The sequence below is a fragment of the Streptomyces sp. NPDC033845 genome, assembly GCF_055576225.1.
The window spans coordinates 114373-169833 of sequence record NZ_JBVIRI010000013.1; the positions used below are offsets into that span (position 1 = coordinate 114373).

Consider the following 55461-nt stretch of genomic DNA (forward strand, 5'->3'; position numbering starts at 1 on the left):
CAACGCCTGGGGACTGCCGCACGCCACCTTCATGACCGGCATCAACATGCTGATGCCCGACCGGTTCCTGCAGCCCGCCCCGCTGGCCGAGATGATCGAACGCGAGAAGCCCTCGCACGCGGCCGCCGTGCCCACCATCTGGCAGGGGCTGCTCGCCGAGGTCACCGCCAACCCCCGGGACCTGAGCTCGATGAAGCAGGTCACCATCGGCGGCTCGGCCTGCCCGCCCGCGCTGATGGAGGCGTACGACGCGCTGGGCGTCCGGCTCTGCCACGCCTGGGGCATGACCGAGACCTCCCCGCTGGGCACCATGTCCCGCCCGCCCGCCGGTCTCACCGCCGAGGAGGAGTGGCCCTACCGGATCACCCAGGGCCGCTTCCCGGCCGGGGTGGAGGCACGGCTGGCCGGACCGGGCGGCGACCTGCTGCCCTGGGACGGCGAATCGGCGGGCGAGCTGGAGGTCCGCGGCAACTGGATCGCCGCCGCCTACTACAACGGGGCGGACGCCGAACCCGACCGCCCCGAGGACAAGTTCAGCCCCGACGGCTGGCTGAAGACCGGCGATGTCGGAGTGATCAGCCCGGACGGCTATCTGACCCTCACCGACCGGGCCAAGGACGTCATCAAGTCCGGCGGCGAATGGATCTCCAGCGTGGAACTGGAGAACGCGCTGATGGCCCACCCCGAGGTCGCGGAGGCCGCCGTGGTCGCCGTGCCCGACGAGAAGTGGGGCGAGCGGCCGCTGGCCACCGTGGTCCTCAAGGAGGGCGCCACCGCCGACTACGCCGCGCTGCGCGCCTTCCTCGGCGAGTCCATCGCCAAATGGCAGCTGCCCGAACGCTGGGCCCTGGTCGAGGCGGTCCCCAAGACCAGCGTGGGCAAGTTCGACAAGAAGGTGATCCGCGGCCAGTACGCCGACGGGGCACTGGAGGTCACGACGCTGGGCTGAGCCAGCCCCGCAGCAGCCGGCTGACCGCGGGCATCGCCACGTAGGTCATCAGGGTGCTGAAGACCACGGCGAAGGCCGCGGTCCGCAGGACGAAGTTCAGATCCACCAGGTACGGCCCGAGCACCGCGTTCCCGGCGAGCGAGATCGGGAAGATGGCCAGCCCCGAGCTGATCGCCATCTTCCATCGCGGGGGCGCGGGCCGGGTCGTGCCCGGCTTGGCGAACCAGGTCTCCATCCCCTGCAGTTCCCGCCGGGCTATCTCGGTGTGGTGGTGGCCCTGGCAGTTCGCGAACCAGGCGGCGCGCTCCGGGGAGTCCTGCCAGCGCTGGAAGGCCGCGCCGTTGCGGAACCGGTGCACCAGGAACCAGGGCCCGCCCTCGGTGGCCGGCCGGAACAGCCCGTACCCGAGGTGGTCCGGGAAACCGGCGGCGGTCTCCAGGATCCCCCGGGCCCACTCCTCGAAGGCCTCCTCGTGACCCGGCTCCACCTGACGGGCGATGAGGAGGCTCACCTCCCCGTTGTCGGCGGGTACGGGCTTCTCGGTGCGATCGATGATGGCCATGGGGCCAAGACTGGCTAATTCGTACCGATCTTGGCCAGCAGGTCCACGATGCGGCCCTGGACCTCCTCGGTGGTGGACCGCTCGGCGAGGAAGAGCACGCTCTCCCCGGAGGCGAGCCGCGGCAGTTCGGACTCCTCGATCCCGGCGGTCGTGTAGACGACCAGCGGGGTCCGGTTCAACAGCCCGTTGGCACTCAGCCAGTCCACGATCCCGGCCCGCCGCCGCCGGACCTGCATCAGGTCCATCACCACGAGGTTGGGCCGCATCCGGGCGGCCAGTTCCACGGCGTCGGTGTCCGCGCCGGCCCGGCCCACCTGCATGCCGCGCCGTTCCAGGGCTGCCCCCAGGGCGGCGGCGATGGCGTCCTTCTCCTCGATCAGCAGCACCCGGGAGGGGTGCTGCTCGCTGTCCCGGGGGGCGAGGGCCTTGAGGAGCACCGCGGGGTCCGCGCCGTACGCCGCCTCCCGCGTGGCATGACCCAGCCCGGCGGTGACCAGCACCGGCACCTCCGCGGCCACCGCGGCCTGGCGCAGCGACTGCAGGGCGGTGCGGGTGATCGGCCCGGTGAGCGGGTCGACGAACAGGGCGGCGGGGAACGCCGCGATCTGTGCGTCCACCTCCTCCCGGGAGTGCACGATCACGGGCCGGTAGCCGCGGTCGCTGAGCGCCTGGGTGGTCGCCACGTCCGGCGCGGGCCAGACCAGCAGCCGGCGCGGGTTGTCCAGCGGCTCCGGGGGCAGCTCGTCGTCCACCGGCTGCGGTACGGGCCGGTTGACCACCTCGACGGCCCCGCCCGGGCCGTCCAGCGGCTCGGGCCCCTCGGCGGCACCCGCGGCCGGGGCCCCTATGGCGAAGGCCCGGCCCTGCGGCGCGGGCTCGGCGAGCCGGCGGCGCCGCCCCGACCCGCTGGCGGCCGTGCCGTCGGCGGCGGGCTCCACGCTGATGCCCTGCCCCAGGGTGCGGACGCTGATGGACTGCGGACGCCCCTCCTGCGGCTGCCGGGCCGCCGGTACGGAGGCGGAGCCGGACCCGGCCGGATCGTCCTCGGGGGCGGTACGCGCGGCCGGTACCGGCCAGGTGCTCGCGGGCGGGGTGCTGCCGGGCGGTGCCGTGCTCCCGGGACCGGCGGCCGGAGCGCCCGGTACCGGTCCGGGGCCGGTCCCCGGCAGGGCGCGGCGGCGGCCGGTGGGCTGGTGCGCCTGGGCCGGGGTGTGCTCGCCGGGCACGGCGTTCTCCCCGGCGCTCTCGTGGGTCTCCTCGGTCTCGGGGCTGCCGAGCACCCGCCGACCGCGCCGCCCACCGGGCGGGGCCACCGGGCCGGCCGGCCCCGCCGGGGCACCGGTCGCGGAAGGTCCCGCGGAAGGCCCCGCAGAAGGTCCCGCGGAAGAGCCGGAAGAGGGGGAAGCGGAACCGGAAGGAAGGCCGGGAGCCGATCCGGCGGTCGGCGGGACCGGAACCGAGGGCCCGGCGGGCAGCGGCCGGGCAGGGCCGCCGACCGGCGCCGTACCCAGGGCAGGACCGGTGGCCGGCCCCGCCGGCCCGGCTCCGGAACCGGCCTGGACGCCCTGGCCGGGCACCGGCCCGGGACCCAGCTCGGGACGCTCCTGGCCCAGCGCCCGGCGCCGCCCGCCCGGAGCCTCGCCGCCCGGGACCGGCCCGGAAGCGGAACCGGCGGCCCCGGACGGGGCGGCGGGGGAAGCGGAAGCGGGAAGGGCCGGCAGCGCGGGAAGTGCCCGCTCGTCGTCGCCGTCCCGGCCCCGCCGCCGCCCGGTACCCAGACCGGCCGGGTTCACCGGGGACTGCGCGAGCTCGGGGCCGGAGTGCCGCTCCACGGCCGCGCCCGCGGCCTGCCCGGCCGCGCCCTCCGGACCGGGGCCCTGTCCGGCGGCCCGCCGGCGCCCCGAGGGCAGCGCGAGGGCACCGCCGGCCTCCTCGCCGCCGGGCCGGGCCTCCTCCTCGTCCAGGAAGGCGTCCACACCGCGCCGGGCCCGCCGACCGGAGCCGGGGCCGCCGGATCCGCCCGGGGCCGGACCGCCGGAGCCCTCCGGGCCGCCCGGGGTGCCCGGTTCCGGGTCAGGATCCGGCTCGGGCAGGGTCACCGTGCCGGCCCCCGAGCCCAGCGGCAGCTCCAGGACGAAGGCCCCGCCGGGTGCGCCCGGCACCTCCACGGTCTGGAGGACCCCGCCGTGCGCGGCCACGATGCCCCGCACGATCGGCTCGTGCACCGGGCTGCCGCCCTCGTACGGTCCGCGGACCTCGATCCGTACCACCTCGCCGCGCTGCGCGGCGGCGACCACGATCGTCGAGTCCGTGTAGCCGCTGCCCGCGGGCGTCTTGCCGGTGGCGTCCACCCCGGCCACGTCGGCGATCAGATGGGCGAGGGCGGTGGCGATCCGCCGCGGGTCCACCTCGGCCTCGATGGTCGGCGCGTGCACCGCGAACTGGGCCCGGCCCGGGCCGATCAGCTCGACCGCCCCGTCCACCCCGGCCGCGACCACCCCGTCGATCAGCACGGCCCGCTTGGTCAGCTTGTCGGCGCCCGCGTCCAGCCGCTGGTAGCCGAGCACGTTGTCGACCAGCGTGGTCATCCGGGAGTACCCGGCGGCCAGGTGGTGCAGCAGCTGGTTGGCCTCCGGCCACAGCTGGCCGGCGTCGTCCGCGGCCAGGGTCGCGAGTTCCCCGCGCAGCTCCTCCAGCGGTCCGCGCAGCGAGTCGCCGAGCACCGCCAGCAGCTGGGAGTGCCGGGCGGCCAGGGCGTCGTAGGGCCGCCGGTCGGTGAAGGTCATCACGGCGCCGACCAGCTGCTCGCCGTCCCGCACCGGGGAGGTGGTGAGGTCCACGGAGACCGGCTGGCCGCCCTTGTTCCACAGCACCTGGCCGCGGACCCGGTGCTTGCGTCCGCTGCGCAGGGTGTCGGCGAGCGGGGACTCGTCGAAGGGGAAGGGGGAGCCGTCGGCGCGGGAGTGCTGGACCAGGCCGTGCAGTTCGCGGTTGCCGAGGTCGGTGGCCCGGTAGCCGAGGATCTGGGCGGCCGCCGGGTTGACCAGCACCACCCGTCCGTCGGTGTCGGTGCCGACCACGCCCTCCGCGGCGGCCCGCAGGATCATCTCGGTCTGGCGCTGCGAGCGGGCGAGCTCCGCCTCGGTGTCGACGGTGCCGGAGAGGTCCCGTACGACCAGCATCAGCAGTTCGTCGCCGGTGTAGGAGTGGTTCGGCTCGCGGTAGGCGTCCCGGCCGTCCAGGCTGGCGCTGGTGACCTCGACGGGGAACTCCGAGCCGTCGGTCCGGCGGGCCGTCATCCGGGTGGGCTTGGTCCGCAGGTCCGCGTCGTCACCGGGGCGCCGCATGGAGCCGGGGATCAGCTTGGAGTCGAATTCGGGCAGCAGGTCGAGCAGACCGCGGCCCACCAGACCGGTGCCGGGGCTCTCCATGACGTCGAGCGCGATCGAATTGGCGTTGACGACGGTGCCGTTCGCGTTGACGAGCAGCAGCGCGTCCGGCAGTGCGTCGAGTATTGCTGCGAGGCGAGCAGCGCCTCGGGATGGCCTGCTGCTCACGACGAGCTTCCTCCCTGACCACGACTACTGGCATGTCACGGGAGGAGTCTAAGGGCACGTTCCTCGCGGGGGACGGCGGATCGGCGGCCCGGTCCTGAGGGCCGCGTCATCCTCCCAGGTCAGGAACGCGCACTCGGAAGCACAGGTTCCAGGTTGCGCCAGCGGTTGATCTCGCAGCCGTTCCTCCGGTCGAAGGCGGCGTCGATCTCCCTTCCGCGCCAGGTCCCGGTGATCCGGGCGATGGCCGGACCGCCGTCCTGGTGGGTGCAGATCTCGTCGGCACCGACCGGCGCGAAGGGGTCCCGGCCGGCGTCGGCGAGGTTCTTCAGCCGGGCGCAGGCCCGCTTGGCCTCCGGGTGGGTCCCGCCGACCGGGTCGCACTCCAGGCCGTACGTGCCGTTGGCCGCGCGGGAGGGGCCGTTGTGCTCCACGGTGACGGTAAGCCGGTCGGCGCGGACCGGGGGCGGCGAGAGCAGCCCGCCCAGCGGCAGCGGCGGGAGCGGTCCGGCGGCCGCGAAGGCCAGGGCGGAGCCGGCGGCGAGGGTGGCGAGACGCAAGGGGACCTCCAGGTCGGTGGTTCGTCTGCCCAACGAGATCCGGGCCGGGACGTTCCGGTGACGGTGGTCGAAAGGCTTTGCCCTGGCGGCGTCGCGCCTTGTACCGTGGGAGCGGATTGGTGAGCGGCCCCGAGGCTGTGTCATCATCTGCACGCACCCTCGTACGCGGGGGTGTGCTGGAGGCGTCGCCTAGTCCGGTCTATGGCGCCGCACTGCTAATGCGGTTTGGGGCTTACACCCCATCGAGGGTTCAAATCCCTCCGCCTCCGCTCGTGTGATCACCGATGCCCCGGTCCGCAAGGACCGGGGCATCGGTCGTTCAGGGCGGGTCCCCGGCCGGGTCCGGGCGGCTGCGGACGTCTCCCGGGCACAGTTCCGGAACCCCCGCCAGAAGCCTGTTTTCGCAGGTCAGAGGCGGTTTGGATAACGGATTTCGCGTCACGGCGAGGTCCATGTATTGTTGTTCTCGCAAGGCCAACGGGGCGAAAAACCCCGGGAAGCACAAGCACTCGTAGCTTAACGGATAGAGCATCTGACTACGGATCAGAAGGTTGCAGGTTCGAATCCTGCCGAGTGCACAGCCCAAGAGGCCCCCCGGTTCACCGGGGGGCCTCTTGCGTTGCCGTCCGGGCGAGGTCCAGTGGAGGAAAGATCATGGATGGTATCGATCGGGCGATCCTCGGGCGGCTGCAGCAGGACGCCGGGCAGTCGTACGCCGTGCTCGGCGCGGCGGTCGGGCTCTCGGCGGGGGCCGCGCACGAACGGGTCCGCAAGCTGAGGGAGCGCGGGGCCATCCGCCGCACCACCGTGGACGTGGACCCGGCCGCCGTCGGCAGCGGGGTGCTCGCCTTCGTGATGGTGGACTCCAACGCCTGGATGGGGGACTCCGCCGAGGACTTCGCGGCCATCGCCGAGATCCAGGAGGCGCACATCATCGCGGGCAGCGCCTCGGTGCTGGTCAAGGTGCGCACCGCGAGCACCGAACAGCTCCAGGACGTGCTGCGGCGGCTCTACGCCATCGACGGGGTGAGCGGGACCCAGGCGACGGTGGCGCTGGAGACCTTCTTCGAACGGCCGCTGCCGCTGTGATCTGGCGGTGCACCGGACCGCGTTGGAGCGAGGGGCGGCCCGGTATCGGCTGGTACGCCGAGGGCCGCCCGGAACGCGTCAGCCCGCTGGCCTACGGGCAGCGGCTCGCCTTCACCGCCGTCGGCGAACGCCGCTGCCTGGGGGTGCGGCGGGCCGGCCGGCGGACCCCCTGCCCCACCGCCGCGCCGGTGCCCGAGCGCGCCGGGTCCGCGCAGTGCCCCGAGTGCGCCCGGCTGGACCGGTCGTTCTCGGTGGCCGCCGACACCAACGCGGCCGACCCGCGCCCCTACCGGGTCTATCTGGCCTGGTTCGGGCCCGGCCTGGTCAAGGTGGGGATCACCGCCGAGGAGCGGGGCCCGGCCCGGCTGCTGGAGCAGGGCGCGGTGACCTGGAGCTGGCTCGGCCGGGGGCCCCTGATGGCCGCCCGGCGCACCGAGGAACTGCTCCGGGCCGCTCTGGGAGTGCCCGACCGGATCGCGTACGCGCGCAAGCGGGCCGTACGGCACCGGCTGCCGGACCCGGCCGGGCGGGCCCTGGAGGTGACCGGACTGCACCGGCGGGCGGCGGAGCTGGCCGGCTGGCCCGAGTCCCTGGAACGGCTTCCCTGCCGGGTGGTGGACCATGCCGGGCCGTTCGGACTGGCCGCGCTGCCGCGCCCGGACCGGCGGGCGGAGCGGATGACCGCGGGCGGTACGGTCGCCGGTCTGCTGGCCGGCGCGGCCGGCCCGGACCTGCACTTCGCCGACGGCCTGGTGGTGGACTCCCGGCTGCTGGCCGGCTGGGTGCTGACCGCCGCCGGACCGCAGGCCGTGGGCAGCGTGCCCGTGGTCGCCGTGGACGGGGACCCGCCGGTGGAGCAGACCGGACTGTTCTGAACCGGGAAGGTCAAATCTTGGATCCCTTCGCGATCTCGGGGGCCTTCGCGGTGGACAGCGGACCGGCCTCGGCCGGAGGGTGGTGGGCATGAGCATCCAGCCGATCGCGGCCTTCGAACCGCCTTATCTGATGGCCGTATTCACCTCCACCCGGGCCTCGGGGGACACCGGCTCCGAGGCCGGGGACGACACGGAATACGCCGAGACCTCGGCCCGGATGGAGGCCCTGGTCGCCGAGAACCCCGGCTACCTCGGCCACGAGAACGCGCACACCCCCGGCGGGCTGAGCATCACCGTCGCCTACTTCCGGGACGAGGACTCCCTCACCGCCTGGCGGACCGATCTGGAGCACCGGGCGGCCCAGGCCCGGGGCATCCGGGAGTGGTACCAGAGCTACACCCTGCACATCGCCACGGTGGAGCGGAGCCACGGCTTTGTCCGCGGACGGTGACGCGGAGCGCACGGCGGCCGCGGTCCGCGCCCTCGCCGGCCGGCTCGGGGTGCCCGGCCTGGTGGACGTCCACACCCACTTCATGCCGGAACGGGTGCTGGACAAGGTGTGGGACTACTTCGACGCCGTCGGCCCGCTGACCGGAGTGCCCTGGCCCATCACCTACCGGCACGAGGAGGAGCAGCGCGTCGCCCTGCTCCGCGCCTTCGGGGTCCGCGCCTTCACCTCCATGCTCTACCCGCACAAGCCGGCCATGGCCGCCTGGCTCAACTCCTGGTCCGCCGGGTTCGCGGCCCGGACCCCCGACTGCCTGCACACCGCCACCTTCTTCCCGGAGGAGGCGGCGGCCGGCTACGTCCGGCGGGCGGTGGAGGGCGGCGCCCGGGTGTTCAAGGCGCACCTCCAGGTCGGCGGCTACGACCCCAACGACCCGCTGCTCGACCCGGTGTGGGGGCTGCTGGCCGAAGCCCGGATCCCCACCGTGATCCACTGCGGGTCCGGACCGGTCCCCGGCAAGCACACCGGCCCCGAACCGGTCGCCCGGCTGCTCGCCCGGCACCCCCGGCTGCCCCTGGTGATCGCCCACATGGGGATGCCCGAGTACGAGGACTTCCTCGGCCTCGCCGAACGCCACCCCGAGGTCCGCCTCGACACCACCATGGCCTTCACCGACTTCTCCGAGCGGTTCACCGGGTTCCCGCCCCGGGCCCTGGGGAAGCTCGCCGCACTGGGCGACCGGATCCTGCTCGGCACCGACTTCCCGAACATCCCCTACCCCTACGAGCACCAGCTGGACGCCCTGGAGCGGCTGGAACTGGGCGACGACTGGCTGCGCGCGGTCTGCCACGACAACGGGGCCCGGCTCTTCGGCCTGCACTGAGCCGTTTCCCCAGGGACGGCCTTCCCCGGCCGCCGGGCCCGCCGCCGGTTTCTCAGGAGATTCACAGAAATCGGCAATCGGGCTCTCAGAGGCGCCGGGAACCGTTGACGCCATGACTGCGACGACCACCTCCCACGCGTCCGTCCAGGCCGGGGCCCTGGTCCGCCCGGACGGCGGCCCCTGCCGGATCCTCGTCGTCGACGACGAGGCCCCGCTGTCCGAGCTGCTCTCCATGGCCCTGCGCTACGAAGGCTGCGAGGTGCGCAGCGCCGGTGACGGTGCCGCCGCGCTCCGGGCGGCCCGGGAGTTCCGTCCCGACGCGGTGGTCCTCGACATCATGCTCCCGGACATGGACGGGCTGGCCGTCCTCGGGCAGCTCCGCCGGCAGTTCCCGCACGTCCCGGTGCTGTTCCTGACCGCCCGGGACTCCGTCGAGGACCGGATCGCCGGCCTCACCGCCGGCGGGGACGACTACGTCACCAAGCCCTTCAGCCTGGAAGAGGTGGTGGCCCGGCTGCGCGGGCTGATCCGGCGCTCCGGGGCGGCCCAGGCCGCGCGCGGCGGATCCGTCCTGGTCGTCGGGGACCTCCGGCTGGACGAGGACAGCCACGAGGTCACCCGGGACGGTACGGAGATCCGGCTGACCGCCACCGAGTTCGAGCTGCTGCGCTTCCTGATGCGCAACCCGCGCCGGGTGCTCAGCAAGGCGCAGATCCTGGACCGGGTCTGGTCCTACGACTTCGGGGGCCAGGCCAATGTGGTCGAGCTCTACATCTCCTATCTGCGACGGAAGCTGGAGAGCGGACCCGGCCGCAGCCCGATGATCCACACCCGGCGCGGGGCCGGCTATCTGATCAAGCCGGGGGAGTAGTGGCCCGGCGGCCGTTCCGGCGGCGCCCCTGGTCCCTGCGGACCCGGCTGGTGGTCGCGGCGGTCGCCCTGATCGCCGTCGTGGGGGCGGCGATCGGAACGGTCACCACCCTCGCCCTGCGCTCGTACCTGATGAACCAGCTGGACGGGCACCTCCGGACCTCGGTGGAGATGTTCCACCGGGGACCGGCCGGCCGGGCGGGCCGACCGGTCCCCGACACCGGGCTGGTCAGCCTGCCGCCGGGCACCCCGCTCGGAACCGCCGGGATCCGGCTGGACTCCTCGGGGAAGGCCGTGGAGGCCGCCCGCACCGTCCCCGAGGAGCAGCCCGACCGGGACCACCGGGCCGCCCTCACCCCCGCCCAGACCGAGTCCCTGGCAGCGGCCGCCCGGGACTCCGGCGGAACCCCGGTGGACCGGGAGCTCCCGGGACTGGGCCGCTACCGGGTGCTGTCCGGGGCCGACGGCTCCCTGGCCCTGGCCTTCCCGCTCGACACCGTGGACTCCACCGTCACCACCCTGATCGCCGTGGAGGTCTGTGTCACCCTCGCCGGACTGATCGCGGCCGGACTGGCCGGACAGGCCCTGGTCGGAGTGGCCCTGAGGCCCCTGCGGCGGGTCGCCGCCACCGCCACCCGGGTCTCCGAACTCCCCCTGCACAGTGGGGAGGTCGCCCTCCTCGAACGGGTCCCGGAGACCGAGGCGGACCCCCGGACCGAGGTCGGACAGGTCGGAGCGGCCCTCAACCGGATGCTGGGACACGTCGGTTCGGCGCTCAGCGCCCGCCAGGACAGCGAGACCCGGGTCCGCCAGTTCGTCGCCGACGCCAGCCATGAACTGCGCACCCCGCTCGCCTCCATACGCGGCTACGCCGAACTGACCCGGCGCGGACGGGAGCAGACCGGCCCCGACACCCGGCACGCCCTGGCCCGGATCGAATCCGAGGCCACCCGGATGACCGGACTCGTCGAGGACCTGCTGCTCCTGGCCCGGCTGGACTCCGGCCGGCCGCTGTCCCGGGAGGACACGGATCTGGCCCCGCTGGTCGTGGACGCCGTCAGCGACGCCCGGGCGGCCGGCCCCGAACACCACTGGCGGCTCGAACTCCCCGAGGAGCCCGCGCCGGTGCACGCCGACACCGCCCGGATCCACCAGGTGCTGGTCAACCTGCTGGCCAACGCCCGGACCCACACCCCGCCCGGGACCACCGTCACCGCCCGTGTTTCACGTGAAACAACCACCGTCCGCCTCCGGGTCGAGGACGACGGACCCGGGATCCCGCCCGCACTCCTCCCCCATGTCTTCGAACGCTTCGCCCGCGGCGACGCCTCGCGCTCCCGGAACGCCGGGTCCACCGGGCTCGGACTGGCCATCGTCCAGGCCGTGGTCACCGCCCACGGCGGCCGGGTGGAGGTCCGCAGCACCCCCGGGGACACCCGCTTCGAGGTCCTGCTCCCCACGGCCGCACCCGGTTCACAGCCCTGCCACAGGCCCACCACACAGCCGTGACAGCCCGGCCCACGAGGGTCGGAGCATGCCAACCGACACCTCTCCGGCCGCCGGAGCCCTCCCGGCCCGGGCGCCGCTCGCCGCCCGCCCCGGCGAGCCCGTACTCGACGTGGCGATCCCGGTCTACAACGAGGAACGGGACCTCGGGCCCTGCGTCCGCCAGCTGCACGAGCACCTGACCCGGACCTTCCCCTACCCCTTCCGCATCACCATCGCCGACAACGCCAGCACCGACCGCACCCCCGAGGTCGCGGCCGCCCTGGCCCGCGAGATCGCCGGGGTCCGCAGCGTACGACTGGAGCAGAAGGGCCGCGGCCGGGCCCTGCGGACGGTCTGGTCCCGCTCCGAGGCCCCCGTCCTCGCCTATATGGACGTGGACCTCTCCACCGACCTCAACGCCCTGCTGCCCCTGGTGGCCCCGCTGATCTCCGGCCACTCCGACCTCGCCATCGGCACCCGGCTGGCCCGCTCCTCCCGAGTGGTCCGGGGCGCCAAGCGGGAGCTGATCTCCCGCGCGTACAACCTGATCCTGCGCTCCTCCCTGGCCGCCCGCTTCAGCGACGCCCAGTGCGGGTTCAAGGCCATCCGCCGGGAGGTGGCCCAACGGCTGCTCCCGCTGGTCGAGGACACCGACTGGTTCTTCGACACCGAACTGCTGGTGCTCGCCGAACGGGCCGGACTGCGCATCCACGAGGTGCCGGTCGACTGGGTCGACGACCCCGACTCCACCGTCCACCTGCTGCGGACCGCCACCGAGGACCTGAAGGGGGTCTGGCGGGTCGGCCGGGCCCTGACCGTCGGAGCCCTCCCGCTGGACCGGCTGGCCCGGCCCTTCGGGGACGACCCCCGGGACCGCACCCTGCCCGGAGTGCCGGGCGGACTGGCCCGCCAGCTCCTCGGGTTCTGCGCCGTCGGCCTGGTCTCCACCCTCGGCTATCTGCTGCTCTACAGCCTCTTCCGGCTGGGCGCCGGGGCACAGACCGCGAACGCGGCCGCCCTGCTGCTCTCCGCGATCGGCAACACCGCCGCCAACCGCCGCCTCACCTTCGGGGTCCGGGGCCGCGAACGGGCCCTGCGCCACCAGGCCCAGGGGCTGCTGGTCCTCGGCATCGGACTGGCCCTGACCGCCGGCTCGCTGGCCGCCCTGGCGGCCGCCACCGACCAGCCCGCCCACGGCACCGAACTCGCCGTGCTCATCACCGCCAACCTCGCCGCCACCGTACTGCGCTTCCTGCTCTTCCGGGCCTGGGTCTTCCCCGAACGCCCGGCCCTCCCCCCGAAGGACACCCGATGACCACGGACCGACCCCGCTGGGAGCGCCCGGCCCTTGCCGCGCTGCTGCTGGGCACCGCCGTACTGCTGCTCTGGAACCTGAGCGCCTCCGGCTACGCCAACTCCTTCTACTCCGCCGCCGTCCAGGCGGGCAGTGAGAGCTGGAAGGCCTTCTTCTTCGGCTCCTCGGACGCCGGGAACTCCATCACCGTGGACAAGCCGCCCGCCGCACTGTGGCCGATGGCCCTCTCGGTCCGGATGTTCGGCCTGGGCTCCTGGCAGATCCTGCTGCCCCAGGCCCTGATGGGGGTGGCCACCACCGCGGTGCTGCACGCCTCGGTACGGCGGCAGTTCGGGGCCGGGGCGGGCCTGCTGGCCGGCACGGTCTTCGCGCTGACCCCGGTGGCCGCGCTGATGTTCCGCTTCAACAACCCGGACGCCCTCCTCACCCTGCTGCTCACGGTCACCGTGTACTGCGTGCTGCGGGCCCTGGAGGGGGCGCACACCCGCTGGCTGGTCTGGGCGGGGGTGGCGATCGGCCTGGGCTTCCTCACCAAGACCCTCCAGGCCTTCGTGATCCTGCCGCCGCTGGCACTGCTGTACGCGGTCTGCGCGCCGACCCGGCTGCGCCGCCGGCTGGGCCAGCTGGGGCTGGCCGGGCTGGCCGCGGTGCTGGCCGGCGGCTGGTGGGTGGCCGTGGTGGAGCTGTGGCCGGCGTCCTCCCGGCCCTATGTGGGCGGGTCCCAGAACAACTCCTTCCTGGAGCTGACCTTCGGCTACAACGGTCTGGGCCGGCTGAACGGCGAGGAGACCGGCAGCGTGGGCGGCGGACCCGGTGGAGCCGGGGGTCCCGGCGGGGGTGGTGGCGGCGGGCGCTGGGGGGAGAGCGGGATCGGCCGGCTGTTCTCCGAGCAGGTCGGCGGCCAGATCTCCTGGCTGCTGCCCGCCGCGCTGGTCCTGCTGGTGGCCGGTCTGGTGATCACCTGGCGGGCCCGGCGGGCCACCGACTCCCTGGAGGGGATGGCCCGCGCGGCCTTCCTGGCCTGGGGCGGATCCCTGCTGATCACCTGCGCGGTGTTCAGCTGGATGCAGGGGATCTTCCACGAGTACTACACGGTGGCCCTGGCACCGTTCGTGGCCGCGCTGATCGGCATGGGCGCCTCGGTGCTCTGGGAGGAACGGCACGGACGGGTCGCGGCCGGGGTCCTGGCGGGCACGCTGGCACTGACGGCCTGGTGGTCCTACGTCCTGCTGGGGCGCTCGCCGGACTACCTGCCCTGGCTGCGCTGGGCGGTTCCGGCCGCCGGAGCGTTGGCGGCGGCCGGTCTGCTGACCGCCGGGCGGTTCGGCCGCCGGGCCACCCGGGCGGCGGCGGGGCTGGGGCTGGCGGCCGCGCTGGCGGGACCGTTCGCCTACTGCCTGAGCACGGTGGCCACCGGGCACACCGGCTCGATCGTGACCGCCGGCCCGGCGACCGGCAGCGGCGGACCGGGCGGCCGGGGCCCGGGGATGTTCCGCGAGGGCCGGTTCGCTCCCGGCCAGGGCCAGTCCCCGGCGCAGGGCCAGGGACAGGGGCCGGGCCAGGCACCGGGCCAGGGTCAGGGTCAGGGTCTAAGGCAGGGGCCCGGTGGCGGCGGGGCACGCCCGCCGGGCGGCCCCGGAGCCTCCTACGGCACCCCCGACAGCCGTGGCGGCTTCGGCGGCGGCGGTGGCGGGGCCATGGGCGGGCTGCTCGACGGGGCCCGGGTGGACTCCGAGGTCACCGAGCTGCTCCGGCGGGACGCGGACCGGTACACCTGGGCGGCGGCCGCCGTCGGCGCGCAGAACGCGGCGAGCTACCAGCTGGCGACGGGCCGGCCGGTGATGCCGGTGGGCGGGTTCAACGGCAGCGACCCGTCCCCGACCCTGGAGCGGTTCCAGGAGTACGTGCGGGACGGCCGGATCCACTACTGGGTGGGCTCGGGCGGCTCCGGCGGCCGGGGCGGCGGTCCGGGCGGGGGCGGCAGCAGCGCCATCTCCGAGTGGGTGGCCGCGCACTACACCGCGGTGACGGTGGGCGGGGTGACCCTGTACGACCTGACGGCCGCGCCCTCCGCCTGACCGGCCCGGGGGTTCCGCCGCGCGGAACCCCCGGGCCGGCCGGGTCCGGAAGGGACGGGCTACGCGGCGGGTTCCTTCGCCGCGGCGGGCTCCGGCGCCGAGTGGGACTTCAGGGCGACCTCCTTGATGAAGACCACCAGCAGCAGGGCCACCAGGGCGGTGGGGGCCGCGTAGAGGAAGACGTCGCCGACTCCGTGCCCGTACGCCGCCTCGATCACCGTGCGGAACGGCTCCGGGAGCTTGTCGAGGTCCGGGATGCCGCCCCCGCCGGTGCCGCCGTGGCCCAGCGCCGCGGCCTTCGGGCCCAGCGCGGACAGTCCGTCCTTGACGTAGCCGGTGACCTGGTGCGCCATCAGGGCGCCCAGCGCGGAGACGCCCATGGCGCCGCCGAGGGAGCGGAAGAAGGTGACCACCGAGCTGGCCGCGCCAAGGTCCTCCGGGGCCACCTGGTTCTGGGTGGCGAGGACCAGGTTCTGCATCATCATGCCGAGCCCGAGGCCGGTGAGGGCCATGAAGACGGCGATGTGCCAGTAGGGGGTGTCGTGGCGGAGGGTGCCGAGCAGGCCCAGACCGGCCGTCAGGAGCACACCGCCGGAAACCAGCCAGGCCTTCCAGCGGCCGGTCCTGGTGATGACCTGCCCCGACACGGTGGAGGAGACGAACAGACCGCCGATCATCGGGATGGTCAGCACCCCGGACATGGTCGGGGACTCGTCGCGGGCCAGCTGGAAGTACTGGCTGAAGAACACCGTGCCGGAGAACATGGCCACGCCCACGAACAGCGAGGCGGCCGAGGCGAGGCTGATCGTCGGGTTGCGGAACAGCCGCAGCGGGATGATCGGGTCGCTGGCCCGGGACTCGACCAGGACGAAGGCCAGGCCGAGGAGCAGGGCGCCGCCGCTCATGGTCCAGGTCTGCCAGGAGATCCAGTCGTAGGAGTCGCCGGCCTGGGTGACCCAGATGAGGAGCAGGGAGACGGCGGCGCTGATCAGGCCGGCGCCCAGCCAGTCCACCTTGACCTCGCGGCGGACCACCGGCAGGTGCAGGGTGCGCTGGAGGACGATCAGGGCGATCACGGCGAAGGGCACGCCCACGTAGAAGCACCAGCGCCAGCCGAGCCAGGAGGTGTCGGTGATGACCCCGCCGAGCAGCGGTCCGCCGACGGTGGCGACGGCGAAGACGGCGCCGAGGTAGCCGCTGTAGCGGCCGCGTTCGCGCGGGGAGATCATGGCGGCCATCACGATCTGGGCGAGGGCGGAGAGGCCGCCGACGCCGATGCCCTGGACCACCCGGCAGGCGATGAGCATCCCGGTGTTCTGGGACAGGCCGGCGACCACCGAGCCGAGCACGTAGATGACCAGGGATATCTGGACCAGCAGCTTCTTGCTGAAGAGGTCGGCCAGCTTGCCCCAGAGCGGGGTGGCGGCGGTCATCGACAGCAGGGCGGCGGTGACCACCCAGGTGTAGGAGGACTGGGTGCCGCCGAGGTCGGTGATGATCTGCGGCAGGGCGTTGGAGACGATCGTGGACGACAGGATCGCCACGAACATGCCGAGCATCAGCCCGGACAGGGCCTTCATGATCTGCGGGTGCGTCATGGGGGCGGGGCTGTCGGGGGCGGGGCTCGCGGGTCCCGGCAGGCCGTCTCCCCGCACACCGGTGGGTGTGGTCGTAGCCATGTGAGTCCTTCGGGTCTCGGGTGTCAGAAGCTCGATCGGAGCCGTGCCAGCAGGGTGTTCAGTACGGAGATGTCCTCGGTGGACCAGTCGGCCAGCGCCCGTTCGAGCGCGGCCGTGTGACGGGCGCCGAGCTCGGCGAGGAGCAGGCGGCCCGCCGGGGTGAGCCGGAGGATCCGGCAGCGGCCGTCGCCCGGGTCGGGCTCCCGGTGGATCCAGCCGCGTTCGGCGACATGGGTCACGTGCCGGCTGGTCACCGAGATGTCGACGGCGAGCAGCTCGGAGAGCCGGCTCAGCCGCATCTCGCCGTGCCGGTCGAGCACGGTGAGGACGGCGGCGGCGCCGGGCGGGCAGTCGGCGGGCAGGGTCCGCGCGAGTTCGCGCTTGACCGCGCCGATTCCGGTGAGCTGGCGGGCCAGCTCCTCGTAGTGGACCGGCACGCCGCACCCTCCCCATCTTGTTGCTTCGAGCAACCATAGGATCAGATGGTTGCTACAGGCAAATGAATCTGGGCACCGGGCGGTAAAGGAAAAGGAAAACCCGCTAGGGTCCTGGACCATGGCCGCACACGACAACTCACAGGGCCCCGAGGGCAACTACGACCCCGCGGGCAGCACCCAGATGTTCCGCGCCTTCGTACACGAGGGCGCGGGCGACCCGGCGGGGCCGGCGGCCCCGGGAGGCCGGGCCCGTGCCCGGCAGGAATCCGGGTCGAAGTCGATCAGCTGGATCGGTTTCGGCATCGGCATGATCCTGCTGGTCGGCGCTGTCGCCTGGCTGGCGCTCCGCTAGAGCGCCCCGGCCGGAGCCCCCGCCCGGACCGGACCCGGCCCGACCGGGCTCACTTCCAGACGGCCGTGACCTCGCGGGTCTCGATGTGCCAGCCCCAGGGCACCCGCCAGGACTCCACGCACACCGTGTGGGTGGCGGTCCGGGCCGCTCCGGGCGCCAGCGGGGCGGCCGTCAGCGGCTGGCTGGTGCTGACCTTGCCCCAGTCCAGGTCCAGCGCGTTCCCCAGGATGTGCACGGTGAAGGTCACCGTGCCCGAACGCACCGCGGTGCCACCGGTGTTGGAGAAGCGGACCGAGACCTTCTCGCACCACCGCTCACCCGTGGCCGCGCGCACCGGAGCGCCCAGCACCAACCGGGCCGGGGTCGCCGGCGGAGGCGGTTTGGCGGGACCGGTCGGCGGTTTGGCGGGCGGTACGGACGGCGGATCCACGGGACCGGTCGGCGGTACGGCCGGCGGGGTCGACGGCGGGCGCACGGGGCCGGTCGGGTCGCCGGGGCGCGCCGGGGCAGAGGGGCCGCCGGGGTCGCCCGGGGCCCGCGGCGGAGCGGTGGCGCCGGGCGGCACCGCCCCCGGGCCGTCCTCGGCGCCGGGCGGGCCGTTCTCGGAGTCCGGCGGGACGGTGGGATCCGTGCCCTCGCCTTCCGTGCCGTCACCTTCCGGGGCGGCGGCGCTCCCGGAACTCCCCGGCCGGGGCAGCGGCTGGTACTCCACCGGCCCCTTGGGCGGCACGGTCTCGCCCGCGGCCCGCTCCGGGCCGGAGCCCACCGCGCCGACCGCCACGAAACCGTCACGGGACGGACCGCCGCAGCCGGTCAGAACGGCTGCGGCGGTCGCCCACGCGGTCAGCAGGCCCAGCGCTCCCCTTCGCATCGCGCCAGTGTTCCTGACGCCACGTCAAATCACCAGGGGGGGTGCGGGCCCGCTCACCGGAACCGCCGGCGGGGACTGCCCGCAGTGACTGCCCGTGGGGGCTGCCCGTGGGGCTACTCGCCGATGAGTCCCTGGCGGAGCTGGGCCAGGGTGCGGGTCAGCAGCCGGGAGACGTGCATCTGGGAGATGCCGACCTCCTCGCCGATCTGCGACTGGGTCATATTGGCGAAGAACCGCAGCATGATGATCTGCCGTTCCCTGGGCGGGAGTTTGGCCAGCAGCGGCTTGAGGGACTCGCGGTACTCGACCCCCTCCAGCGCGGTGTCCTCGTATCCCAGCCGGTCGGCCAGCGAGCCCTCGCCGCCCTCGTCCTCCGGGGATGGGGAGTCCAGCGAGGAGGCCGTGTAGGCGTTGCCGACCGCCAGCCCGTCGACCACCTCCTCCTCGGACACGCCCAGTACGGCGGCGAGTTCGGGCACCGTGGGCGACCGGTCCAGCTTCTGGGCGAGCTCGTCGCTGGCCTTGGTCAGGGCCAGCCGCAGTTCCTGGAGCCGGCGCGGGACCCGGACGGACCAGGAGGTGTCGCGGAAGAACCGCTTGATCTCGCCGACCACGGTCGGCATCGCGAACGTCGGGAACTCCACCCCGCGTTCGCAGTCGAAGCGGTCGATCGCCTTGATCAGGCCGATGGTGCCGACCTGGACGATGTCCTCCATCGGCTCGTTGCGGCTGCGGAACCGGGCCGCCGCGTACCGCACCAGCGGGAGGTTGAGCTCGATCAGGGTGTCGCGTACGTAGGCCCGGTCGGTGCTGTCCGGGTCCAGTGCGGCGAGACGCTGGAAGAGGGAGCGGGAGAGGGTGCGGGTGTCGATGGCTTCCGAGCGGTCAGACGCCGCAGGTGCGGTCGGAGCCTCGCTCTTGACGAGCGTGAGCACCTTGGAGCTGCCCTGGTCTACGGACATGCCACCCCCTTGAGGTCGCGGACGGTCGCGGCTGGCGTCCGTCGGAGGAACGCAGCCTCCACCTGAATACCGGAGGCGGGGCTGCGGCAAACGCGGTTCCAGCAGAATGTCACATGTCGGCAACACGCTGTAGCGCCAAGTCGACATATCTGTGCAGCGACAGACCGGTATGCGCCCGGTCTGTCGGGAAACGCGTCAGGCGATCTCCACCCGTTCCGGTTACGCCTCGATCCTGTTTGCGGATCGGAGTCGAGCGAAGCTCCGGGCGAGCAGCCGGGAGACGTGCATCTGGGACACCCCGAGCTCCGCGCTGATCTGCGACTGGGTCAGATTGCTGTAGTAGCGCAGCAGTAGGATCCGCTGCTCGCGCTCGGGCAGTTGCACCAGCAGATGCCGGACCAGGTCCCGGTGTTCGACCCCGGCGAGCTCGGGGTCCTCGTAGCCGAGCCGGTCGAGCAGCCCGGGCATCCCGTCGCCCTCCTGGGCGGCCTCCAGCGAGGTCGCGTGGTACGAGCGGCCGGCCTCGATGCAGGACAGCACCTCGTCCTCGCCGATGCGCAGCCGCTCGGCGATCTCGGGGGTGGTGGGGACCCGGCCGTGCAGGGTGGTGAGGTCCTCGGTGGCCGCGTTCACCTGCACCCACAGCTCGTGCAGCCGGCGCGGCACGTGGACGGTCCGCACGTTGTCCCGGAAGTACCGTTTGATCTCGCCGACCACGGTGGGCATGGCGAAGGTCGGGAACTGGACCCCGCGCTCCGGGTCGAACCGGTCGATGGCGTTGATCAGCCCGATGGTGCCGACCTGGACCACGTCCTCCATCGGCTCGTTGCGGCTGCGGAAGCGGGCGGCCGCGTACCGGACCAGCGGGAGGTTGGCCTCGATCAGCGCCCCGCGCACCCGGTTGTGCTCGCTGGTGCCCGGTTCCAGCCCCTTCAGCTGCCCGAACAGGACCTGGGTGAGGGCCCGGGTGTCGGCGCCACGGCCCTGCGGCCGGGCGGCGATCGGGGGGTCCTGCAGAGGTTCCTGCTGGGGCGGCACCTGAGGCGCAGTACTGGCCGGCAAGGTCACGCCACCCCTATCGATGTCCGCTCGGTTTCGATTCGACCGAGTCGCCCGTTTCATGCGTCAAAAGCGGTCATAGCATCACAAGACATGTGCACTGTGTGCAAGCACCGTATATTGCCGTGTTGAGGGCAAGTTGGGACATTTGGCGGCTATGCTCGGAGCTCCGGTTCGGATACGCGGAAAACCCCCCACCTGTCGCAGTGGAGGGTGCGGAAGAGCGTGAAGAGCATGCCGAACGAACCGGATCGGCGTACGGGTTCAGTTCACCAGTTCGGTCATGAACTCACCGATTGCTTTGGCGGCATCCGATATGCCCTGAAAGCCCAGTTCCACCATCTCGGCGGCACGCTTCGGCTGGGTGATGATGACGAACAGGACGAACACGGTAAGGGCGCCCGTGATGAGCTTTCTGGTGTCCACGAGCGGTTTCGGCCTCCCCTGCCGGTCCTGCGAACTCGGAGGAGTCTAACCGCTCGGGTTCGATCACTCACCCGGTCTTTAAGGACCTACGACCCGTCATCTGGGGCCCTTCGCCGCGTGATCCCCGGCCCGTTCAGGCGCAGGATTGTTGTCGAGCCCACCGGTTCTGGCAGGAAACCGGGGGGCAGGGACAGGACCTCACTGCGGGGTCCGAGCCGCAAGCTTCCCCCCTGACTGCGGCCCGGACTGGCAGGTTCCGTCCCCGTCGGGGGAAACGGCTTGTCCCCCCGATGCCGTTTCCCCCGCCCCGCGTGCGAAGGCCCCGACCCCCGGTCGGGGCCTTCTGCGCGTTACCGGACGGCGCCGTTACTGGACGGCGCCGGCCAGGCCCAGGACCGGCTGGAGCGGGTCGATGACCGGGGCCAGGTGGTTGGGCAGGTTCATCAGCTCGCCGGCCTGGTTGAGCTGGTTGAGCTGGCCGCCGATCTCCTGGACGGAGGTGGGGCCGGCGGCGGCGGGCATGCCGGGGGCGGCCTGCGGGAGGTCGGGGAGGGTGAGCGGGGCCACCGGCAGGGCGGAGGCGGCGGGGGCGGCGAGGCCGGCGGCGGCTCCCGCGAGGGCGATGGCGGCGAGCATGCGCCGGGTCGTGTTCATGCCGTCTCAACGCGGCACCGGCCGCCCCGGTCACGCGCCACCGCCCGTACGGCGCCACGGCGGGGGGTGCCGTACGGCCGTGACGGTGGTGCCGACCGGCCCCGGAAACGCCTGGAGCCCCGTCCCTTGCGGGGCGGGGCTCCAGGTCCAGAGCGGTAGCGGTGGGATTTGAACCCACGGATAGCTTGCACCATCACACGCTTTCGAGGCGTGCTCCTTCGGCCGCTCGGACACGCTACCGAGAGAGAGCTTAGCCCAAAGAGGCCCGTGCGCCGAAATCCGTATGCCGTCCGGGCCGGGAGCGGGCGGGGAGTGGGCGGGAAGCGGGCGGGGAGTGGGTCACAGCCCGCGGAAGAACTCCGTCAGCTGCCCGGCGCACTCCTCGGCCAGCACGCCGCGGATCACCTCGGGCCGGTGGTTGAGCCTGCGGTCGCGCACCAGGTCCCAGAGCGAGCCGGCGGCGCCGGCCTTCTCGTCGTCCGCCCCGTAGACCACCCGGGCGATCCGGGACTGGACCAGGGCTCCGGCGCACATCACGCAGGGCTCCAGGGTGACGACCAGGGTGCACTCCGGGAGCCGCCAGGAGCCGAGCTCCGCGGCGGCCCGCCGGAGGGCCAGTACCTCGGCGTGCGCGGTCGGGTCCCCGGTGGCCTCGCGCTCGTTGTGGCCGGCGGCGAGGAGCCCGCCGTCGGGGCCGAGCACGAGGGCGCCGACCGGTACGTCACCGGCCGGCACCGCCCGGGCGGCTTCCGCCAGCGCCCGGCGCATGGCGTCCCGCCACGGGTCCCGCAGGGGATCGGGACCGCGCGCGTCCTTCCTGTGGTGCGAGTGGTGCGGGTCGTGCGCGTGATGCCTGTCGTGCGGGTGATGCGAGTCGTGCGAGTCGTGCGGGTGGGTCACTAGCGAACGGTCTCCAGCACATCGGTGGCGCCCAGTGCCTCGGCGAGGCCGCCCAGGGCGTCGTCTTCGAGGGCGACCAGCGCCCTGCGGTTCACTCCGAGGTCGGCGAGCAGGTCCAGGTCGCCGAGCGGTCCGTCGGGGGCCGGGTCGGCGCCCGCCCGGGCCGCACCGGCTTCCGCGCCGGTGTCCGGTTCTTCGTGGTCGAGGTCCTCCTCCTCGAAGGCGGCGACCGCCTCCTCCTCGCCGTCCTCGGTCCCGTCGAGGTCCAGCTCGTCGAGTTCGTCGTCCTCGTCGCTGCCGAGCAGTTCCTCGGTGAGCATCGAGCCGTACGAGCTGCGAGCGGCCGCCGCGGCGTTCGAGACGAAGATCCGGGGGTCGTCCTCACCGTCGATCCGGACGACGCCGAACCAGCCGTCCTCCTGCTCGATGAAGGCGACCACCGTGTCCTCGTCCACCGCGGCGTCGCGGGCGAGATCGGTCAGATCGGTCAGGGACTCGACGTCGTCGAGTTCCAGGTCGCTCGCTTCCCACCCGTCTTCGGTGCGCGCGAGCAGTGCGGCGAAGTACACCGTGACTCTCCCACTGGTCATAGGCGTGATGCCGGTTGGAGGTCCCCCCGGCCGGAGGCTGAGGGGTGGACGGACATTGACGCGTGCCGGTTCATGCCCCGCCCCATCGGCATCGTGGCAGAAACGGAGGCTTTGCGAGAGGTCTTCCGCGCTTGCGTCGTGCCGCGCCGCGCGCGTCGCGGGTGCCCGGAGGGGCCGCGAGCGGGTCGGCAGGGCCGTCGGGGCGGGCCCCGGGTCACCAGCGGAAGGTACGCATCCGCATCTGCTGGCGCATGCGGGCGGCCCGGGCGCGCCGCGGCTGGACCCGGTCGCGCAGTTCGCGGGCCTCGTTCAGCTCGCGCAGGAACTGGGCCCGGCGCGCCCGTCGCTGGGCGCTGGTCTCGGGCTCCTCGTCCTGTGTGCTCCCGCTCGGCTGCCGGTCGGGCATCGTCTCGGGCATCGGCCACCGTCCATGGCTGGTCCGTCGTCCTCCTCCGCGTCGCGAAGCAGACCCCCCCTGCCCCCACCTTCCCCCGGACGGCCGGATTGATGCCACTGCCGGGCCGGTCTCACAGGGCGGTCGGCGCGGTTACTGTGGGGTTATGCGGATTCACGTCGTCGACCACCCGCTGGTGGCGCACAAACTGACCACCCTGCGCGACAAGCGCACCGATTCCCCGACCTTCCGTCGGCTCGCCGACGAGCTGGTGACCCTGCTCGCCTACGAGGCGACCCGGGACGTGCGGACGGACCCGTCGGACATCGAGACCCCGGTGGGTCCGACCCGGGGCGTGAAGCTGTCGTACCCGCGTCCGCTGGTGGTGCCGATCCTGCGGGCCGGGCTGGGCATGCTGGACGGCATGGTGCGGCTGCTGCCGACCGCCGAGGTGGGCTTCATGGGCATGGTCCGCAACGAGGAGACCCTGGAGGCCTCCACGTACGCGACGCGGATGCCGGAGGACCTCTCGGGCCGGCAGGTGTACGTGGTGGACCCGATGCTGGCCACCGGCGGCACGCTGGTCGCGGCCATCCAGGAGCTGATCAAGCGCGGTGCCGACGATGTGACGGCGGTGGTCCTGCTGGCCGCCCCCGAGGGCATCGAGGTCATGGAGCGGGACCTGGCCGGGCAGCCGGTCACCGTGGTCACCGCCTCGGTGGACGAGCGGCTCAACGAGCACGGCTACATCGTGCCGGGGCTGGGCGACGCGGGCGACCGGATGTACGGCGCCGCCGAGTAGCCGCCGGGCGGCGGCGGTACCGCTGCCTGTTGTCTTCACCGCCTCCGGCCCGGCCGGAGGCGGTGCTGGTTCAGCAGTTCGCCGGAGCCGGCACGGGGTTGGCCAGGACGGCCATGGCCTTGTCGGCCTCCGGCTTCGCCTTGAGCTGGGTGAAGGCGGTGCCCAGGATCAGGTCGATGTCCGCGCTCGCGCGGGTGTCGGTCTGCAGGGTGGCGCCGGTCAGCTGGGTGCCGAGGACCGCGTAGGCCCGCTTGTCGGTCTTGGGGGAGCCCAGCAGTATCCCGGTTCCGGGCACCTTCTTGTCGAAGGTGGCGGGCGCGTTCCCGACCTTGCCGACCACGAAACCGCGTTTGCGCAGTTCGTCGCCGACGGCCTTGGCGAGGCCCGAGCGCGGGGTGGCGTTGTAGACGTTGACGGTGATCTGGCCGGGTTTGGGCAGTGCCGCCGCGGGGGCCTTGGAGGCGCCGGCGGGGGCCGCGGCCGGTTTGACCGCCGTGCCTTCGGCCTTGTCGCGGGTGCAGGGGGTGCCGGATCCCGCCGTGTTCTTCTTGCCGTCGTTGCCGAAGACGTCGACGAGCTGAAGCGTCCCGTAGCCCAGCAGGCCGAGCGCCACGACGGCGCCGAGGACGGCGAGCACGATCCGTCGGCGGCGCCGCGGACGGGACATACGGGGGTAAGCGGCTCCCGTTACGCGGTACTTTCCGCCCATGCCGGGGGGAGTGAGCATGCTCATGGGCGCAGCGTAGTGCGGCCCGGGGACGATGCCTACTAAATGATGTGTTGATAGTGCAGAGCAGACCCGAAAGGCTCAATCAGCCCAGTTCGAGAACGCGGGCGTGGAGCACTTGGCGCTGTTGCAGTGCGGCGCGCACGGCCCGGTGCAGGCCGTCCTCCAGGTAGAGGTCGCCCTGCCATTTCACGACGTGCGCGAAAAGGTCGCCGTAGAAGGTGGAGTCCTCGGCGAGCAGCGTTTCGAGGTCGAGCTGTCCCTTGGTGGTCACCAACTGGTCCAGCCGGACCGGGCGCGGCGCTACGTCCGCCCACTGCCGGGTGGTTTCCCTGCCGTGGTCGGGGTACGGCCGCCCGCTTCCGATGCGCTTGAAGATCACACGGAAAGCCTACCGGGCCGGTGCCTGCGGGCGCAGCCTCGCGACGTTGATGCAAAGGTGGCAAACAGTCCTATTTCGGGAGTGAGAGATGAGCGACAGCACCGCGCCGGCCGATCGGATCGCCGCCGGTTACGCCTTCACCGGACCCGCGCTCGACCTGGGGGCCCTGCTCTGGGACGGGAGCTGCCGGCCGGATCTGCAGATCCGGGTGCCGCTGTCGATGCTGAACCGGCACGGGCTCGTCGCGGGTGCCACCGGCACCGGGAAGACCAAGACGCTGCAGCTCATCGCGGAGCAGCTGTCGGCGAACGGGGTGCCGGTGTTCCTCGCGGACGTCAAGGGGGACGTCTCCGGGGTGTCGGCACCCGGCACTCCCGGCCCGAGGATCGAGGAGCGGGCCCGGGAGGTGGCCCAGGAATGGGAGCCCCGGGGCTGCCCCGCCGAGTTCTACTCGCTGGGCGGGATCGGGCCCGGAATTCCGGTGCGGGCCACGGTGACCGCATTCGGTCCGGTGCTCCTGTCGAAGGTGCTCCAGCTCAACCAGACGCAGGAGCAGTCGCTCGGTCTGATCTTCCACTACGCGGATTCCAAAGGCCTGGAACTGATCGATCTGAAGGATCTCCGGGCGGTGGTGGCATTTCTGGTTTCCGATCGCGGAAAGCCCGAACTGAAGGGGATCGGGGGTCTCTCCACGGTCACCGCCGGAGTCATTCTGCGGGCCCTCACCGCATTCGAGCAGCAGGGGGCGTCGGAGTTCTTCGGCGAGCCCGAGTTCGACACCAGTGAATTCCTGCGGACGGCGGCGGACGGCCGTGGAACGGTTTCCGTCCTGGAACTCCCGGCGGTCCAGGACAAACCCCAGCTGTTCTCGACGTTCCTGATGTGGCTGCTGGCCGACCTCTACACCGATCTTCCGGAGGTCGGCGATCTGGACCGGCCCAAACTGGTCTTCTTCTTCGACGAGGCGCACCTGCTGTTCAACGGGGCGTCCAAGGCGTTCCTGGAGGCCATCACCCAGACGGTCCGGCTGATCAGGTCGAAGGGCATCGGGGTGTTCTTCGTGACCCAGACGCCGAAGGACGTGCCGGCGGACGTGCTGGCCCAGCTCGGCAACCGGGTGCAGCACGCGCTGCGGGCGTTCACCCCGGACGACGCGCAGGCCCTGAAGGCCACCGTGAAGACCTTCCCCCATTCGGAGTACGACCTGGAGGAGCTGCTCACCGGGCTGGGCACCGGCGAGGCCGTGGTGACGGTGCTGAGCGAGAACGGGGCGCCGACCCCGGTGGCCGCGACCCGGCTGCGGGCGCCGCAGTCGCTGATGGGTCCGATCGAGGCGGGCGCGCTGGACGCGGCGGTCAGGGGTTCGCTGCTCTGGTCCCGGTACGCGGAGCCGGTGGACCGGGAGTCGGCCTACGAGAAGATCAGCGCCGACCAGGCGGCGGCGGAAGCGGCGGCGGAGGCGGCGGCCGCCGCGGCGGAGGCGGAGAAGGAGGCCGAGAAGCAGGCCAGGACGGCGGCGAAGGCCCCCAAGCCGGATCCCTCGCTGACCGAACAGGTGGTGGGCAGCGGGCTGTTCCGCTCGCTGGCCCGGTCGATCGGCACCCAGTTGGGCCGGGAGATCTCACGGTCGCTGTTCGGCACGGCCCGGCGGCGGCGCTGACGGCCTGCGGTCCGGCGGTCGCCGGCCGTCCTCAGCGGGCGCGGCTGCTCCACACGGTGCTCTCGGCGTAGTGGTTGTCGTATACCGGGGAGGAGTCCTTGATGTCCTGGACGGTGGCCTCCCCGGCGTTGACCCGGCCCAGCAGGCGGTAGTAGTCGAACCGCTCCATGCCGGGGGCGAAGCCGACGAGCACCTCGGCGCCGGTGCCGGGGGCGGGGGCGAAGGCGTGCTCGGTGCCGGGCGGGACGGCGAGGAAGTCCCCCCGGCCGAGGGTGACGACCTCCTGGCCAAGGAGCAGGTCCAGCCGGCCGTCGAGGACGTAGAAGAACTCGGTGGCCCGGGTGTGGAAGTGCACCGGGGCGCCGGCCGCGCCCGGCTCGAAGCGGGCGGTGTTGCAGGTGAGGCCGGGCTGGTCGGCGAGGAGGGTGATCAGGCTGCCGGGGGCGTCGGAGACGGTCTCGGCGGTGGCGGCGCGGGTGATCAGGGGCTGCGTGGTCTTCATATGATCAATCTATTTCGCCCGTTGACCGGGTAAAGAGGTCAATCAGGGGTCGGTTTTCCCGGTCAATTCTTGGCCGCCGCTGCTTTGGCCGCCGCCTTCGCGGCCTGTTTGTGGGCGCGGACCTTCGCCAGGGACTCCGGGCCGGTGATGTCCGCCGCCGAGCGGTAGACCCCGGCCGGGCCGTAGTCCCCGGCCGCCTCCCGCCAGCCCTTGGGGCGTACGCCCATCCGCTTGCCCAGCAGGGCCAGGAAGATCTGGGCCTTCTGCTCGCCGAAGCCGGGCAGCGCCTTCAGCCGGCGCAGCAGCTCCGCCCCGGTGCCGGCGTCCGCCCAGAGGGCCGTGACCTCTCCGTCGTAGTGCTCGACCAGGTACGCGCAGAGCTGCTGCACCCGTTTGGCCATCGACCCGGGATAGCGGTGCACGGCCGGCTTCTCGGAGAGCAGCGCGGCGAAGGCCTCCGGGTCGTAGGCGGCGATGGCGTGCGCGTCGAGGTCCTCGGCGCCGAGCCGGGAGGCGATCGTCCAGGGGCCGGTGAAGGCCCATTCCATCGGCACCTGCTGGTCGAGCAGCATGCCGACCAGGGCCGCCAGGGGGCTGCGGCCGAGCAGCGCGTCCGCCTCGGGCTGCTGGGCGAGCCGGAAGGTGATGTCCGTGTCCATGCCTCCAGCCTGCCCCGGCCGGCCGCTCCCCGCGCGGTTGTCGGACCCCCGGCCTAGCGTGGTAGCGGAGCGGACACGTGACAGGAGTGGATCGATCATGACTGATTTCCCCGAGGGCGCACCGTGTTGGGCCGATGCCATGTTCAAGGACGTGGAGGGTGCCAAGGCCTTCTACGCGGAGGTGCTGGGCTGGACCTTCGGTGAGGCGGCCAGTGAGTTCGGCAGCTACACCCAGGCCTACTCCGAGGGGAAGGCGGTCGCGGCCGTGGTCCCGCCGATGCCGGGCGGCGAGGACGTGCCCTCGGCCTGGTGCCTGTACTTCGCCTCGGCGGACGCGGCGGCCACCGCCGCGAAGGTGAAGGCGGCCGGCGGCACCCTGCTGATGGAGCCGATGCAGATCGGCACCTTCGGCACGATGGCCCTCGCGCAGGAGCCCAGCGGGGCGGTGTTCGGGATCTGGCAGCCGGGCGAGCACCGGGGCTTCGAGAAGATGGGCGAGAACGGCGCCTACGCCTGGGCCGAGGTGTTCACCCGCGACCCGGACCGGGCCGACGCCTTCCTGGAGGGCGTGTTCCCCTACCGGTCGGAGAAGATGGCGGACCCGGACGAGCCCGAGATGGACTTCCGGGTGTTCAGCCTGGGCGACGCCCCGCAGCCGGTGCTGGGCCGGATGCTGATGGGCGAGGACTTCCCGCCCGAGGTGCCCTCCTACATCCAGCTGTACTTCACCGTCCCGGACTGTGACGCGGCGGTGGAGAAGGCCAAGTCCCTCGGCGGGCAACTGCACTTCGGGCCGATGGACAGCCCGTTCGGCCGCTTCGCGGCCATCGCCGACCCGCAGGGCGCGGCGTTCGCGGTGATCGACCTGTCCACCACGGTCGGCGAGATGCCGGAGTTCTCCGAGGCTTAGGCCGTCCCTTCCGGCTGCCTAGGCCGTCAGGACCCCGGCCGGGGTCCTGACGGCCGGGGTGCCGGGCAGGGCGCCGAACCAGACGCGGGTGACCGCGCTCACGCAGCGGGCTCCGCAGCGGTCCGAGGGGACCACCAGCTGGGCGCCCGCGCCGTCGAGGTCCCGGCCGTCGAGGCGGGTGGCCAGCAGGACCGGGCTGCCGCCGAAGTCCTCGTCCAGCTCGGCCCAGGCCACCACGCTGTGGTGGCCGTCCCCGCCTCTGACGGTGATCAGGAACCGGGAGCGGTCCTTGCGCCGGCCGGAGTCGAACACCGGCCCGGCGTCGGCGACCACCTCGCGCAGCAGCGGCCCCTCGAACACATGGTGCTGGGGGCCGTTGGTCGCGCAGTCGAAGGTGACCTCCGCCCGGTGCCGGCGCCAGGCGCGCAGGTCCGCGACGCTGAGCAGCCCTGGGTGCGCCAGTTCTCCGTGCAGCACGAGTTCGGCCATGGAGGGCTGATGCCCTCCTTCGGCCATGGCGGAAACCTCGTCTGCGAGCTTGGGGTATTGAGACAGCTGGCAGCTGAGCGGGTTCTAGTGCGATTCACCTTGCATCTTCTGCCAGACCGCATCGCGGGTCACGGGCAGCTCGGTGAACCGGACCCCGGTGGCGTCCCGCAGGGCGTTGGCGAAGGCCGGGGCCACCGGGTTGAAGGGGCTCTCGCTCATCGACTTGGCGCCGAGCGGGCCGATGGCGTCCGAGGTCTCCATGAAGTGGACCTCGGTGCGCGGGACATCGGCGTACTGGGGCAGCCGGTAGCGGCGGAAGGCCGCGGTGGTGACCTCCCCGCGCCCGTCCACCCGTACGGTCTCGAAGAGGGTGGCGCCCAGGGCCTGGGCTACTCCGCCCTCGACCTGGCCGCGGCACTGCATCGGGTTCATGACCTTGCCCGCGTCGGCCGCGTGCACGCTCCGCAGGATCTTCATCTCGCCGGTACCCGGGTCGACCGCGAGCCGGAACCACTGGGCGTTGAAGGCCACCGAGCGGGGGCTGCCGCCCCAGTGGCCGTCCGCCGCGATCTCCTCCAGCGCGCCCTTGTCGTACGCGGCCTCGTACAGCTCCTTGAGGGTGACGGTGCGGCCCGCGCAGTCGAAGGCCTCGGTCCCCTGCTTGCACAGGTGCCGGGCGACCCCGGTGTGCCGGGCGGCGAAGGTCTGGAGGCGTTCGGCGAGGGACTGGGCGGCCAGCATCACGGCCTTGCCCGCGACGACCGTGCCGGCCGAGCCGAAGGCGCCGGTGTCGTGCCGGACCACGTCGGTGTCCGACTGGCGGACGGTGATCCGGTCGACCGTGGTGTTCAGCGCGCCCGCGGTGATCTGCTTGTGGACGGTGGTGGTGCCGTTGCCGAACTCCGCGGTGCCGACCGCGATGTCGTAGGTGCCGTCGCGGAGCAGGCTGACCCGGGCGTCGGCGAAGTGGCCGCCCGGCGGCCCGGTCGCGATCATGGCGACCGCGGTGCCGGTGCCGGTGAGCCAGCCCTCCGGCACGTCCAGATGGCTGCGGTCCTCGGCGATGGCCTCGCGGACCACCTCCATGCACTGCTTCATCCCGTAGGAGGCGATGAAGAGGTCCTCCTCGTGGCCGATCGGGGTCACCATGTGGTCGCCGGGGCCGATGACGTTCTTCTCGCGGAGTTCGAGGGGATCCATGCCGAGTCTGATCGCCAGCTCGTCCATCATCGATTCGAGGGCGAAGAGGACCTGTCCCAGGCCGTAGCCGCGGAAGGCGCCGGCCGGGACCCCGTTGGTGTAGACGGAGTAGGCCTCCACCTCCTTGTTCGGCGCCCGGTAGACGGCGAAGGACTCGCCGACGCTGTGGAACATCACGGCCGGGCCGTGGTTTCCGTAGGCGCCGGTGTTGGCGACCACCCGGATGCGGAGCGCGGTGAGGGTGCCGTCGGCCTTGGCCCCCATCTTGATGGTGATCTTGAAGGGGTGGCGGGTGGTGGCCCCGTAGAACTGCTCGGCCCGGGTGAACTCCAGCTTCACCGGGCGCCGCAGCTTCAGGGCGGCGAGGACCACGATGTCCTCGGTGAGCATCTCCTGCTTGCCGCCGAACCCGCCGCCCACCCGGCCCGCGACCACCCGGACCTCGTCCTCGTTCAGGTCGTAGAGCGCGCACAGCGCCCGCCGGGTCAGGAACGGGGCCTGGGTGGAGGAGCGGACGGTGATCCGCTCGCCGGTCCCGTCCTCCTTGGGCTCGAAGTAGGCGACGCTGCCGTGGGTCTCCAGGCTGGCGTGCTGCACCCGCTGGGTCTGGAAGGTCTCCTCGTGGACCACGTCCGCCTCGGCGTAGCCCCGCTCCATGTCGCCCAGGGTGTTGTGGACCTCCCCGCAGACGTTGTTCCCGGCCCGGAAGATCCCCGACTCGGGGCCCTTGGGGTGGATCACCGGGGCGCCCGGGAGCATGGCCTCCTCCGGGTCGATCACATACGGCAGTTCCTCGTACGTGACGACCACCCGGCGGCAGCCCTCCTCGGCGGCCTGCTCGCTGTCGGCGACCACGGCCGCCACCCGCTGGCCGACGAAGCGGACCACGTCGTCCAGGACGCGGGTGTCCATCGGGTCCTCGGTGGGGTGCTCGTGCCGGGCCGAGGAGTAGAGGTGCTCGGGGGCGTCATGATGGGTGAACACGGCGTGCACGCCCGGGACTTCGAGGGCGTCACTGGTGTCGATGGAGACGATCCGGGCGTGCGGGTGCGGGGAGCGCAGCAGCTTCATGTGGAGCAGCCCGGGCACCTCCACGTCGAAGGTGTAGCGGGCGGTCCCGGTGACCACCAGCGGGCCGGCCGGGGCGCCCAGGCTCTTGCCGACGGCCTCGCCGGCCCCGGGGAGTTCGGTGTGCTTCACCCCGCGCACCGCGTCCTCGATGGCCCGGTAGCCGGTGCAGCGGCAGATGTTGCCCTTGAAGGCGCGCGGCAGGTCGTCGAGCTTCCCGTCGTCGTGGGCGGTGCCCTGCTCGGCCTGGAGGGCGGCGGTGGTCATCAGGAACCCGGCCGTGCAGAACCCGCACTGGAAGCCCTGGGCGTCGAGGAACTTCTGCTGTGCCGGGTGGAGTTCGCCGCCCTCCCGGGCCAGGCCCTCCACGGTGGTGACGGACCGGCCCTCGGCGCGGACCGCCGGGTAGATGCAGCTGTGCACGGGCCGGCCGTCGACATGGACCGTGCAGGCCCCGCAGTCGCCCTGGTCGCAGCCCTTCTTCACGCCGAACCAGCCCTGGTCGCGCAGATAGGTGCGCAGGCACTGGCCGGGACGCGGGTCCTTCTCGAAGCGCTTCCGGTTGATCTCGATCTCGAAGCTCATCGGTCGGTCTCCTCGGTGAGTTCGCGGCGGATCTCCTCGGCGAGGCGCAGCGCCATGTGGCGGCGCCAGGAGGGCAGTCCGTGGATGTCGTCGAACCAGTCCGCCGCCGGGACGGCACCGTCGATGGTGCGGCGCAGTTCGGCGGCCGTGGGGGGCAGCGGGAACCAGAAGCGGAAGGGCCGGGTGGTCGCGGCGGTGACGGTCAGCGAGAAGGCGCCGTCCTGCGGGTCGGAGGTGCCGATGACCAGGGCGCCGGAGCGGCCGAGCCCGTAGAGGGAGGCCTGCCGGAAGGCGGTACGGGCGTCCAGGGCGCGGGCCGGCAGGGTCACCGAGCGGAGCAGGTCGCCGGGGTTCAGGTCCTTGACCCCGGCGCCCTTGACGAAGGAGTCGACGGGGACCCGGCGGGTGGCCCCGTCCTGGCCCTGGATCAGGCAGACCCCGTCCAGGGCGGCGGTCAGGGAGATCATCGGGCCGGCCGGCAGGCCGTTGCAGAGGTTCCCGCCGACGGTGGCCATGTTCCAGATCTTGAAGGAGGCCAGGAAGGCGCGGCAGCACTGCTCGAAGAGCGGGGCGGCGGTGGCGGGCAGGGTCCGGCCGAACCGGGAGAGCTCGGTGATGGTGCAGGTGGCGGAGATCTCCAGGGAGCCGTCCGGATGCCAGGAGAGCGGTGCCCAGCCCATCCGGGAGAGGTCGACCAGCCGGCGGATGTGCGGCTGCGGCTCGGAGAACAGGTAGGTGCCGCCGCCCAGCCAGGCGTCGCCCTCGCGCCAGGGTTCCCGGCGCCGTGCGTCCCGCACGTCGAGCACGGTGTTCAGATCCATTTCCGCCGCCAGTCGTTCCTGCAGTCGTTCCTGTTGGGATTCCGGCCAGTGAAACAACGGGGACGGGTGGGAGGCGACTGGTCCCGGACACGGAAAACCACCATCGCGCACCGACCGCTCCTGGTGGATCGTCCAAGAGGCTAACTATCGAATTGCCCTTGCATTTACCATGGCAAGCCCCGTATTCACCTCGCGAACGTGGGCAGCACCCACCGCAAGGAGACCCGCCGTGCACGTCCTCGACCTGCTCCAGACAGACAGCCTCGGACTCACCCTGCTCTGGGGCGAGGAGGCCCTTCTCGGCCACGAGGTCAGCGGGGTCACCGCCACCGACCTGGAGGACCCGGGACGCTTCCTGGGCCCCGGCGAGATCGTGCTCAGTGGGCTGGTCTGGTGGGCGCCCGGGGAGCCCGCCCGCACCGAACGCTTCGTCGCCGCCCTCGCCGAGGCCGGGGCCAGCGCCCTGCTCGCCGGGGAGGAGACCCACGGCCGGGTCCCCGAGGAACTCCTCGACGCCTGCCGGGCCCGCCGCATCCCGCTGCTGTCGGTGCCCGCCCGGACCAGCTTCCGGGCGGTGACCGAGACCGTGTACCTGCGCCAGTGGGGGGACCTCAGCCGCCGCCCGACCCGGCTGTTCGCGCTCCCGGAGAACGTCCGCAACGAGCTCAGCGGACTGCTGGAACGCGGCGCCGGACCGGCCGAGCTGCTGGAACGGGCCTGCGCCCACCTGGGCCGGCTGCCCTGCTACCTGCTGACCGCGAGCGGCCGCACGGTGGCCCGTACCCCCTCCGCCCCGCCCATCGCCCCCGCACGGGCGGCCGGACCGGCCCGGCCGGGCGGGGTCAGCCTGCGGATCGAGGCCGACGGCAGCCCCTACGACGCCTGGCAGCTGCACGTGCCGGACCCGGACGCGGCACCGCCCCGGGTGCTGCACGAGATCGCCGAGGTGTTCGCCCAGTACCGGGACGGCCAGGCCCGGCGCGCGGCGGCCGACCGGCGGGCCGGGGAGGAGCTGATCGCCCTGCTGGACTCGCCGGTCCCATCCGAGCCGGGGGTACTGGAGGACGCCCTGCACGCCGCCGGACTGCCGCCGCGCGGCCCCTACCGGGTGCTGGTCGCCACCTCCGGGGACGCCCTCGCCGAGGCACTCGCCCACCTCGGCGGCACCGCCGTGGTCGGCCGGGCGGCCGCCGTACTGCACGAGGGGGCGGAGGCGGGGACGGGGACGGCCGGGGGGCCGGAGGCGGAGGCGGGAGGCGCGCCGGACGTGGCGGAGGCGCTGGCGGGGATCTGGCCGCTGGTCCGGGCCTGCCACCCCGACCCGGACCTCCGGCTCGGCCTCGGGGCCCGCGCGGCCGGCACCGAGGACCTGCGGACGGCCCTCGGCCAGGCCCGGTTCGCGCTCACCGCGGCGGACCAGGAACGCCCGGTCCGCGCGGTCGACCAACTCGACACCCTGTCGGCACTGCTGGCCGGGGTGCCGCCCGAGGTGCGCAGGGTGTTCGGGGCCCGGACCCTCGGCCTGCTGGGCGACGGGATGCTCCGCGAGACCCTGGAGGTGTTCCTGGCGAACAACTGCTCCTGGACCCGCACGGCGGAGGCCCTGCACCTGCACGTGAACACGGTCCACTACCGGATCGAACGGGTCGAGTCCCTGACCGGCCGCGACCTGTCCCGCCTCGACCACAAGCTCGACCTGTACGCGGCCCTGCTCTGCGGCTGACCGGGGCCATGCCGATGCCCGGGTCCGTCCGGCCCGGGCCGGACGGAGTACGGGCGCGGCAAGGCGGCCGGGCGGCCGGATCGGGTGGGCGGTCGGGTCAGGGGGCGTGGGTGCCGTCGCCGGGAGCGTGCGCCCCGCCGGGGGTGGCGATCCCGGCCGGGGAGCCGGCCATGAGCAGCCCCTCGCCCTCGGCGGGGGCCGGGGCCCGGCCGTGGGCGGCGGGGGCGCCGGGGGTGAGCGGTGCGTCCCGTTCGGCGGGGGCTTCGGCGTCGAGCAGTGCCTCCAGTCCGGCGGCGGGCAGGGCCCGGCCGCGGGTGACGGCGGCCGTGAAGGCCGGCCCGCCCAGGGCGGACCGGGCGGCCGCGGTCGCCCGGTCGGTGTCGGTGCGCTCGCCCGGCGGCAGCGGGGTGCCCTGGGACTCCCGGAGCTGCGCCGCCGCGCCCAGCAGCAGGGCCGCCGACTCGGCCCGGCCGTCCGCCGCGAAGGCGCCGGCCAGCCCCTCCAGGGCCAGCGCCCGGGCCCGCGGGTCGCCGGTCCGGTCGGCCGCCGCCAGCCCCTCCCGGTGCAGCCGCTCGGCCCCGGCCGCGTCCCCGCGCTGCTCGGCCGCGTAACCGAGCTGGGCCAGGATCAGCGCCGTACCGGAGTCCACGCCCAGCCGGCGGTTCCAGTCCAGCCAGGGCAGCAGCAGGGCCTCCGCCACGTCCGGCTCCCCGCGCCGGCGGGCCCCGAGCGCCAGGCCGGTCTCGGCGAACTGCTCGGCCGGCCGGTGGGACTGCTCCGCGGCCAGCCGCCGGGCCCGCTCGTGGTAGCCGGTGGCCCCCGAGTCGTCCCCGGTCAGCAGGGCGATCCGGCCCAGCCTGCTCAGCCCGAAGGAGGCACTGGTCCACAGCCGCAGGGCCTCGGCGTCCCGCACCCCCGCCTCGTGCAGCCGGGCCGCCTCCGCGTAGTCCCCGGAGATCTCGGCGAGGACGCCCAGCTGCTCGTTGGCCCCCAGCAGGCCCCACCGGTCACCGGTCTCGGCGAACAGCGCCGCATTGGCCTCGGCGTAGCGGCGCAGCTCCGCGAGGTCCCCCCGGTAGAGGGCGCGGTTGGCCCGGACGCCGAGCGTGGCGGCCTGCCCCCAGAGGTCCCCGGCGGCCCGGAACTCCTCGTGGAGGGAGCCCAGTTCCTCGTCCTCCGCACGGCGCCCGGCCGGTCCGGCGAAACCGCAGTGGGCGAACGCCAGCAGCCAGCGGCTGTCCGCGTCCGCCCCGTCCGCCCCGTCCGCCCCGTCCGCCGTGCCGGAGCCGCTCGCGGGCGGCACGGCGTCGCTGCCGCTGATCAGGCCGAAGGCCGCCCGCCGGGTCCGGGCGGAGGCCAGCGCGACCGGATCGGGCGCGCCGGCGGGGGCCGCCCCGAGGACCAGGTCCAGGGCGCGGACCGCCTCGCCGATCCGGCCGCGCAGATGCCAGTACCAGGAGAGGGAGTTGACCAGCCGCAGACCCTCCGGGCCGCCCTCCTCCAGGGCGGCCCGCAGGTTCGGGGACTCGGCGTCGAGCCGGGCCAGCCAGTGCCGCTGGTCCGGTCCGCGCAGCGCGGGCGCCGCCCGCTCGGCGAGGTCGGCGAAGTGCCGGGCGTGCCGGCGGCGGACCCGGTCCCGCTCCGGCGGGTCCGCCTCGGCCAGCCGCTCCAGGCCGTACGCCAGGACCGACTCCAGCATCCGGTAGCGGGGGGCGCCGTCCGGGTCCGCCGTGTAGCCGGTGCCCACCAGGGAGCGGTCCACCAGCCGGCTCAGCAGGTCGAGCACCTCGTACTCGGGCAGGTCCGGCCCGGCGCAGACCGCCTCGGCGGACTCCAGGGTGAACCCGCCGGTGAACACGGCCAGCCGGCGCAGCAGCATCCGCTCGGCCGGGGGCAGCAGCTCCCAGCTCCAGTCGATCATCGCGCGCAGGGTCCGCTGGCGGGCCGGGGCGTCCCGGCGCACCTGGCTGAGCAGCCGGAAACGGTCGTGCAGCCGGTCGGCGAGGGCGTGCACACCGAGGGTCCGGACCCGGGTGGCGGCCAGTTCCAGGGCCAGCGGGATCCCGTCCAGCCGACGGCAGATCAGCGCCACGGCCTCCCTGTTGCCCGGTTCCAGGACGAAACCGGGGGCGCCGGCGGCGGCCCGCGCGGCGAAGAGTTCCATGGCCTCGGCGCCGTCGAGCGGGGCCACCGCCTCCAGGGTCTCCCCGGCCAGCGCCAGGGGGTCCTGGCTGGTGGCGAGGATCCGCAGGCCGGGGGCGCGGCCGAGCAGCGGGCCGACCAGGGCGGCGAGCGGCTCGACGAGCTGCTCGCAGTTGTCGAGGACGAGCAGCAGCCGCCGCCCGGCGAGCGCCCCGGCCAGGCGCTCGGCGGTGCCCGCCGGACCGCTGCCGGGCGGACCGCCGCCGACGGGACCGCCCGCCGCCGCCCCGGTGTCGGGCCCGTCGTCGCGGAGGCCGAGCACGTCCGCCACGGCGTCCGCCGGATCGCCGCCCGCGCCGATGCCGGCGAGTTCGACGAACCAGACCCCGTCGGGGAACTCCTCGGGGAACGCGGCGGGGAACTCGGCGGGCGCGGTCATCCGGGCGGCCGCCGCCAGCGCCAGCCGGGTCTTCCCGACCCCGCCGGGCCCGACCAGGGTCACCAGCCGCCCGGCCCGCACCAGCTCCGCCACCCGGCCGACCGCCGCCTCGCGCCCGACCAGCGAGCTGACGGGCGCGGGCACATTGCCGGGGACGGCCGGGCTCCCGCTCGCGGGGGCGCTTCCGGGCCCGGCCGGGGGTGCCGCCGGGGGCGCGTTCGTGGGCGTGGCGCCCGGTGTGCCCGCGCGCGTGGCTCCGGGCGCGCCCGCGCCCGTACCGGCCCGTGCGCCCCATGGCGCGCCCCCGACCGGGTCCGGAACCCGGTCCGCCACCGGGGCCGTCGGCGAGCCCGCCGCGAGACCCGCCGCGAGACCCGGCTCCAGAGGCGGCTCCAGGGACGGGTCCTGCCGGAGCATCGCCTCGTGGAGCCTGGCCAGGGCGGGTCCCGGGTCGATCCCCAGTTCCTCGGCGAACCGCTCCCGCAGCTCCCGGTAGGCGCCCAGGGCCTCGTTCTGCCGCCCCGCCCCGTAGAGCGCCCGCATATACGCGGCCGACAGCCGCTGGCGCAAGGGGTGTTCGCCCACCAGGGCAGCCAAGTCATCGGCCAATACCGTGTGTTCGCCCAGCTCCAGACGGAGTTCCGCCCAGTCCTCCCAGGCCGTCACCCGCTGCTCCTCCAGCCCGGCCACCGCCGCCCGGGCGAACCCGGCGTCCCGTACGTCGGCGTAGGCCGCCCCGCGCCAGAGCCCCAGCGCATCCGCCAACAGCCTTACGCGGGAACGTGGTTCACCCTCCGCCCGGGCGCGCGCGGTGAGGGCCTCGAACCGTCCCGCGTCCACCTGCTCCCGGCCCACCCGCAGGGTGTACCCGGCCGGTCCGTACGCCACCAGGGCGCGGGCCCCGGGGTCCGCCGCGGCCAGTGCCCGGCGCAGCTGGGAGACCTTGGTCTGAAGGGAGTTGGCGGGATTGCCCGGGGGTTCCGCGCCCCACAGGTCGTCCACGAGCCGGTCCACCGGCACCGGCCGGCCGTACCGCACGAGCAGCGCGGCCAGCAGCGTACGCACCTTGGACTCGGGCACGGGGACGGGAGTTCCCCCGTCCGTCCGGACGGTGACCGGGCCCAGCACCTCGAAAAGCATGTGATCACGCTAACCGGTGACGTCCCCCGGACGGCGGGCCCACCCGCCGGGCCGAGGGCCGCCGTGCGCGGGCGTGCGCGGGCGTGCGCCGGCCGTGCGTGGACCGTCGGCGGTTCGTGCGCGGCCCCCCGCATCGTGATGTCCGTACCCACCGGGGGCCGCCCACCGGCCCCCGGAACCCGGAACCCGGAACCCGCACCACCCCGACCCGTGAAGGACATCCCATGCCGCTCGGAACCGTCACCTCCCGTGAGATCCGGCTCGCCGCCCGCCCCCTCGGCGCCCCCGCCCCGACCGACTTCGCCCTGGTCGCCACGGAGGTCCCCGAACCCGCCGAGGGCCAGATCCTGGTCCGCAACACCTGGATGTCGGTGGACCCGTACATGCGGGGCCGGATGGACGACGCCCCCTCCTACCTCCCGCCGTTCCGGCTGGGCGCCGCCCTGGAGGGCAGCGCCGTCGGCGAGGTGATCGCCTCCCGGGACGCCTCGGTCCCCGTCGGGGCCACCGTGTCGCACTTCCTGGGCTGGCGGGAGCACGCCGTACTGGACGCGGCCGCCGCCACCGTCATCGATCCCGGCCTGGCCCCACCGGCCGCCTGGCTGGGCGCCCTCGGCACCACCGGCCTGACCGCGTACGCCGCGCTCACCCGCACCGCCCCGGTCCGGGAGGGGGACGTGGTGTTCGTGTCGGCGGCCGCCGGGGCGGTCGGCAGCGTGGCCGGGCAGCTGGCCCGCAGGCTGGGCGCCTCCCGGGTGATCGGCTCGGCCGGCGGACCGGCGAAGACCCGGAAGCTGCTGGACCTGTTCGGCTACGACGCGGCCGTGGACCACCGGGCCGGCGGGCTGCCGGAACAACTGGCCCAGGCCGCCCCCGACGGGGTGGACGTCTATCTGGACGCGGTCGGCGGGGACCACCTCCAGGCGGCCGTCGGCGCCATCCGGCCGGGCGGCCGGATCGCCCTGGTCGGCGCGATCAGCGGCTACAACGCCACTGCCCCGGCCCCGGGCCCGGACAACCTGTTCCGGGCCGCGGCCCAGGAGGCCACCCTGCGGGGCATGCTGGTCAGCAGCCACTTCGACCTCTTCCCGGAGTGGATCGGGAAGGCGGCCGGCTGGCTGGCGGACGGCAGTCTGCGCACCGAGCAGACGGTGGTCGAGGGGCTGGAGCGGGCCCCCGAGGCCTTCCTCGGCGTCCTGGGCGGCGCCAACACCGGCAAGATGCTGGTCCGGCTGGACGGTGGCCGCTGATGTCCCGCGTCCTGCTGGTGGTGGCCCACCCGCGCACCGACTCGCTGACCGCCCAGCTCGCCGACCGGGCCCGTACCGACCTGCTCGCCCAGGGCCACCAGGTCGACCTGCTGGACCTGCACCGGGAGGGCTTCGACCCGCTGGTGACCCCGTCGGACGAGCCGGACTGGGCCGACCCGGCCAAGGAGTACACCCCGGAGGTCCACGCCCACATGCGGCGGATCGAGGAGGCCGACGCGCTGGTGGTGGTCTTCCCGCTGTGGTGGTTCGGGCTGCCCGCGATCCTCAAGGGCTGGGTCGACCGGGTGTGGAACCACGGCTTCGCCTACGGCGCCGGGAGCCCGCGGCTGGCCGGCCGGCGGATGCTGTGGATCGGCCTGGTCAGCTACGGCGAGGCGCAGTTCACCGAGAAGGGCTGGGACCAGGTGGTCGCCCGGGTGCTGCGGGAGGGGATCTCCGGATTCTGCGGCATCGAGGACGCGTCCGTGCACTTCGTGTACGACTCGCTGACCGCGGGCGAGCAGGCCCTGGCCCAGGCGGGCCCGGCCCTGGAGACCCTGGGACTCACCCGACCGGACGCCTCCGGAGTGCCGACCCGTTGAGCCGACGGTATGAATGGAATCCGGCCGGAATGACCTGAATCCGACCTACCTGTCTGTCGAACGGAGTGGGACGGCCATGGACGACTATCCGCTGCTCAATCTCTTCTGGACGATGCTGTGGCTGTTCCTGTGGGTGATGTGGTTCTTCCTGCTGTTCAAGGTGGTCACCGACATCTTCCGTGACCACAGCCTGAGCGGCTGGGGCAAGGCCGGCTGGCTGGTCCTGGTCCTGCTGCTGCCCTACCTCGGCGTCCTGATCTATCTGATCGCCCGCGGCCGGAGCATGGGCGAACGCGACGTGAAGCAGGTCAAGGAGCAGGAGGAGGCCTTCCGCCAGTACGTCCGCAAGGCCGCCGGCACCGAAGGCACCGCCGCCCCGGGCGGCAGCTCGGTGGACGACCTGCACAAGCTGGCGGCCCTGAAGGACAAGGGCGACCTCAGCCAGGAGGAGTTCGACCGAGCCAAGGCCAAACTCCTCACCTGACCCACACCCGCCCGCGCGCGGGAAACGCGAAGAGCCCCACCGCAAGCGGTGGGGCTCTTCGACATCGTGCCCGGTGAGGCACTGGCGGAGGATACGAGATTCGAACTCGTGAGGGGTTGCCCCCAACACGCTTTCCAAGCGTGCGCCCTAGGCCACTAGGCGAATCCTCCGGGGCAAACAATACAAGACGTTGAGGGGTGCTCGCGAACGTGATCGTCGGCCGGGGTCCGGGAGGGGGTCCCGGAGGGATCCGGGTGGGGGGCCGGGTGGGGTTCGGGAGGGGGGCGGTCGATTCCGGGGGCCGGTATCCGCTACGCTGGGGCCAGCCCCTCACGTGGCGTCATCTCACCGAACTCCCCCAGGGCCGGAAGGCAGCAAGGGTAAGTGGGCTCTGGCGGGTGCGTGGGGGGCGCTTGCGTTTCCGGGGGCCGGTGGCCGCCCGATGTCGGCGGGCCCGGATAACCTCGTGAGTGTGTCGTCCCTTGCGCTGTACCGCCGCTACCGCCCCGAATCCTTCGCCGAGGTCATCGGACAGGAGCATGTCACTGTCCCGCTGATGCAGGCCCTGCGGAACAACCGGGTCAATCACGCGTACCTGTTCAGCGGGCCGCGCGGCTGCGGCAAGACGACCAGTGCGCGGATCCTGGCCCGCTGCCTCAACTGTGAGCAAGGTCCCACTCCCACGCCCTGCGGGGAGTGCCAGTCCTGCCGGGACCTGGCGCGCAACGGCCCGGGGTCGATCGATGTCATCGAGATCGACGCGGCCTCGCACGGTGGTGTGGACGATGCCCGTGACCTGCGCGAGAAGGCGTTCTTCGGGCCGGCCAGCAGCCGGTACAAGATCTACATCATCGACGAGGCCCACATGGTCACCTCGGCGGGCTTCAACGCCCTGCTGAAGGTGGTCGAGGAGCCGCCGGAGCACCTCAAGTTCATCTTCGCCACCACGGAGCCGGAGAAGGTCATCGGGACCATCCGGTCCCGGACGCACCACTATCCGTTCCGGCTGGTGCCGCCGGGCACCCTGCGCGACTACCTGGGCGAGGTCTGCGGACGCGAGGGCACCCCGGTCGAGGACGGGGTGCTGCCGCTGGTGGTGCGGGCGGGCGCCGGGTCGGTGCGTGACTCGATGTCCGTGATGGACCAGCTGCTGGCCGGTGCCGCCGAGGCCGGTGTGACGTACGCGATGGCGACCTCGCTGCTCGGGTACACCGACGGTTCGCTGCTGGACTCGGTGGTGGAGGCGTTCGCCGCCGGGGACGGCGCGGCCGCCTTCGAGGTGGTCGACCGGATCGTGGAGGGCGGCAACGACCCCCGCCGGTTCGTCGCCGACCTGCTGGAGCGGCTGCGCGACCTGGTGATCCTGGCCGCCGTCCCGGAGGCCGGCGAGAAGGGGCTGATCGACGCCCCCGCCGATGTGGTGGAACGGATGCAGGCGCAGGCCTCGGTGTTCGGCGCGGCCGAGCTGTCGCGGGCCGCCGACCTGGTCAACACCGGGCTGACCGAGATGCGCGGCGCGACCTCCCCCCGGCTCCAGCTGGAGCTGATCTGCGCGCGGGTGCTGCTGCCCGCGGCCTTCGACGACGAGCGGTCCGTGCAGGCCCGGCTCGACCGGCTGGAGCGGAGCGGGCCGGTGGGCGGCCCCGGGCTGGTGGCCCCGGTGGGCGGCCCGCCCATGGGATACGTGCCCGGGCCCGAGTCGCACCCGATGGCCCCGGCCGCCGCGCCCGGCGGAGGTCCCGCCGCCGCCCGGGCGGCGGTCCGCCCGCAGCAGGGCGGGGCACCGGCCCCGGCGGCCGGCCAGGCCCCCGCCCAGCCGGTGGCGCCCGCTCCCGCTCCAGCCCCCGCCGAGTCCGTTCCGGTCCAGGCGCCGCCGGTCCAGGTGCCGCCGGTGCAGCCCGCCGCCGCGCAGCAGCCCGCGGCGCCCGCGCCCGGTGCCTGGCCGGGGGCCGCTCAGCCCGGTGCCTGGCCGGGTGCCGCCCAGCCGGGGTCCGGCGCCCCCTCCCCCGCGCCCGTGCAGCAGCCGGCCGCGCCGGCCGCGCAGCAGGCTCCCGGCCAGTCCGGGCAGTCGTCCCCGGCCGCCCCGGCCGGCGGGCCCGGGATGGCCGCCGGGGCCGGGCAGGTGCAGGCGATGTGGCCGGGGATCCTGGAGGCGGTCAAGAACCGCCGCCGTTTCACCTGGATCCTGCTGAGCCAGAACGCCCAGGTCAGCGGCTTCGACGGGACCACCCTCCAGTTGGGCTTCCCCAACCCCGGGGCCCGGGACAACTTCTCCAGCAGCGGCAGCGAGGACGTCCTCAAGGCGGTGCTCGCCGAGCAGTTCCAGGTGAACTGGAAGATCGAGGCCGTGGTCGGCGGCGGCCAGCCGGCCCCCGCGGCCGGCGGCTTCGGCGGTCCGGCCTCCGGCGGTTACGGCGGCGGGTACGGCGGTGCCCCCGCCCCGGCCCCCGTCCACGCCCCGGCCCCGGCGCACCAGCCCGCCGCCCCGCAGCAGTCCGCGGCCTCCGCCCCGTACCAGCAGCAGCCCCATCAGGCCCACCAGTCGCAGCAGCACCAGCAGCAGCAGTCTCAGGGGGAGCGTTCCGGACCGCCCGCGGCCGCCCCGGCCCCCCAGCCGGTGGCCCCCGAGGACGATGTGGCGGAGGCCGACGACCCGGATCTGGTGGAGAGCGCCCTCAGCGGCCACGACCTGATCGTGCGCGAGCTGGGAGCCACGGTGGTGGAGGAATATACGAACGAGTAGCCGCCGGGGATTGGGTGGCCGCACGAAGGCCGTCCCGGCCGGCGGGCTAGGCTGCACCCGTGAAGGTCCTCGTCATCGGCGGCGGCGCCCGCGAACACGCCCTGTGCCGCTCTCTGTCCCTCGACCCCCAGGTCACCGCCCTCTACTGCGCCCCCGGCAACGCGGGGATCGCCGAGGTCGCCGAGCTGCGGGAGGTCGATCCGCTGGACGGCTCGGCCGTCGCGCGGCTGGCCGGTGAGCTCGGTGCCGGCCTCGTCGTGGTCGGCCCGGAGGCCCCGCTGGTCGCCGGGGTCGCCGACGCGGTCCGCACGGCCGGCATCCCGGTGTTCGGCCCCTCCGGGGAGGCCGCCCTGCTGGAGGGCTCCAAGGCCTTCGCCAAGGACGTGATGGCCGCCGCCGGAGTCCCCACCGCCCGCAGCTACGTCTGCACCACCCCGGAGGAGGTGGACGAGGCCCTCGACGCCTTCGGCGCCCCCTACGTGGTCAAGGACGACGGACTCGCCGCCGGCAAGGGCGTGGTGGTCACCGAGGACCTCGCCGTCGCCCGCGCGCACGCCCTGGCCTGCGACCGGGTGGTCATCGAGGAGTTCCTGGACGGCCCCGAGGTCTCCCTCTTCGCGATCACCGACGGGACCACCGTCCTCCCGCTCCAGCCCGCCCAGGACTTCAAGCGGGCCCTGGACGGGGACGAGGGCCCCAACACCGGCGGCATGGGCGCGTACTCCCCGCTGCCCTGGGCCGACCCCAAGCTGGTGGACGAGGTCCTGGAGACCGTCCTGCAGCCCACCGTCGACGAACTGGCCCGCCGCGGCACCGCCTTCTCCGGTCTGCTCTACGCCGGTCTCGCCATCACCTCCCGCGGGGTGCGGGTGATCGAGTTCAACGCGCGCTTCGGCGACCCCGAGACCCAGGTGGTGCTGGCCCGGCTGCGCACCCCGCTGGCCGGAGTCCTGCTGAACGCCGCCAACGGCACCCTGGACACCCAGGCCCCGCTGAACTGGCGCGAGGACGCGGCCGTCACCGTGGTCATCGCCTCCCACAACTACCCGGACACCCCGCGCACCGGCGACCCGATCGAGGGCCTGGCGGAGATCGCCGCCGAGGACGCCCCGGAGGCGTACGTCCTGCACGCGGGCACCCGCCTGGACGGCGGAACGGTGGTCAGCGCGGGCGGCCGGGTGCTCTCCGTCACCGCGACCGGTTCCGATCTGGCGCAGGCCCGCGAGCGGGCGTATAAGGCGGTGGCCCGGATCCGGCTGGACGGATCCCAGTACCGCACCGACATCGCCGCCAAGGCGGCCGCCGGCCACTGACCCGGGCCGCCCGGCCCGGCTCGGAGCAGCTCGGAGCAGCTCGGACCACTGCGGGCCCGGGCGCGGAAACCACCGCGCCCGGGCCCGCACGTACGAGTGCATCCGGCCACCCTCGAACGCACTCAGCTTTACCCAAAGCCATTCCATCGGGTGATCGATGTGCGCTTCGCCTGACGGCCGCCCGCACCCCAACTAGGGTGCGGCGCAAGCGTTCCGGCGCTTGTTCCGGCACTTGGCCCACCGGCATTGCGATGTCGGTGGCGAGTGTCACAGTGGGGGAGTGAGCAAAGCCGACGCAGCGCAGAGGGGGTGAGGTCCGGCCGTGTCCGGAACCGGTTCGACCATGGATTCGACCATGGAGGTGGGCGCGCTGTCCGCCCGGCACCACGCCCTCGCCGTCCTGCGGGTGCGCGGCAGGGCGCTGGCCCTGCTGCTGCTTCCCGCCGCCCTCGCGGTGGTCCTGCTGGCCGCCCGGGGCACCGGCCGGCTGTCCGGCGACCCCTGGCCGGCCGTGACCCTGGCGGTCTGCGCGGTCGCCGCGCTGGTGCTGCTGGCCGGCGGGGCGGTGGCCGCGGTGGTGCTGCGGGCCAGCCCGGCGGTGACCCCCACGGTCCCGCTGACCGAGGCCAGCGCCCCCGACCTCTACCGACTGGTGCGGGATCTGGCCGACCGGCTGGAGGTCCCCGCCCCCTCCGCGATAGCCCTGACCCCGGACTGCGACAGCTGGCTGGAGGACCGCACGCACGCGGCGCACCGCCGGCGCGGCCTCGCACCCGATGTCTCCGATCCGGCCGGCGCCGCCCCGGTGCTGGTCATCGGCTCTCCCTTCCTGTGGTGGATGCGGGTGGGCGAGCTCCGCGCCGTGCTGGCCCCGGTGGTCGCCGGTACCGGCCCCTCCGCGATGCCCGACATAGCCGACGCCCGCCGCTTCATCCGCGGCCTGGACGCGGCGGTGGACGTGGGCAGCCGCCCCGGACTCGGCTGGATCGCCGCCCCCGCCCGGCTGCTGCTCCGGCTGTGCCGGACGGACGCCACCGAGATGGAGCGCGGGGTGGCCGCGGCCGCCTCCGAGCGGGCCCAGGGCGTGGACTACGGGCTCCGGATCGTCGCCCAGGAACAGGTCGGTCTCGCCTACGCGGGCTGGGACCGGCTGCTGACCCGGGTGGCGCTGCCGGCCTGGCGGATGGGCCGCTGGCCCGCCCACCTGGACGCCGGAGTGGTCTCCGCGCTGACCGAGCTGTCCCGTCGGGACCGGCTGGCCGAGGGGTTCACCTCCCGGCTGGGCGAGCGGCCCGCCTGCGACCTGCTGGACCGGCCGGGGGTGGTCGACCAGGCCGCCTCCCTGTTGGCGGCCCGGCTGTTCCACGGCGGACCGGCCGAGTCCGGGCCCGACTGGTCCCCGGTGGAATGGGCGGACTATCCGGAGGAGGTCGTGGACCGGAAGTGGCGCACCGAGGCCGCCCGGCTGCACACGGCCCTCGACGCGGTGGCCGCCCCCGCCGGTGCGCCCGCCCGCGCCGCCGCGGAGGACGGCCCCACCCTGGAGCGGGTGATCGGCCACCTCTCCGACGGCAGCGGCACGGCCGGCGAGGCCCTGGCCGGCCGGCTCAGCGCGGACGTGGCCCGGCAGGAGCGTTCGGCGGGAGCCGAGGCGGCGAAGGCGCGCGGCGCCGACGCGGTGCCGCTGTTCCCGATCCAGCCGCCGCGCAGCGGCCGGGACCTGCTCGCCGACCATGTCACGGCGATGGTCTGCTGCGCCGCCGTGGACTCCGCCGGTGCCGCCCCGGGCCTGGACTGGCTCGACGGTCCGGTGCTGCTGGTCGGCGGCGAACGCCGCTCGGACCTGGGCCTCCGGGTGCTGTCCCTGGTCGAGGACGGGGACCCGGAGCCGCTCCGGGACTGGCTCGCCGACCTGGGCATCCGGTCCGAGAAGCCGGTCCGGCTGGTCTGAGCCGGCCGGTCCGAGCCCGGCAGGTCTGAGCGCCGGCTGGTCCGAGCCCGGCAGGTCTGAGCGCCGGCTGGTCCGAGCCCGGCCGGTCCGAGCCCGGCAGGCTCGCGTCCGGCTGCTCCACGTCCGGCTCGTCCGGCTCGTCCCGGTCCGCCCGGTCCGCGCCGGACCCGCCGGACCGGAACGCCGGGGTCCGTTACCACCGATTCGCGACGAAGGGTGACGGACCGCACGCGTGATGTGATGTGCTGTGGGCCGGCCGCGGGCGGAATCCCGTCGGGCGCGGCCGAAAACGTTCGGGGGAGCGACGAGGGAGGGGAGCGGAATGGGTGCGGACCAGATCCGGCGCTGGGAGTCGGGTGCGCTCGCGCACGCCGTGAACGACCCCTTCGGGCAGGGCCCCCTACCGTGGTTCCGCGGCAGCGAGCTCTACCTCGACGACACCGGCCAGCCGGTCCCCTGGTACGTGGACCTCCCCTCGCCCCGCGAGGGAGGTGCCCGCAGCAACGGCCCGCGGACCGCCGACGACGTCCACCGCCAGATCAAGGGGTTCGCCTCCACCGGGGCGGTCACCCCGGGCGAGGCCATCGACTTCCACATCACCGTGGACCCGCCGCAGCAGTTCTCCGTGGACATCTACCGGATCGGCCACTACGGCGGGGACGGCGCCTCCAAGATCCACTCCAGTCCGCGGCTGTCCGGGATCGTCCAGCCCGCCCCCCTCACCGCCGACCGCACGGTCTCCTGCCACCACTGGTGGCTGTCCTGGCGGCTCCAGGTCCCCGGCTACTGGAACGTCGGCGCCTACGTCGCGGTCCTCACCACCGTCGACGGCTACCGCTCCCACATCCCCTTCACCGTCCGCGACGAGCACCCCGCCGATCTGCTGCTCCTGCTGCCCGACATCACCTGGCAGGCCTACAACCTCTACCCGGAGGACGGCCGCACCGGCGCCAGCCTCTACCACGCCTGGGACGAGGAGGGCCGGCTGCTCGGCGAGCGGGACGCCGCGACCACCGTCTCCTTCGACCGCCCCTACGCGGGCGCCGGCCTGCCGCTGCACGTGGGCCACGCCTACGACTTCATCCGCTGGGCCGAGCGGTACGGCTACGACCTCGCCTACGCCGACACCAGCGACCTGCACGCCGGGCGGATCGATCCGGCACGCTACCGGGGCCTGGTCTTCCCCGGCCACGACGAGTACTGGTCGGTGCCGATGCGCCGGGCCGCCGAGAAGGCCCGCGAGCGCGGCACCTCGCTGGTGTTCCTCTCCGCCAACACCATGTACTGGCAGGTGGAGCTCAGCGCCTCCCCCTCCGGGGTCCCGGACCGGCTGCTGACCTGCCGGAAGCGCCGCGGCCCCGGCCGGGCCGCGCTGTGGCGCGAGGTGGACCGGCCCGAGCAGCAACTGCTCGGGATCCAGTACGCCGGCCGGGTCCCGGAACCGGCCCCGCTGATCGTCCGCAACGCCGGGCACTGGCTGTGGGAGTCCACCGGGGCCGTCGAGAACGACGAGCTGCCCGGGCTGGTGGCCGGCGAGGCCGACCGCTACTTCCCCCGCACCCAACTCCCCGAGCACCAGGACCGGATCCTGCTCGCGCACTCCCCGTACCAGGACGGCGCGGGCCACCGACGGCACCAGGAGACCTCCCTCTACCGCGCCCCCAGCGGCGCCCTGGTCTTCGCCTCCGGCACCTTCGCCTGGTCACCGGCCCTGGACCGCCCCGGCCATGTGGACGAGCGGATCCAGAAGGCCACCGCCAACCTCCTGGACCGGATCTGCAAACGCGACTGACCCCCCGGCTCGGGGAACCGGGCCGGTGCGGGAGAATCGGGGTGCTTCATACAGAACCACAGGGAGACCCCGTGTCCGGATTCGTCGAAAAGCCCGAGCCGGTTCAGGTTCCGGGCCTCATCCACCTCCACACCGGCAAGGTCCGCGATCTCTACCGGGACGGGGCGGGCAACCTCGTCATGGTCGCCAGCGACCGCCTGTCCGCCTACGACTGGGTGCTGCCCACCGAGATCCCGGACAAGGGCCGGGTCCTGACCCGGCTCTCCCTGTGGTGGTTCGACCAGCTCGCCGACCTCGTCCCGCACCATGTGATCAGCACCGAGCTCCCGGCCGGCGCCCCCGCCGACTGGGCCGGCCGCACCCTGATCTGCAAGAACCTGGACATGGTCGCCGTCGAGTGCGTGGCCCGCGGCTATCTGACCGGCTCCGGCCTCGCCGAGTACGAGCAGACCCGCACGGTCTGCGGACTGGGCCTGCCCGAGGGGCTGGTGGACGGATCCGAGCTGCCCGCCCCGATCTTCACCCCGGCGGCCAAGGCCGCGGTGGGGGAGCACGACGAGAACGTCTCCTACGAGGAGGTCGCCCGGCTGGTCGGCCCCGAGACGGCCGCACTGCTCCGGCAGACCACCCTCGCCGTCTACGGCCGGGCCCGGGACATCGCGCGCGAACGCGGGATCATCCTGGCCGACACCAAGTTCGAGTTCGGTTTCGCCGACGGACAGCTGGTGATCGCCGACGAGGTGCTGACCCCGGACTCCTCCCGGTTCTGGCCGGCCGACTCCTGGCAGCCGGGCCGCGCCCAGCCCAGCTACGACAAGCAGTTCGTCCGGGACTGGCTGACCTCGGCCGCCTCCGGCTGGGACCGCCGGAGCGAGACCCCGCCGCCGGCCCTCCCGCAGGAGATCGTCGACGCCACCCGTGCCAAGTACATCGAGGCCTACGAGCTGCTGACCGGCCAGAGCTGGAGCTAGGCCGTCCCTTCCGGACACGGAGAAGCCCCCCGGTCGAGGACCGGGGGGCTTCTCCAGCGGAGCGGACGACGAGACTCGAACTCGCGACATCCACCTTGGCAAGGTGGTGCTCTACCAACTGAGCTACGTCCGCATGCGCCGTGGCGCGGGCACCACTATACCCAACCCCGCTCCCGTGCGAGACGCACCGCCGTGTGCCGGTTCTCGGCGCCGAGTTTGGCCGCGGCCGCCGACAGGTAGTTGCGGACGGTCCCCTGGGAGAGTCCCGCCCGCTCGGCGATCTCCGCGATCGGGGCCCCGTCGGCCGCCAGTTCCAGCACCTCGGCCTCCCGCGCGGTCAGCGGGGAGTCCCCGGCGCTGATCGCGTCCGCCGCCAACTCCGGGTCCACATAACGCCCTCCGGCGTGCACGGTGCGGATGATCTCGGCGAGCCGCTGGGCCGACACGGTCTTCGGCGCGAAGGCCCGCACCCCGGCGGACAGTGCCCGCTTCAGATGGCCCGGCCGCCCGTGGCTGGTCACGATCATCGTCCGGCAGTCGGGGAGTTCGGCCTGCAGGGATGTGGCCACGCTCACACCGTCCGCCCCCGGCATCTGGAGGTCCAGCACCGCCACGTCCGGCCGGTGCGCCCGGGCCATGGCCAGCGCTTCGGGCCCGGAGGCGGCCTCGGCGACCACCAGCAGGTCGTCCTCCAGGGCCAGCAGCGCGGCCACCGCGCCGCGGATCAGATGCTCGTCGTCGGCCAGCAGTACGCGCACGGGGCTCATGCCCGCACCCCCCGTTCCGGAAGTTCCACGGTCTTCTCGTTCTTCTCGTTCTTCTCGTTCTTCTTGTCGTCGGTCGCGGCCCGCAGCGCCGCGGGCCGCGACCCCTCGGCCCGCAGCGCCGCCGCGGGGACCCCCGCGCGGAGCAGGAACCGGCCGTCCGGGGCGGGCCCGGCGTCCAGGGTGCCGTCCAGGGCGGCGAGGCGTTCCCGCAGGCCCGCCAGTCCCGAGCCGGGCCGGCCGGAGGGTTCGGCGGGGGCGCCGTCGTTCTCCACCTCCAGGGCCACCCCGTCGGCCTCGGGGACCAGCCGGATGGTGCAGTTGCGGGCGTCCCCGTGCCGCAGCACGTTGGTGGTGGCCTCCCGGACCACCCAGCCGAGCACCGACTGCACCGGGGCCGGGAGTTCCCGCCGGTCGAGCGGTTCCACCCGGCAGTCGATGCCGGCGGCGGTCAGCACCCCGCGCGCCCCCTCCAGTTCGACCGCGAGGTCCGCCTCCCGGTAGCCGCGGACCACGTCGCGCACCTCGCGCTGCGATTCGCGGGCGATCCGCTGCACCTCGGTCATCTGGTCCACCGCCTCCGGGCGGCCGCGGTGGGCCAGCTGGACCGCGAGCTCGCTCTTCAGCGCGATCACGGCGAGATTGCGGCCCATCACATCGTGCAGGTCGCGGCCGAACCGGAGGCGTTCCTCGGCGACCGCCAGCCGGGCGCCGAGTTCCCGGGCCCGGTCCAGTTCCCAGACGGTCTTCAGCAGCCAGGCGGAGAACCCGCAGGTGACGGAGAGCAGGGTGACACCGATCAGCAGGCCCACGGCGTAGCCCAGGGAATCCGGCAGGGGCAGGCCGACGGCCAGCCCGGTCGCTCCGGCGGCCAGTGCCACCCCGGGGGCCACCCAGCGCATGTCCCGCAGTTCCCGCAGGCAGAGGGTCAGGGATCCCATCCCGAAGCAGACGACCCCGCCCACCAGGGTGGGTGCGCCCTGGCGGATCTCCTCGTCGCCCCGGGCGTGCAGGAGGAGGAACCCGACGGCGAGGACCGCGGTGAGCACGGCCAGCGCGAGGGCCGGCCGGACCGGGCGGGGCGCCCGGTCCAGGGACCAGTCCAGGGCCCGGGCCGCGACCAGGGCGCAGAGCACGGAGTGGGCGACGACCAGCAGGGCGGAGCCGATGCCGAGCACGGTGGTCGGACCGGGGATCACCAGGGCGCCCAGGCCGACCGCCCCGATCTCGATCACCGCGAAGCTGTGGAACGACCAGCGGGTGTACAGCTCGATCTTCGCCGCGCTGGTGCGGCCACTCCACCATCCGGTCAGTTTCGGCACGTCCCGGCCCCCTCTTCCTAGCGGCGCGGTTCCCAGCGGAACCACCGCTGCACAGCAAACACGGCGATCATCGTCCAGGCCAGCGTGACCACGGCCGCGGTCAGCTGCTCCCCGCCGGTCGCCTCTCCGGTCCAGCCGGCCCGGACCAGGGTCATCACCCCGGTGAGCGGCAGCAGTTCGCAGACCGAGGCGAGCTTCCCGGGCAGGGTCTCCAGGGGTACGAACAGCCCGGAGCCCATCGCGGTGATCAGGAACAGCGGCAGGGTGGTGATCCCCGCCGTCTCCACGTTGCGGGTGAAGGCGCTGGTCACCGCGGCCAGCGAGGCCAGCAGCACGATGCCGGCGAGCACCGCGGCGAGCAGCAGCACCGGGTTGCCGGGGGCCCGTACGTCCAGGAGGGCCGCACCGGCTCCGGCCAGCACCACCACCTGGAGCAGGGCGAGGACGGTGGCCGGCAGGGCGGCGCCGGCCAGGATCTCCAGATCGCCGGCCTCGCCGGTGCGCAGCCGCTTCAGGACGAGTTCCTCGCGCCGGGCCACGTAGGCGGAGACCAGGTTCATGTAGACGACGAGGATCAGGACCATGCCGATGCCGCCGGTCAGGGTGGCCTCGCCGACGGCGGCGGCGCCGCCCTCCAGGTCGAATCCGCCGAGCGAGGACCGCAGGACGAACACCATGGTCAGCGGCATCATCAGGGCCACCGTGAGGGCGGCCCGGTTGCGGACCAGCAGGGTGAGCTCGGAGCGGCCGAGTGCGAGGAGCCGGCCGGGGTTCAGGGTCAGGGTGTTCATCGGGTTCCCGCCAGGCTCTCGTGGTGGTCGTCGGGGGTACGGGTGCCCGTGGCGGCCGGGCCGGGTACGGCGGACCGGCGGCTCTGGGCGATCTCCAGGAAGGCCTCCTCCAGGGAGGCGGAGCGGGCGTCGAGTCCGGCGAGTTCCACGCCCTCCCGGTCGGCCCAGCCGAGGAGTTCGGTGAGTACGGGCTGGAGGCGGTCGGTGCGGATCTCCACCCGGCGGCCTTCGGCGGCGGCGTGCAGCGCGAGCGGCAGCCGGGCCGGGGCCACGTCCTCGGGGAGGGTGAAGCGGATCCGGGCGGGGCGGGTGGCGGTGACCTCGGCGGGGGTGCCGGAGAGGACGAGTTCGCCCTCGTGGAGGATCGCCAGCCGGTCGGCGAGTTCCTCGGCCTCTTCCAGGTAGTGGGTGGTCAGCAGCACGGTGGTGCCCTGGTCGCGGAGTTCCCGGACCAGCCGCCAGGTGTCCCGGCGGCCCTCGGGGTCCATTCCGGTGGTGGGCTCGTCCAGGAACAGGACCTCGGGCCGGCCGAGCAGGGCCAGGGCCAGGTCGAGGCGGCGGCGTTCGCCGCCGGACAGCTGCTTCACCCGGACGGCGGCCCGGTCGGTGAGCGAGACCAGCTCCAGCACCTCGGCGGCGGGCCGGGCCCCGCTGGTGACCCCGGACCACATCCGGACGGTCTCGGCCACGGACAGGTCGGAGGGGAATCCGCCCTCCTGGAGCATCACCCCGGTGCGCGGCCGGACGGCGGTCCGCTGCCGGTGGGGGTCCAGACCGAACACCCGGACCCGGCCGGCGGTGGGCGCGGCCAGTCCTTCGAGGACCTCGACGGTGGAGGTCTTGCCGGCTCCGTTGGTGCCGAGCAGGGCGAAGATCTCGCCGGGGGCCACGGAGAAGGAGATGCCGCGGACGGCCTCGAAGCCCCCGGCGTATCCGCGGCGCAGGTCCTCGACTTCGATCACGGGCTGGTCGGTGTTGGTCATGGATCCAGCTTCGGCCGGGATCCGGGGCCGAGGCAGTGCGCGCTGTCACCACCCCCGATGACAAATGTCATCGGGACGGTTGGAAGGGGAAACGGAGAAGCCCCCCGGTCGGTGACCGGGGGGCTTCTCCAGTGGAGCGGACGACGAGACTCGAACTCGCGACATCCACCTTGGCAAGGTGGTGCTCTACCAACTGAGCTACGTCCGCATGCGTCTTCAGACGCGGGCACTACTGTACCTGATCCACGGGAGTGGACCGGTACGTCATGCAGAGCGGGTGACAGGGATCGCACACTGCGCCTTCCCCCTGGAAGGGGGATGTTCTGCTACTGAACTACACCCGCACGACCTTCGGGGTTCTGACCTGCGGTCTTGGCCCCTCGGCGTGATCCACACACTAGCGGATCAGACCGGGTACTTGGCAAATCGGCCCTCAGTGAGCCTCGTTGTAGGCCTCGTAGACCTTCTTGGGGATGCGGCCCCGGGGCGGCACGTCGAGCTGGTTGGAGCGGGCCCAGGCGCGGACCACGGCCGGGTCGGGGGCCAGCGAGGTGTGCTTGTAGGTCTTCCCGGAACGGGCCTGCCGGCGTCCGGCGGCCACGAAGGGAGCCAGGCTCTTGCGGAGTTTCTTCGCGTTGGCGAGATTCAGGTCGATCTCGTACGACTTACCGTCCAGACCGAACACGACCGTTTCCGCCGCTTCTCCGCCACTGAGATCGTCGGAGATCGTGACTACTACTCGCTGCGCCACGGATATCGGTCCCTTCGTGCGACATCTCCGCCCTTGACGTGCTGTGATGTCGACTGTGTGGATGTTTCGTAACAATACTGCTTTCCGGGGCAATCTCCCGGGATTCCTTTGTACCGCGATTTCTTGCGAAGAGCGACGCTCAGTTAATTCTCTCCGCGTGTCCCGGCGCAATGCCGGGCAGGTGGTTTTCCGGTGGATTTTGCGAAGCGTTGGTGAAGCGCCGGGTGATACGGGAGGATATCTACCCGCGTAGAAATTTCGGCCGGGTACGCTGAGGGAACCGCCTTCGCACCAACCACCTCATCGGGAGTGCCAGTGGCACGCGTCGTAGTCGACGTCATGCTCAAGCCGGAGATCCTCGACCCCCAGGGCCAGGCGGTGCAGCGTGCACTACCGCGCCTGGGCTTCAAGGGGATCGCCGACGTCCGCCAGGGGAAGCGCTTCGAACTGGAGGTAGAGGGACCGGTCGACCAGGCCGCCCTCGACCGCATCCACGAGATGGCCGAAACGTTCCTCGCCAACACCGTCATCGAAGACTTCGTCGTCAAGGTGGAGTCCGACTCGTGACCACTCGCATCGGAGTCGTCACGTTCCCCGGAACCCTCGACGACCGCGACTCGCTGCGCGCCGTCCGCCTCGCGGGCGCCGAGCCGGTCTCGCTGTGGCACCGCGACAAGGACCTCCACCAGGTCGACGCGGTCGTCCTCGCGGGCGGCTTCTCCTACGGGGACTACCTGCGGGCCGGAGCGATCTCCCGCTTCTCCCCCGTCATGGAGACGATCATCGAGCAGGCCAGGGCCGGCATGCCCGTCCTCGGCATCTGCAACGGCTTCCAGGTCCTCACCGAGGCCCATCTGCTGCCGGGCGCGATGCTCCGCAACAACCACCTGCACTTCATCTGCCGCGACCAGAAGCTCCGCGTCGAGAACGCGGACACCGCCTGGACCGGCGACTACGCGCAGGGCCAGGAGATCTCCGTCCCGCTCAAGAACATGGACGGCCGGTACGTCGCCGACGAGCGCACGCTCGACGAGCTGGAGGCCGAGGGCCGCGTCGCCTTCCGGTACGTGGACGTCAACCCCAACGGCTCGCTCCGCGACATCGCCGGCATCACCAACGCGGCGGGCAACGTCGTCGGCCTCATGCCGCACCCCGAGCACGCGGTGGAGCCGCTGATCGGGACGGGCCGCACCGACGGCCTGCCGTTCTTCACCTCGGTCCTGAAGAAGCTGGTCAGCGCATGAGCCTCGACACCGTCAAGAACGCCACCGAGACCCCGGACGCCTCCCAGCCCTGGAAGGAACTCGGCCTCAAGGAGGACGAGTACGCCCGGATCCGCGAGATCCTCGGCCGCCGTCCCACCGGCGCCGAGCTCGCCATGTACTCCGTCATGTGGTCCGAGCACTGCTCCTACAAGAGCAGCAAGGTCCATCTGAAGCAGTTCGGCGAGAAGGTCCCCGCCAACGACGCCATGCTCGTCGGCATCGGCGAGAACGCCGG

At 73.4% G+C, this 55461-nt stretch carries 50 protein-coding genes, 7 tRNA genes, 1 other RNA gene and 1 pseudogene (2 of these 59 cut by a window edge); 28 read left to right on the plus strand and 31 right to left on the minus strand.

The features are described 5' to 3' along the window. Positions 1-949, plus strand: partial view of a long-chain fatty acid--CoA ligase gene (locus ACZ50K_RS26225; RefSeq protein ID WP_468907435.1) — the 3' portion only. The gene continues 701 nt to the left of window position 1, outside the view; only the last 949 of its 1650 coding nucleotides appear in the window; its start codon lies beyond the left edge, outside the window; its stop codon occupies positions 947-949. On the opposite strand, the gene ACZ50K_RS26230 is transcribed toward ACZ50K_RS26225, so the two are convergent. The 3 genes from ACZ50K_RS26230 to ACZ50K_RS26240 all read right to left on the minus strand — a co-directional run bounded on the left by ACZ50K_RS26230 (position 933) and on the right by ACZ50K_RS26240 (position 5625). Continuing rightward, entirely contained in the window at positions 933-1511 is a 579-nt protein-coding gene (locus tag ACZ50K_RS26230) for an antibiotic biosynthesis monooxygenase (RefSeq protein ID WP_468907436.1), read from the minus strand. The genes ACZ50K_RS26225 and ACZ50K_RS26230 overlap by 17 nt on opposite strands. A gap of 14 nt (positions 1512-1525) precedes the next feature. Continuing rightward, complete coding sequence (locus ACZ50K_RS26235; RefSeq protein ID WP_468907437.1) at positions 1526-5068, minus strand: PAS domain-containing protein; 3543 nt, start codon at positions 5066-5068, stop codon at positions 1526-1528. Positions 5069-5187: 119 nt separating this feature from the next. Then, a complete protein-coding gene (locus ACZ50K_RS26240; RefSeq protein ID WP_468907439.1) occupies positions 5188-5625 on the minus strand; it encodes an SSI family serine proteinase inhibitor in 438 nt (145 codons plus the stop codon). Between the two features lie 178 nt (positions 5626-5803). Here ACZ50K_RS26240 and ACZ50K_RS26245 point away from each other — a divergent pair. From ACZ50K_RS26245 to ACZ50K_RS26290, 10 genes are all read left to right on the plus strand, one after another. Continuing rightward, a tRNA-Ser gene (locus ACZ50K_RS26245) sits at positions 5804-5894 on the plus strand. A 236-nt stretch (positions 5895-6130) separates the two neighbouring features. After that, a tRNA-Arg gene (locus ACZ50K_RS26250) sits at positions 6131-6203 on the plus strand. 76 nt (positions 6204-6279) lie between these two features. Continuing rightward, positions 6280-6714 (plus strand): Lrp/AsnC family transcriptional regulator, encoded by a 435-nt coding sequence (locus ACZ50K_RS26255; protein WP_468907441.1) that lies wholly within the window; start codon positions 6280-6282, stop codon positions 6712-6714. Further along, entirely contained in the window at positions 6711-7589 is an 879-nt protein-coding gene (locus ACZ50K_RS26260; protein ID WP_468907443.1) for a DUF2797 domain-containing protein, read from the plus strand. The genes ACZ50K_RS26255 and ACZ50K_RS26260 overlap by 4 nt, the downstream gene beginning before the upstream one ends. A gap of 88 nt (positions 7590-7677) precedes the next feature. Continuing rightward, a complete protein-coding gene (locus ACZ50K_RS26265) occupies positions 7678-8040 on the plus strand; it encodes an antibiotic biosynthesis monooxygenase family protein (protein ID WP_468907445.1) in 363 nt (120 codons plus the stop codon). Further along, complete coding sequence (locus ACZ50K_RS26270; protein WP_468907447.1) at positions 8024-8920, plus strand: amidohydrolase family protein; 897 nt, start codon at positions 8024-8026, stop codon at positions 8918-8920. The genes ACZ50K_RS26265 and ACZ50K_RS26270 overlap by 17 nt, the downstream gene beginning before the upstream one ends. A 112-nt stretch (positions 8921-9032) precedes the next feature. Further along, positions 9033-9791 (plus strand): response regulator transcription factor, encoded by a 759-nt coding sequence (locus ACZ50K_RS26275; protein WP_468907448.1) that lies wholly within the window; start codon positions 9033-9035, stop codon positions 9789-9791. After that, a complete protein-coding gene (locus ACZ50K_RS26280; protein ID WP_468907450.1) occupies positions 9791-11299 on the plus strand; it encodes a sensor histidine kinase in 1509 nt (502 codons plus the stop codon). The genes ACZ50K_RS26275 and ACZ50K_RS26280 overlap by 1 nt, the downstream gene beginning before the upstream one ends. Positions 11300-11324: 25 nt before the next feature. Continuing rightward, on the plus strand, positions 11325-12593 hold the full coding sequence (locus ACZ50K_RS26285) for a bifunctional glycosyltransferase family 2/GtrA family protein (RefSeq protein ID WP_468907451.1): 1269 nt from the start codon (positions 11325-11327) through the stop codon (positions 12591-12593). Further along, positions 12590-14671, plus strand: coding sequence for an ArnT family glycosyltransferase (locus tag ACZ50K_RS26290; RefSeq protein WP_468907453.1), 2082 nt, complete (start codon positions 12590-12592; stop codon positions 14669-14671). Before ACZ50K_RS26285 ends, ACZ50K_RS26290 begins: the two co-directional genes overlap by 4 nt. A gap of 62 nt (positions 14672-14733) precedes the next feature. Here ACZ50K_RS26290 and ACZ50K_RS26295 read toward each other — a convergent pair. After that, positions 14734-16269 (minus strand): annotated as a pseudogene (locus ACZ50K_RS26295) (MDR family MFS transporter); the annotation flags it as partial. Between the two features lie 104 nt (positions 16270-16373). Then, positions 16374-16787 carry a MarR family winged helix-turn-helix transcriptional regulator gene (locus ACZ50K_RS26300; RefSeq protein ID WP_468907454.1) on the minus strand — a complete coding sequence of 138 codons (414 nt, stop codon included), beginning with the start codon at positions 16785-16787 and terminating at the stop codon, positions 16374-16376. A 118-nt stretch (positions 16788-16905) separates the two neighbouring features. Between ACZ50K_RS26300 and ACZ50K_RS26305 the strand changes: the two genes are divergently transcribed. Then, positions 16906-17139, plus strand: a complete 234-nt coding sequence (locus ACZ50K_RS26305) for a hypothetical protein (protein ID WP_468907456.1) — start codon at positions 16906-16908, stop codon at positions 17137-17139. A 49-nt stretch (positions 17140-17188) separates the two neighbouring features. Here the strand turns inward: ACZ50K_RS26305 and ACZ50K_RS26310 are convergent, their stop codons facing one another. The 9 genes from ACZ50K_RS26310 to ACZ50K_RS26350 form a co-directional block, all read right to left on the minus strand. Beyond that, positions 17189-18010, minus strand: coding sequence for a hypothetical protein (locus ACZ50K_RS26310; RefSeq protein WP_468907458.1), 822 nt, complete (start codon positions 18008-18010; stop codon positions 17189-17191). A 113-nt stretch (positions 18011-18123) separates the two neighbouring features. After that, on the minus strand, positions 18124-18972 hold the full coding sequence (locus tag ACZ50K_RS26315) for an RNA polymerase sigma factor SigF (protein WP_468907460.1): 849 nt from the start codon (positions 18970-18972) through the stop codon (positions 18124-18126). A 219-nt stretch (positions 18973-19191) separates the two neighbouring features. Continuing rightward, positions 19192-20034 (minus strand): RNA polymerase sigma factor SigF, encoded by an 843-nt coding sequence (locus ACZ50K_RS26320; RefSeq protein ID WP_468907461.1) that lies wholly within the window; start codon positions 20032-20034, stop codon positions 19192-19194. Between the two features lie 261 nt (positions 20035-20295). After that, on the minus strand, positions 20296-20457 hold the full coding sequence (locus tag ACZ50K_RS26325; RefSeq protein WP_468907463.1) for a hypothetical protein: 162 nt from the start codon (positions 20455-20457) through the stop codon (positions 20296-20298). 366 nt (positions 20458-20823) lie between these two features. Beyond that, entirely contained in the window at positions 20824-21111 is a 288-nt protein-coding gene (locus tag ACZ50K_RS26330; RefSeq protein WP_468907464.1) for a hypothetical protein, read from the minus strand. 153 nt (positions 21112-21264) lie between these two features. Continuing rightward, positions 21265-21351: transfer RNA gene (locus tag ACZ50K_RS26335), tRNA-Ser, on the minus strand. Positions 21352-21450: 99 nt separating this feature from the next. Next, positions 21451-21879 (minus strand): tRNA adenosine(34) deaminase TadA, encoded by a 429-nt coding sequence (tadA, locus tag ACZ50K_RS26340; protein WP_468907567.1) that lies wholly within the window; start codon positions 21877-21879, stop codon positions 21451-21453. A gap of 131 nt (positions 21880-22010) precedes the next feature. After that, complete coding sequence (locus ACZ50K_RS26345; RefSeq protein ID WP_468907569.1) at positions 22011-22580, minus strand: tRNA adenosine deaminase-associated protein; 570 nt, start codon at positions 22578-22580, stop codon at positions 22011-22013. 235 nt (positions 22581-22815) lie between these two features. After that, positions 22816-23007: a hypothetical protein gene (locus ACZ50K_RS26350; protein WP_468907571.1), complete on the minus strand. Its 192-nt coding sequence runs from the start codon at positions 23005-23007 to the stop codon at positions 22816-22818. Between the two features lie 154 nt (positions 23008-23161). Between ACZ50K_RS26350 and upp the strand changes: the two genes are divergently transcribed. Further along, positions 23162-23797: a uracil phosphoribosyltransferase gene (gene upp, locus ACZ50K_RS26355; protein WP_468907466.1), complete on the plus strand. Its 636-nt coding sequence runs from the start codon at positions 23162-23164 to the stop codon at positions 23795-23797. 70 nt (positions 23798-23867) lie between these two features. Here the strand turns inward: upp and ACZ50K_RS26360 are convergent, their stop codons facing one another. Then, positions 23868-24530, minus strand: coding sequence for a LytR C-terminal domain-containing protein (locus ACZ50K_RS26360; protein ID WP_468907467.1), 663 nt, complete (start codon positions 24528-24530; stop codon positions 23868-23870). A gap of 79 nt (positions 24531-24609) precedes the next feature. Beyond that, positions 24610-24906, minus strand: coding sequence for a type II toxin-antitoxin system VapB family antitoxin (locus ACZ50K_RS26365; protein WP_283457276.1), 297 nt, complete (start codon positions 24904-24906; stop codon positions 24610-24612). Between the two features lie 88 nt (positions 24907-24994). Between ACZ50K_RS26365 and ACZ50K_RS26370 the strand changes: the two genes are divergently transcribed. After that, positions 24995-26566, plus strand: coding sequence for a helicase HerA-like domain-containing protein (locus ACZ50K_RS26370; RefSeq protein WP_468907468.1), 1572 nt, complete (start codon positions 24995-24997; stop codon positions 26564-26566). A gap of 31 nt (positions 26567-26597) precedes the next feature. Here ACZ50K_RS26370 and ACZ50K_RS26375 read toward each other — a convergent pair whose 3' ends face one another. Further along, the gene (locus ACZ50K_RS26375) at positions 26598-27068 is read right to left on the minus strand and encodes a cupin domain-containing protein (RefSeq protein ID WP_468907470.1); all 471 of its coding nucleotides are present in this window, start codon (positions 27066-27068) and stop codon (positions 26598-26600) included. Between the two features lie 62 nt (positions 27069-27130). After that, a complete protein-coding gene (locus tag ACZ50K_RS26380) occupies positions 27131-27727 on the minus strand; it encodes an HhH-GPD-type base excision DNA repair protein (RefSeq protein WP_468907471.1) in 597 nt (198 codons plus the stop codon). 97 nt (positions 27728-27824) lie between these two features. Here ACZ50K_RS26380 and ACZ50K_RS26385 point away from each other — a divergent pair, with 97 nt between their 5' ends. Next, positions 27825-28637 carry a VOC family protein gene (locus tag ACZ50K_RS26385; protein ID WP_468907472.1) on the plus strand — a complete coding sequence of 271 codons (813 nt, stop codon included), beginning with the start codon at positions 27825-27827 and terminating at the stop codon, positions 28635-28637. A gap of 18 nt (positions 28638-28655) precedes the next feature. Here the strand turns inward: ACZ50K_RS26385 and ACZ50K_RS26390 are convergent, their stop codons facing one another. The 3 genes from ACZ50K_RS26390 to ACZ50K_RS26400 all read right to left on the minus strand — a co-directional run bounded on the left by ACZ50K_RS26390 (position 28656) and on the right by ACZ50K_RS26400 (position 32800). Next, the gene (locus tag ACZ50K_RS26390) at positions 28656-29126 is read right to left on the minus strand and encodes a molybdopterin-dependent oxidoreductase (protein WP_468907474.1); all 471 of its coding nucleotides are present in this window, start codon (positions 29124-29126) and stop codon (positions 28656-28658) included. An 84-nt stretch (positions 29127-29210) separates the two neighbouring features. Next, complete coding sequence (locus tag ACZ50K_RS26395; protein WP_468907476.1) at positions 29211-31979, minus strand: molybdopterin-dependent oxidoreductase; 2769 nt, start codon at positions 31977-31979, stop codon at positions 29211-29213. Next, complete coding sequence (locus ACZ50K_RS26400; RefSeq protein WP_468907478.1) at positions 31976-32800, minus strand: FAD binding domain-containing protein; 825 nt, start codon at positions 32798-32800, stop codon at positions 31976-31978. The genes ACZ50K_RS26395 and ACZ50K_RS26400 overlap by 4 nt, the downstream gene beginning before the upstream one ends. 229 nt (positions 32801-33029) lie before the next feature. On the opposite strand from ACZ50K_RS26400, the gene ACZ50K_RS26405 reads away from it, so the two are divergent. Continuing rightward, a complete protein-coding gene (locus tag ACZ50K_RS26405) occupies positions 33030-34523 on the plus strand; it encodes a helix-turn-helix domain-containing protein (RefSeq protein ID WP_468907479.1) in 1494 nt (497 codons plus the stop codon). A gap of 97 nt (positions 34524-34620) precedes the next feature. Here ACZ50K_RS26405 and ACZ50K_RS26410 read toward each other — a convergent pair whose 3' ends face one another. Further along, on the minus strand, positions 34621-38244 hold the full coding sequence (locus ACZ50K_RS26410) for an AfsR/SARP family transcriptional regulator (RefSeq protein ID WP_468907480.1): 3624 nt from the start codon (positions 38242-38244) through the stop codon (positions 34621-34623). Positions 38245-38468: 224 nt separating this feature from the next. Between ACZ50K_RS26410 and ACZ50K_RS26415 the strand changes: the two genes are divergently transcribed. From ACZ50K_RS26415 to ACZ50K_RS26425, 3 genes are all read left to right on the plus strand, one after another. Then, complete coding sequence (locus ACZ50K_RS26415; RefSeq protein ID WP_468907481.1) at positions 38469-39494, plus strand: NADP-dependent oxidoreductase; 1026 nt, start codon at positions 38469-38471, stop codon at positions 39492-39494. Beyond that, entirely contained in the window at positions 39494-40096 is a 603-nt protein-coding gene (locus ACZ50K_RS26420) for an NAD(P)H oxidoreductase (protein ID WP_468907482.1), read from the plus strand. The genes ACZ50K_RS26415 and ACZ50K_RS26420 overlap by 1 nt, the downstream gene beginning before the upstream one ends. Positions 40097-40172: 76 nt before the next feature. Next, entirely contained in the window at positions 40173-40580 is a 408-nt protein-coding gene (locus ACZ50K_RS26425) for an SHOCT domain-containing protein (protein WP_468907484.1), read from the plus strand. Positions 40581-40662: 82 nt separating this feature from the next. Here the strand turns inward: ACZ50K_RS26425 and ACZ50K_RS26430 are convergent. After that, positions 40663-40750: transfer RNA gene (locus tag ACZ50K_RS26430), tRNA-Ser, on the minus strand. Between the two features lie 151 nt (positions 40751-40901). On the opposite strand from ACZ50K_RS26430, the gene ffs reads away from it, so the two are divergent. The 6 genes from ffs to ACZ50K_RS26460 all read left to right on the plus strand — a co-directional run bounded on the left by ffs (position 40902) and on the right by ACZ50K_RS26460 (position 49350). Continuing rightward, positions 40902-41000, plus strand: an RNA gene (gene ffs / locus ACZ50K_RS26435) — signal recognition particle sRNA small type. Positions 41001-41052: 52 nt separating this feature from the next. After that, positions 41053-43323, plus strand: a complete 2271-nt coding sequence (locus ACZ50K_RS26440; RefSeq protein ID WP_468907485.1) for a DNA polymerase III subunit gamma and tau — start codon at positions 41053-41055, stop codon at positions 43321-43323. Positions 43324-43382: 59 nt separating this feature from the next. Then, a complete protein-coding gene (gene purD, locus ACZ50K_RS26445) occupies positions 43383-44636 on the plus strand; it encodes a phosphoribosylamine--glycine ligase (protein ID WP_468907487.1) in 1254 nt (417 codons plus the stop codon). Positions 44637-44979: 343 nt separating this feature from the next. After that, positions 44980-46587: a M48 family metalloprotease gene (locus ACZ50K_RS26450; RefSeq protein ID WP_468907489.1), complete on the plus strand. Its 1608-nt coding sequence runs from the start codon at positions 44980-44982 to the stop codon at positions 46585-46587. A gap of 322 nt (positions 46588-46909) precedes the next feature. Then, on the plus strand, positions 46910-48379 hold the full coding sequence (locus ACZ50K_RS26455; protein ID WP_468907491.1) for a N,N-dimethylformamidase beta subunit family domain-containing protein: 1470 nt from the start codon (positions 46910-46912) through the stop codon (positions 48377-48379). 71 nt (positions 48380-48450) lie between these two features. After that, positions 48451-49350, plus strand: a complete 900-nt coding sequence (locus ACZ50K_RS26460; RefSeq protein WP_468907492.1) for a phosphoribosylaminoimidazolesuccinocarboxamide synthase — start codon at positions 48451-48453, stop codon at positions 49348-49350. A 60-nt stretch (positions 49351-49410) separates the two neighbouring features. Here ACZ50K_RS26460 and ACZ50K_RS26465 read toward each other — a convergent pair. From ACZ50K_RS26465 to ACZ50K_RS26500, 8 genes are all read right to left on the minus strand, one after another. Further along, positions 49411-49483: transfer RNA gene (locus ACZ50K_RS26465), tRNA-Gly, on the minus strand. Between the two features lie 22 nt (positions 49484-49505). Next, a complete protein-coding gene (locus ACZ50K_RS26470; RefSeq protein ID WP_468907493.1) occupies positions 49506-50117 on the minus strand; it encodes a response regulator in 612 nt (203 codons plus the stop codon). After that, positions 50114-51436 (minus strand): sensor histidine kinase, encoded by a 1323-nt coding sequence (locus ACZ50K_RS26475; protein WP_468907495.1) that lies wholly within the window; start codon positions 51434-51436, stop codon positions 50114-50116. Before ACZ50K_RS26475 ends, ACZ50K_RS26470 begins: the two co-directional genes overlap by 4 nt. Positions 51437-51453: 17 nt before the next feature. After that, entirely contained in the window at positions 51454-52227 is a 774-nt protein-coding gene (locus ACZ50K_RS26480; RefSeq protein ID WP_468907497.1) for an ABC transporter permease, read from the minus strand. Further along, on the minus strand, positions 52224-53210 hold the full coding sequence (locus ACZ50K_RS26485; RefSeq protein ID WP_468907499.1) for an ABC transporter ATP-binding protein: 987 nt from the start codon (positions 53208-53210) through the stop codon (positions 52224-52226). Before ACZ50K_RS26485 ends, ACZ50K_RS26480 begins: the two co-directional genes overlap by 4 nt. Before the next feature lie 132 nt (positions 53211-53342). Continuing rightward, a tRNA-Gly gene (locus ACZ50K_RS26490) sits at positions 53343-53418 on the minus strand. Between the two features lie 64 nt (positions 53419-53482). Continuing rightward, positions 53483-53554, minus strand: a tRNA-Gly gene (locus ACZ50K_RS26495). Positions 53555-53643: 89 nt separating this feature from the next. Beyond that, complete coding sequence (locus tag ACZ50K_RS26500) at positions 53644-53961, minus strand: histone-like nucleoid-structuring protein Lsr2 (protein ID WP_468907500.1); 318 nt, start codon at positions 53959-53961, stop codon at positions 53644-53646. A gap of 315 nt (positions 53962-54276) precedes the next feature. Here ACZ50K_RS26500 and purS point away from each other — a divergent pair, with 315 nt between their 5' ends. The 3 genes in view from purS to purL are tightly spaced (each overlapping or abutting the next) and all read left to right on the plus strand, a layout consistent with a single transcriptional unit that may run on beyond the window. Continuing rightward, positions 54277-54528 (plus strand): phosphoribosylformylglycinamidine synthase subunit PurS, encoded by a 252-nt coding sequence (gene purS / locus ACZ50K_RS26505; RefSeq protein ID WP_468907501.1) that lies wholly within the window; start codon positions 54277-54279, stop codon positions 54526-54528. Further along, positions 54525-55205, plus strand: a complete 681-nt coding sequence (gene purQ, locus ACZ50K_RS26510; RefSeq protein ID WP_468907503.1) for a phosphoribosylformylglycinamidine synthase subunit PurQ — start codon at positions 54525-54527, stop codon at positions 55203-55205. The genes purS and purQ overlap by 4 nt, the downstream gene beginning before the upstream one ends. Beyond that, a protein-coding gene (gene purL / locus ACZ50K_RS26515; RefSeq protein ID WP_468907505.1) for a phosphoribosylformylglycinamidine synthase subunit PurL crosses the window boundary here: on the plus strand, positions 55202-55461 show its 5' portion. It continues 1990 nt past the right edge of the window; the window shows 260 of its 2250 coding nt (coding positions 1-260); the start codon lies at positions 55202-55204; its stop codon lies beyond the right edge, outside the window. Before purQ ends, purL begins: the two co-directional genes overlap by 4 nt.

Bases quoted from the DNA above. Each gene is read 5' to 3' on its own strand.
- ACZ50K_RS26425 (WP_468907484.1), top strand. From the start codon at position 40,173: ATGGACGACTATCCGCTGCTCAATCTCTTCTGGACGATGCTGTGGCTG.
- ACZ50K_RS26360 (WP_468907467.1), bottom strand. From the start codon at position 24,530: ATGAGCATGCTCACTCCCCCCGGCATGGGCGGAAAGTACCGCGTAACG.
- ACZ50K_RS26290 (WP_468907453.1), top strand. From the start codon at position 12,590: ATGACCACGGACCGACCCCGCTGGGAGCGCCCGGCCCTTGCCGCGCTG.
- ACZ50K_RS26265 (WP_468907445.1), top strand. From the start codon at position 7,678: ATGAGCATCCAGCCGATCGCGGCCTTCGAACCGCCTTATCTGATGGCC.
- ACZ50K_RS26255 (WP_468907441.1), top strand. From the start codon at position 6,280: ATGGATGGTATCGATCGGGCGATCCTCGGGCGGCTGCAGCAGGACGCC.
- ACZ50K_RS26275 (WP_468907448.1), top strand. From the start codon at position 9,033: ATGACTGCGACGACCACCTCCCACGCGTCCGTCCAGGCCGGGGCCCTG.
- ACZ50K_RS26485 (WP_468907499.1), bottom strand. From the start codon at position 53,210: ATGACCAACACCGACCAGCCCGTGATCGAAGTCGAGGACCTGCGCCGC.
- ACZ50K_RS26375 (WP_468907470.1), bottom strand. From the start codon at position 27,068: ATGAAGACCACGCAGCCCCTGATCACCCGCGCCGCCACCGCCGAGACC.
- ACZ50K_RS26330 (WP_468907464.1), bottom strand. From the start codon at position 21,111: ATGAACACGACCCGGCGCATGCTCGCCGCCATCGCCCTCGCGGGAGCC.
- tadA (WP_468907567.1), bottom strand. From the start codon at position 21,879: ATGCGCCGGGCGCTGGCGGAAGCCGCCCGGGCGGTGCCGGCCGGTGAC.
- ACZ50K_RS26395 (WP_468907476.1), bottom strand. From the start codon at position 31,979: ATGAGCTTCGAGATCGAGATCAACCGGAAGCGCTTCGAGAAGGACCCG.
- ACZ50K_RS26350 (WP_468907571.1), bottom strand. From the start codon at position 23,007: ATGCCCGACCGGCAGCCGAGCGGGAGCACACAGGACGAGGAGCCCGAG.
- ACZ50K_RS26310 (WP_468907458.1), bottom strand. From the start codon at position 18,010: ATGCGAAGGGGAGCGCTGGGCCTGCTGACCGCGTGGGCGACCGCCGCA.
- ACZ50K_RS26410 (WP_468907480.1), bottom strand. From the start codon at position 38,244: ATGCTTTTCGAGGTGCTGGGCCCGGTCACCGTCCGGACGGACGGGGGA.
- ACZ50K_RS26370 (WP_468907468.1), top strand. From the start codon at position 24,995: ATGAGCGACAGCACCGCGCCGGCCGATCGGATCGCCGCCGGTTACGCC.
- ACZ50K_RS26420 (WP_468907482.1), top strand. From the start codon at position 39,494: ATGTCCCGCGTCCTGCTGGTGGTGGCCCACCCGCGCACCGACTCGCTG.
- ACZ50K_RS26450 (WP_468907489.1), top strand. From the start codon at position 44,980: ATGGATTCGACCATGGAGGTGGGCGCGCTGTCCGCCCGGCACCACGCC.
- ACZ50K_RS26480 (WP_468907497.1), bottom strand. From the start codon at position 52,227: ATGAACACCCTGACCCTGAACCCCGGCCGGCTCCTCGCACTCGGCCGC.
- ACZ50K_RS26285 (WP_468907451.1), top strand. From the start codon at position 11,325: ATGCCAACCGACACCTCTCCGGCCGCCGGAGCCCTCCCGGCCCGGGCG.
- ACZ50K_RS26400 (WP_468907478.1), bottom strand. From the start codon at position 32,800: ATGGATCTGAACACCGTGCTCGACGTGCGGGACGCACGGCGCCGGGAA.
- upp (WP_468907466.1), top strand. From the start codon at position 23,162: ATGCGGATTCACGTCGTCGACCACCCGCTGGTGGCGCACAAACTGACC.
- ACZ50K_RS26470 (WP_468907493.1), bottom strand. From the start codon at position 50,117: ATGAGCCCCGTGCGCGTACTGCTGGCCGACGACGAGCATCTGATCCGC.
- ACZ50K_RS26230 (WP_468907436.1), bottom strand. From the start codon at position 1,511: ATGGCCATCATCGATCGCACCGAGAAGCCCGTACCCGCCGACAACGGG.
- ACZ50K_RS26380 (WP_468907471.1), bottom strand. From the start codon at position 27,727: ATGGACACGGACATCACCTTCCGGCTCGCCCAGCAGCCCGAGGCGGAC.
- ACZ50K_RS26390 (WP_468907474.1), bottom strand. From the start codon at position 29,126: ATGGCCGAACTCGTGCTGCACGGAGAACTGGCGCACCCAGGGCTGCTC.
- ACZ50K_RS26305 (WP_468907456.1), top strand. From the start codon at position 16,906: ATGGCCGCACACGACAACTCACAGGGCCCCGAGGGCAACTACGACCCC.
- ACZ50K_RS26455 (WP_468907491.1), top strand. From the start codon at position 46,910: ATGGGTGCGGACCAGATCCGGCGCTGGGAGTCGGGTGCGCTCGCGCAC.
- ACZ50K_RS26385 (WP_468907472.1), top strand. From the start codon at position 27,825: ATGACTGATTTCCCCGAGGGCGCACCGTGTTGGGCCGATGCCATGTTC.
- ACZ50K_RS26415 (WP_468907481.1), top strand. From the start codon at position 38,469: ATGCCGCTCGGAACCGTCACCTCCCGTGAGATCCGGCTCGCCGCCCGC.
- ACZ50K_RS26315 (WP_468907460.1), bottom strand. From the start codon at position 18,972: ATGTCCGTAGACCAGGGCAGCTCCAAGGTGCTCACGCTCGTCAAGAGC.